The 43,208-nt window shown below is 60.5% G+C and carries 41 protein-coding genes (1 of these 41 only partly in view); 27 read left to right on the top strand and 14 right to left on the bottom strand.

The window, feature by feature from the left end; genetic code table 11:
- The 8 genes from AB4Z35_RS15230 to AB4Z35_RS15195 all read left to right on the top strand — a co-directional run.
- A partial coding sequence (locus AB4Z35_RS15230) for a DUF1175 family protein (RefSeq protein ID WP_442097890.1) occupies positions 1 to 196 on the top strand: 196 nt, incomplete at its 5' end.
- A complete protein-coding gene (locus tag AB4Z35_RS15225) occupies positions 193 to 4,752 on the top strand; it encodes an alpha-2-macroglobulin family protein (RefSeq protein WP_442097889.1) in 4,560 nt (1,519 codons plus the stop codon). The genes AB4Z35_RS15230 and AB4Z35_RS15225, both read left to right, overlap by 4 nt.
- Positions 4,753 to 4,768: 16 nt before the next feature.
- Positions 4,769 to 6,373 (top strand): DUF2300 domain-containing protein, encoded by a 1,605-nt coding sequence (locus tag AB4Z35_RS15220; RefSeq protein WP_442097887.1) that lies wholly within the window; start codon positions 4,769 to 4,771, stop codon positions 6,371 to 6,373.
- 3 nt (positions 6,374 to 6,376) lie between these two features.
- Positions 6,377 to 7,189, top strand: a complete 813-nt coding sequence (locus AB4Z35_RS15215; protein ID WP_442097885.1) for a YfaP family protein — start codon at positions 6,377 to 6,379, stop codon at positions 7,187 to 7,189.
- Positions 7,190 to 7,512: 323 nt separating this feature from the next.
- A complete protein-coding gene (locus AB4Z35_RS15210; protein ID WP_007994170.1) occupies positions 7,513 to 8,295 on the top strand; it encodes a transporter substrate-binding domain-containing protein in 783 nt (260 codons plus the stop codon).
- Between the two features lie 55 nt (positions 8,296 to 8,350).
- Positions 8,351 to 9,079, top strand: coding sequence for an ABC transporter permease (locus AB4Z35_RS15205; RefSeq protein ID WP_007994171.1), 729 nt, complete (start codon positions 8,351 to 8,353; stop codon positions 9,077 to 9,079).
- Positions 9,076 to 9,786 (top strand): ABC transporter permease, encoded by a 711-nt coding sequence (locus tag AB4Z35_RS15200; protein ID WP_007994172.1) that lies wholly within the window; start codon positions 9,076 to 9,078, stop codon positions 9,784 to 9,786. Before AB4Z35_RS15205 ends, AB4Z35_RS15200 begins: the two co-directional genes overlap by 4 nt.
- Positions 9,787 to 9,802: 16 nt before the next feature.
- Positions 9,803 to 10,567, top strand: a complete 765-nt coding sequence (locus AB4Z35_RS15195; RefSeq protein ID WP_442097882.1) for an ABC transporter ATP-binding protein — start codon at positions 9,803 to 9,805, stop codon at positions 10,565 to 10,567.
- Positions 10,568 to 11,101: 534 nt separating this feature from the next.
- Here AB4Z35_RS15195 and AB4Z35_RS15190 read toward each other — a convergent pair.
- From AB4Z35_RS15190 to exaC, 9 genes are all read right to left on the bottom strand, one after another.
- The gene (locus tag AB4Z35_RS15190) at positions 11,102 to 11,848 is read right to left on the bottom strand and encodes a LexA family transcriptional regulator (RefSeq protein WP_007994174.1); all 747 of its coding nucleotides are present in this window, start codon (positions 11,846 to 11,848) and stop codon (positions 11,102 to 11,104) included.
- Positions 11,849 to 12,077: 229 nt separating this feature from the next.
- Complete coding sequence (gene ppa / locus AB4Z35_RS15185) at positions 12,078 to 12,605, bottom strand: inorganic diphosphatase (protein ID WP_007894323.1); 528 nt, start codon at positions 12,603 to 12,605, stop codon at positions 12,078 to 12,080.
- Positions 12,606 to 12,718: 113 nt separating this feature from the next.
- Positions 12,719 to 13,531, bottom strand: a complete 813-nt coding sequence (locus AB4Z35_RS15180) for a zinc-dependent peptidase (RefSeq protein ID WP_442097881.1) — start codon at positions 13,529 to 13,531, stop codon at positions 12,719 to 12,721.
- A gap of 4 nt (positions 13,532 to 13,535) precedes the next feature.
- Entirely contained in the window at positions 13,536 to 14,192 is a 657-nt protein-coding gene (locus tag AB4Z35_RS15175) for a DedA family protein (protein WP_442097879.1), read from the bottom strand.
- A gap of 224 nt (positions 14,193 to 14,416) precedes the next feature.
- Positions 14,417 to 14,878, bottom strand: coding sequence for a GNAT family N-acetyltransferase (locus AB4Z35_RS15170; RefSeq protein ID WP_007990572.1), 462 nt, complete (start codon positions 14,876 to 14,878; stop codon positions 14,417 to 14,419).
- A gap of 114 nt (positions 14,879 to 14,992) precedes the next feature.
- Positions 14,993 to 15,826: an ethanolamine ammonia-lyase subunit EutC gene (gene eutC / locus AB4Z35_RS15165; protein ID WP_442097877.1), complete on the bottom strand. Its 834-nt coding sequence runs from the start codon at positions 15,824 to 15,826 to the stop codon at positions 14,993 to 14,995.
- Positions 15,823 to 17,187, bottom strand: coding sequence for an ethanolamine ammonia-lyase subunit EutB (locus AB4Z35_RS15160; protein ID WP_442097875.1), 1,365 nt, complete (start codon positions 17,185 to 17,187; stop codon positions 15,823 to 15,825). The genes eutC and AB4Z35_RS15160 overlap by 4 nt, the downstream gene beginning before the upstream one ends.
- Before the next feature lie 110 nt (positions 17,188 to 17,297).
- Positions 17,298 to 18,671: an ethanolamine permease gene (gene eat, locus AB4Z35_RS15155; protein ID WP_007990576.1), complete on the bottom strand. Its 1,374-nt coding sequence runs from the start codon at positions 18,669 to 18,671 to the stop codon at positions 17,298 to 17,300.
- A gap of 272 nt (positions 18,672 to 18,943) precedes the next feature.
- On the bottom strand, positions 18,944 to 20,464 hold the full coding sequence (gene exaC / locus AB4Z35_RS15150) for an acetaldehyde dehydrogenase ExaC (protein ID WP_116263865.1): 1,521 nt from the start codon (positions 20,462 to 20,464) through the stop codon (positions 18,944 to 18,946).
- Between the two features lie 432 nt (positions 20,465 to 20,896).
- Between exaC and AB4Z35_RS15145 the strand changes: the two genes are divergently transcribed.
- From AB4Z35_RS15145 to AB4Z35_RS15130, 4 genes are all read left to right on the top strand, one after another.
- Positions 20,897 to 22,810, top strand: coding sequence for a sigma-54-dependent Fis family transcriptional regulator (locus AB4Z35_RS15145; RefSeq protein ID WP_442097872.1), 1,914 nt, complete (start codon positions 20,897 to 20,899; stop codon positions 22,808 to 22,810).
- Positions 22,811 to 23,011: 201 nt separating this feature from the next.
- Entirely contained in the window at positions 23,012 to 24,361 is a 1,350-nt protein-coding gene (gene mpl, locus AB4Z35_RS15140; RefSeq protein WP_442097870.1) for a UDP-N-acetylmuramate:L-alanyl-gamma-D-glutamyl-meso-diaminopimelate ligase, read from the top strand.
- Positions 24,358 to 24,990 carry a flavin prenyltransferase UbiX gene (gene ubiX / locus AB4Z35_RS15135; RefSeq protein WP_008001739.1) on the top strand — a complete coding sequence of 211 codons (633 nt, stop codon included), beginning with the start codon at positions 24,358 to 24,360 and terminating at the stop codon, positions 24,988 to 24,990. Before mpl ends, ubiX begins: the two co-directional genes overlap by 4 nt.
- Positions 24,983 to 25,267 (top strand): YceK/YidQ family lipoprotein, encoded by a 285-nt coding sequence (locus tag AB4Z35_RS15130; RefSeq protein ID WP_116263868.1) that lies wholly within the window; start codon positions 24,983 to 24,985, stop codon positions 25,265 to 25,267. Before ubiX ends, AB4Z35_RS15130 begins: the two co-directional genes overlap by 8 nt.
- Before the next feature lie 132 nt (positions 25,268 to 25,399).
- Here AB4Z35_RS15130 and AB4Z35_RS15125 read toward each other — a convergent pair whose 3' ends face one another.
- From AB4Z35_RS15125 to AB4Z35_RS15115, 3 genes are all read right to left on the bottom strand, one after another.
- Positions 25,400 to 26,041 (bottom strand): oxidoreductase, encoded by a 642-nt coding sequence (locus tag AB4Z35_RS15125; RefSeq protein ID WP_008001741.1) that lies wholly within the window; start codon positions 26,039 to 26,041, stop codon positions 25,400 to 25,402.
- Between the two features lie 27 nt (positions 26,042 to 26,068).
- Positions 26,069 to 27,787, bottom strand: coding sequence for a C13 family peptidase (locus AB4Z35_RS15120; protein WP_442097867.1), 1,719 nt, complete (start codon positions 27,785 to 27,787; stop codon positions 26,069 to 26,071).
- A gap of 114 nt (positions 27,788 to 27,901) precedes the next feature.
- Complete coding sequence (locus AB4Z35_RS15115) at positions 27,902 to 28,357, bottom strand: MaoC family dehydratase (protein WP_442097865.1); 456 nt, start codon at positions 28,355 to 28,357, stop codon at positions 27,902 to 27,904.
- Positions 28,358 to 28,550: 193 nt separating this feature from the next.
- Here AB4Z35_RS15115 and AB4Z35_RS15110 point away from each other — a divergent pair, with 193 nt between their 5' ends.
- The 4 genes from AB4Z35_RS15110 to AB4Z35_RS15095 all read left to right on the top strand — a co-directional run bounded on the left by AB4Z35_RS15110 (position 28,551) and on the right by AB4Z35_RS15095 (position 30,518).
- Positions 28,551 to 28,913 (top strand): CidA/LrgA family protein, encoded by a 363-nt coding sequence (locus AB4Z35_RS15110; protein ID WP_108231150.1) that lies wholly within the window; start codon positions 28,551 to 28,553, stop codon positions 28,911 to 28,913.
- Positions 28,910 to 29,626 carry an LrgB family protein gene (locus tag AB4Z35_RS15105; protein WP_442097863.1) on the top strand — a complete coding sequence of 239 codons (717 nt, stop codon included), beginning with the start codon at positions 28,910 to 28,912 and terminating at the stop codon, positions 29,624 to 29,626. Before AB4Z35_RS15110 ends, AB4Z35_RS15105 begins: the two co-directional genes overlap by 4 nt.
- A gap of 10 nt (positions 29,627 to 29,636) precedes the next feature.
- The gene (locus tag AB4Z35_RS15100; protein WP_085726023.1) at positions 29,637 to 30,227 is read left to right on the top strand and encodes an LON peptidase substrate-binding domain-containing protein; all 591 of its coding nucleotides are present in this window, start codon (positions 29,637 to 29,639) and stop codon (positions 30,225 to 30,227) included.
- 117 nt (positions 30,228 to 30,344) lie between these two features.
- Positions 30,345 to 30,518: a hypothetical protein gene (locus AB4Z35_RS15095; protein ID WP_442097860.1), complete on the top strand. Its 174-nt coding sequence runs from the start codon at positions 30,345 to 30,347 to the stop codon at positions 30,516 to 30,518.
- A gap of 74 nt (positions 30,519 to 30,592) precedes the next feature.
- Here AB4Z35_RS15095 and AB4Z35_RS15090 read toward each other — a convergent pair whose 3' ends face one another.
- Positions 30,593 to 31,909: a bifunctional DedA family/phosphatase PAP2 family protein gene (locus tag AB4Z35_RS15090; RefSeq protein ID WP_442097858.1), complete on the bottom strand. Its 1,317-nt coding sequence runs from the start codon at positions 31,907 to 31,909 to the stop codon at positions 30,593 to 30,595.
- Positions 31,910 to 32,100: 191 nt separating this feature from the next.
- The gene (locus AB4Z35_RS15085) at positions 32,101 to 32,799 is read right to left on the bottom strand and encodes a DNA-3-methyladenine glycosylase (RefSeq protein ID WP_442097856.1); all 699 of its coding nucleotides are present in this window, start codon (positions 32,797 to 32,799) and stop codon (positions 32,101 to 32,103) included.
- Positions 32,800 to 32,988: 189 nt separating this feature from the next.
- Here AB4Z35_RS15085 and AB4Z35_RS15080 point away from each other — a divergent pair, with 189 nt between their 5' ends.
- The 11 genes from AB4Z35_RS15080 to lipB all read left to right on the top strand — a co-directional run.
- Positions 32,989 to 34,260, top strand: a complete 1,272-nt coding sequence (locus AB4Z35_RS15080; protein ID WP_442097854.1) for a glutamate-5-semialdehyde dehydrogenase — start codon at positions 32,989 to 32,991, stop codon at positions 34,258 to 34,260.
- A gap of 1 nt (position 34,261) precedes the next feature.
- Positions 34,262 to 34,951: a nicotinate-nucleotide adenylyltransferase gene (gene nadD, locus AB4Z35_RS15075; protein WP_007990602.1), complete on the top strand. Its 690-nt coding sequence runs from the start codon at positions 34,262 to 34,264 to the stop codon at positions 34,949 to 34,951.
- A gap of 71 nt (positions 34,952 to 35,022) precedes the next feature.
- Positions 35,023 to 35,517 (top strand): ribosome silencing factor, encoded by a 495-nt coding sequence (gene rsfS / locus AB4Z35_RS15070; protein WP_007975896.1) that lies wholly within the window; start codon positions 35,023 to 35,025, stop codon positions 35,515 to 35,517.
- Positions 35,518 to 35,526: 9 nt separating this feature from the next.
- Positions 35,527 to 35,994 (top strand): 23S rRNA (pseudouridine(1915)-N(3))-methyltransferase RlmH, encoded by a 468-nt coding sequence (gene rlmH, locus AB4Z35_RS15065; protein WP_007937439.1) that lies wholly within the window; start codon positions 35,527 to 35,529, stop codon positions 35,992 to 35,994.
- 12 nt (positions 35,995 to 36,006) lie between these two features.
- Positions 36,007 to 37,902 (top strand): penicillin-binding protein 2, encoded by a 1,896-nt coding sequence (mrdA, locus tag AB4Z35_RS15060; RefSeq protein ID WP_442097851.1) that lies wholly within the window; start codon positions 36,007 to 36,009, stop codon positions 37,900 to 37,902.
- A gap of 31 nt (positions 37,903 to 37,933) precedes the next feature.
- Positions 37,934 to 39,037 carry a rod shape-determining protein RodA gene (gene rodA / locus AB4Z35_RS15055; protein ID WP_050548075.1) on the top strand — a complete coding sequence of 368 codons (1,104 nt, stop codon included), beginning with the start codon at positions 37,934 to 37,936 and terminating at the stop codon, positions 39,035 to 39,037.
- 17 nt (positions 39,038 to 39,054) lie between these two features.
- A complete protein-coding gene (mltB, locus tag AB4Z35_RS15050; RefSeq protein ID WP_442097849.1) occupies positions 39,055 to 40,065 on the top strand; it encodes a lytic murein transglycosylase B in 1,011 nt (336 codons plus the stop codon).
- Positions 40,065 to 41,072: a septal ring lytic transglycosylase RlpA family protein gene (locus AB4Z35_RS15045; protein ID WP_442097847.1), complete on the top strand. Its 1,008-nt coding sequence runs from the start codon at positions 40,065 to 40,067 to the stop codon at positions 41,070 to 41,072. The genes mltB and AB4Z35_RS15045 overlap by 1 nt, the downstream gene beginning before the upstream one ends.
- 185 nt (positions 41,073 to 41,257) lie before the next feature.
- Entirely contained in the window at positions 41,258 to 42,415 is a 1,158-nt protein-coding gene (locus tag AB4Z35_RS15040) for a D-alanyl-D-alanine carboxypeptidase family protein (RefSeq protein ID WP_007990613.1), read from the top strand.
- A gap of 87 nt (positions 42,416 to 42,502) precedes the next feature.
- Positions 42,503 to 42,778, top strand: coding sequence for a DUF493 domain-containing protein (locus AB4Z35_RS15035; RefSeq protein WP_007990615.1), 276 nt, complete (start codon positions 42,503 to 42,505; stop codon positions 42,776 to 42,778).
- On the top strand, positions 42,778 to 43,208 hold the 5' portion of the coding sequence (gene lipB, locus AB4Z35_RS15030) for a lipoyl(octanoyl) transferase LipB (RefSeq protein ID WP_007998424.1). The gene runs 217 nt beyond the window's last position; the window shows 431 of its 648 coding nt (coding positions 1–431); it begins with the start codon at positions 42,778 to 42,780; its stop codon lies off the right edge, out of view. Before AB4Z35_RS15035 ends, lipB begins: the two co-directional genes overlap by 1 nt.

Raw genomic sequence — 43,208 nt, 5'->3', positions numbered from 1 at the left:
GGGCGACGACCAACACCTGATGATCTGGATGGGCCGCTACATTGCCTATCACACCGGCACCACCACACCCACCGACAACGGCATGCGTTCGGCAAGCCTGCAGCAACTCATGACATGGAAGGACACCCGATGGATACCCGACGCAGCCAACCCCAACTTCATCGGCGTCTATCGACTGAGTTTTCTCTCCCAATGACCGGTGCCCGCATGCTGCGTTTTCTGTCCCTGATGTTGGTATTGGTGCTGCCTTTCTCGGCGGCTAACGCCGAAGATTCGGTCCCGTCCAGCGGCTATGCGCCAGTGGCCGGCGAGAGTTTTTTCCTGTTGGCCGACAGCTGTTTTGCCAGCGATGAACAGGCGATGGTGCGCCTCGAAGCACCGGGTCGCGACTATCGCCGGTTTCGCATGGAGCCCTACGGCGGCGCCGACATTCGGGTGTATCGCATCGACAAGCCGCTGGATTTCCTCAAGCGCCAGAAGAACCTGCATCGGGTGGTCAGCGATGGCCAGTTCAAGGGTGAAGGCCTGTCGAACACGCTCGCGTACCTGTGGGACAGCTGGTATCGCAAATCCCGTCGGGTGATGCAGCGGGCGTTTTCCTACGAGTCGCGTAAACAAGTCACCGAGGAAGTGCCGGAACTGAAGATGGGCAATGCGATGGCCGCGCCAACGCCCTACGATGCGCAGCCGCAATTCGCGCTGATACCGGGTTTGCCGGTGGTCAGCCAGTTCCGTTATCCGTTGTGGCAGGCCAAGCCGATCCAGCCACCGACAGGGGTGAATCTGGCCGGGTCTTCCAGCGAGTTCGTCAGCGTTGCGCCGGGCAACGTGTACATCCCGTTGGGCAATCTCAAACCGGGTCTTTATCTGGTGGAAGCACTGATCGGCAAGTACCGAGCGACCACCATGGTTTTCGTCTCCAACACCGTGGCGGTGAACAAGATTGCCGGTGACGAATTGCTGGTGTGGGCCGCGCGCAAACACGAAGGCAGCCCGGTGCCGAAGGTCAATGTGTTGTGGACCGATGGCCTCGGCGTAATGAGCAGCGGCGCCACGGATAGCGACGGTTTGCTGCGCCTGAAACATGTCAGCCCCGAGCGTTCGTTCGTGATCGGCGAGGACGAAGAGGGCGGGGTGTTCGTCTCGGAAAACTTCTACTACGACAGCGAAATCTACGACACCAAACTCTATGCCTTCACCGACCGGCCGCTGTATCGGCCGGGGGATTGGGTGTCGCTGAAAATCGTCGGGCGTGAATTCAAGAATGCCCGGGACTCGGTGCAGCCAAGCGCTGCCGACGTCAACGTGACTGTGCTCGATGCAACCGGTACGGCGCTGCAATCCCTCGAATTGAAGCTCGACTCCAAGGCTGGCACCCAGGGCCGATTCCAGTTGCCGGACAACGCCGTGGCCGGTGGTTATGAATTGCGTTTCAGTTACAAGGACCAGGCTTACAGCAGCGCCTTCCGCGTCGCCGAATACATCAAGCCGCACTTCGAGATTTCACTCAATCTGGCCAGGCAGGATTACCGCACCGGCGAGCCGGTCAAGGGCAATCTGGTGCTGCTGTATCCGGACGGAAAACCGGTGGCCAATGCGAAATTGAGCCTGAGCCTGCGCGCCCAACAACTGTCGATGGTCGACAACGAACTGCAATACCTCGGGCAATTTCCGGTGGAGCTGACCAGTACCGAACTGACCACCGACGCCAAGGGCAGCGCGACCCTCGACTTGCCGGCCGCTGACAAACCGAGTCGCTACATGCTGACCGTGTTCGCCAGCGACGGTGCGGCGTATCGCGTGAAAACCACCAAGGAAATCCTCATCGACCGTGGCGCGGCGAATTTTCGCTTGAGCGCGCCCCGGCGCTTCAGCGCGGTGGGTGAAAAGGTTGCGTTCAGCTACGCCCGCGAAGGCGAGCAGGCCGACGCCGTTACGCCAGGCAGCTACGGCTGGGTACGCCTGGAAGACCAGAGCACCGGCGAAGGCAAACTCACGGCAACCGACAAAAGCTTCACGCTGGCCTTTGACCGGCCGGGCACCTACAACCTGGCGCTCAAGGATGATCATGGCCGGGTGGTCGGCGCCACCGGCCATTCGGTCACCGGTGACGGTGTCAAAGCCGTACCCGGTACCGTGGAAATCGTCCTCGACAAGCCCGAGTACATCCCAGGCGATGAAGCGCTGGCGCTGATCACTTTCCCGGAACCAGTGAGCGATGCGCTGCTATCTCTGGAGCGCGACAAGGTCGAAACCACCGCGTTACTTTCCAGGGGCGGCGACTGGCTGAAGATAGAAAAGCTCAGCGATACCCAATACCGCGCGCRCATCCCGGTGAAGGAAGGTTTTGCGCCGAACCTGACCTTCTCGGTGCTGTACACCAAGGGCGGCCAGTACAGTTTCCAGAACGCCGGCATCAAGGTGATCACGCCACAGATCGACGTGGCCATCGTCACCGATAAAGAAACCTACCAGCCGGGTGAAACCGTCTCGGTGGACCTGACCACCCGGTTCGCCGGCAAGCCGATTCCCGCGCATCTGACGGTCAGCGTGGTCGATGAAATGGTCTACGCCCTGCAACCTGAGGTCGCGCCGAGCATCGACCAGTTCTTCTATCACCCGCGGCGCAATAATGTGCGCACCAGCGCCAGTTTGTCGTTCATCAGTTATGACGTTGCCTTACCAGGCAGCCCCGGTGCACCGGGCAAAGCCAATCGCAGTGAGCGCGGCGTGAAAGTGCTGGAGCGGCCGCGTCGCGAGGATGTCGACACGGCTGCCTGGCAACCTGAATTGCTGACCGATGCCAACGGCAAAACCCGCTTCACCTTCAAGATGCCCGACTCCCTGACCCGCTGGCGCATCACCGCCAGGGCCATCGCCGATGACGGTCAGGTCGGGCAGAAGAAGCAATTCGTACGCTCGGACAAGCCGCTGTACCTGAAGTGGAGCGGCCCGACCCGATTCCGCGCCGGCGACAAACCGGACCTTGGTGTGTTCGCCTTCAGTCAGGCCGAGAAACCGGTCAAGGCTGAACTGGTGACCCGTTACGCCGGCAACGAACAGCGCGTGCCCGTGACCCTGAACAGCGGTATCAACTACATCCCGTTGCCGGCATTTGAACTGACGAATGGCGAGTGGAATGCCGAGCTGGTGCAGGACGGCAATGCCGCTGACGCGTTGACGGTGCACCTGAGCGCGACCGGTGAAGGCTGGCTGGTGACGCAATCCCAGAGTCTCGATGTGAGCAGCGGCGATACACCGCTGACATTGCCGACAGACGCCAGCGATATCCGCCTGCGTCTGGACGACAGTCCGCAAGCGTTGTTCCGTTCAGCCCTCGACGATCTGTTGAGCTACCCCTACGGCGGTGTCGAACAGACCGCCAGTCGCCTGCTGCCGTTGAGCATCGCCTACCCGACGCTGGCGGCGAATCCGCAGATCCGCGATCGCTTGCGCCTGATCATGCAAAACAGTCGCCTGCGCCTGGTGCAAATGGCCGGTCCTTCGGCGTGTTTCACCTGGTGGGGCATGGACGGCGAGCCGGATGCGTTCCTCACCGCTTACGCCTATTACGCCGACTGGCACGCCAGCCGGGTGCTGGAACTGAGCCTGCCGCCGGAGCATTGGCAGCGGGTGCTGGAGGTCTACGCCAAACAGGCGAACAACACGCCACTGTTGCAGCGGGCGCTGATCCTGTCGTTCGCCAAACAGATGCAGTTGCCGGTCAACACTTTGCTCAGTGGCTTGCTGGAAGACCTGGCGAAAGCAGGCGAGGGCACGGCCGCAAACCTGATGGAGGACGGCGAAGACAGCCTTGTCATGAGCGATCCGGATTCAGCCTTGGGGCTGGCTGCCGCACGAGTGCTGACGGCATCGCTGGCCAGGCAATCGAAGGTCGTTTTGCCGGACGTGTTCAATCGGCAACTGGCCGACGCGCAGCAACGACTGGCAGTCAGTTCCCAGCCGTTTGCCGAAGCGCTGAACCTGTCGCTGCAACCGTTCGATCAGGCTCACGCCCAGGCCTTGCTGCAACGCTTGCTGCCACAGCAATCGACACTGGAACGGGCGCTGGCGTTGATCTGGCTGCAACGCAGCATCGAGCAGGCATCGCCCACCATTGCATTGGCGCCGGGTGAAGGCTGGAAGAAACAGTACGGGGTTTCTGGTGAGATGTATTGGACGTGGCAGGGGAGTGCGCCAGTGCCGACGGTATTGTCGCTGACCGGCGCGCAAGAGCGGCCGCTGCGCGCTGCGTTGAGCTACCGCAGCCAGCAGCCGGCGGTCGATCCGATGGCCGTGACCATCACCCGTCGCCTGTCGCGACTGGTGCCGGGGAATGAAGCCTTCACCTTCAAACTCGAAGCGGTCGGCAACGCGCCGCTGTCCAGCGACAACCTCTATCTCGACGAAGTGATCGTCACCAGCAAAGCCGCCAGACCGCTGCGCTACGGCATGCTTGAAGTGCCGCTGCCCCCCGGCGCCGATGTCGAGCGCACGACCTGGGGCATCAAGCTCATGGGCAAGGCCGGCACCGAACCGACGGCGCTGGAGAAGGCGCGTTTCGAACCGGGGCAAATGGCCTACGCCATTCCGGTCGATGCCTTGAGTGGTGAATTGCGTCTGCGGCATTTGGTGCGTTTCTCGCAGAAGGGCCAGTTCAACTTGCCGCCGGTGCGTTTCACTCAGGTTTATGCGCCGCAGCATCAGGCACTGGAACAAAAGGCAGCCCTTGGCCAGGTCACGGTTCACTGAGGTGCATAGGCTGCTGATGGGTTGGCTGCTGTGTTTGATTCCTGTGCTGGCGACGGCACAGGACGAACCGCTGCGCCTGGCCTTCAACGGCGATTTGCTGTCGCTGAGCCGGACGCAGGTGATCGCCCGCGAGCCGTTGCCGCCGAYGTTGCAGACGCCGCTGGGCAGTGTGTGGAAGTTGTTCGTCTACGCCTGGCTGGTGGATACCGGCGCACGTGAGCCGGCTTATGAATGTCGCGGCCAGTCGAAGGAAGAGGTTTATTGCTGCACGGCGGGCGGCAGGATCGAGCGCGATCAGGCGTTGGTGAAGTCATGCGGTTTGTATTTCGAACCCGCGCGACTGGGCATCAGCGATGCAGGTTGGCGGGCGTATTGGCAGGCGCATCAAGCACCGCAATGGCTGCTGGATTTACCGTCGTTGCAACCGGCTACACGGGTTTCGGTGGCAGAACTGTTGAAGGTGTTGGCCGTGCTGCCGGCACAGGATCAGGCCCGGCGTGTGCTGCTCGACGTTGTACTTAATGCCGCCGATGGCAACGTCGTCGGCGCGCTCGGTAGCCGTTTGCGCGTGAAGACCTGGAGCTGGCTGGCGGATCAGGATGCTGCGTCGCGCCAGGGCGGATTCGCTGGTTGGGCGGCGGACGGTACACCGATCTGGGCCGGAGGACGGGGCACCAGTCAGCGGGTACTGCGTGATTACACCCAGGCATTGTCTACGGTAATTCCTGTTGCATGGCCTGTGGATGCCGGGAAATGTGTAGAGGTCGGCCTGTTCTCCCGCTATCCACTCAAGCGCGTGCTGTCAGAGGGCAGTGTGGTGTCCTCCGGGGTGTTACAGGGTGACTACCGCGTCGAGTTCGCCAATGGAAATGCGCTGGATATCCACAGCGACGGCGAACTGTTTCTGTTCAACGACAAACTTGTCGCGCGACTGGATCGCGAAGAGTACGTCGCCCGTGTGCTCCAGCGCGAAGCCACTGTCGAGCCGGTCGAGGCCGCCAAAGCGCTGGTCGTGGCCATCCGCACGTACCTGCTGCAAAACGCCACGCATAGCGGTGACTGCCTGAGCATTGACGACAGCAGCAGCCGTCAGCGGGTCGCACCGCGTCCGGCGTCGCCCGAATCACGCGACATTGCCGCGTGGACCAGCGACCTCGTCCTGGCTGGCAGCTCCGTCACCTACCATTCCGATCAACCCGGCCCGGACAAACTGTCCTGGCAGCAAGCCGTCGAACAGGCCCGTGCCGGCCAGCGCTACGATGCCATCCTGCTGCACGCCTACCCACGCGCCAGTCTCAGTCGTTGGGACAACCCGGTCGCGTCCTGCGAAGCGTTGCCCGCCGCGCAGGCTTGGCTGCAGAAACAACGGCGCGGCTGGCGCCAGAAACTTGAAAGCGAAACCGGCTACAACGAAGTCAGCACCTTCGCCGTATGCCGCCTGGCCTTCGGCCGCCCCTATGTCGACCGCGAACGCCAGCGCATCTTCGTGCGCGGCGCGCAGACGCTGCAAGACCGCCTCGACCTGACCCACGAATACCTGCACCTGGCCTTCGAAGCGCACCCCAACGGCCAGGATGAAACCTACATCGAAGGGCTCGCCCGCCACCTCTTGCTGGAATAGGCCATGAAACTCCGTTATCCACAGGTCTTGCTGTTTCTCCTTTCGCTGACGGCATTGCCGTGGGCGATGGCAGCGGACAGCGTCAAACTCGACACCCCCGCAGGCGGCTGGCGCACCGGCGCGCCCGAGGGCGAAGGGGAAAACTTCCGGCAGACCGTCAACTACCCGGCCTCCTCGGTGAACACCCCGACAGGGCAGGCCAACACGGCACGCATCAGTGGCCAGATCAAAGCCACAGCCAAATCCGCAGAGCCCGGCCGGCTGATCGTCAACGGGGTGAGCATGCCGCTGAAAATCGACCCGGCCGGCCGTTTCGATCGCCCGTTCTCATTCCCCAACGGCAGCAACAGTGTCGAGGTGCGCAGCCCTGATGGCCAACAACGTCACCGCACGCAATTGCTCAACAGCAGCGGCGGTGCGACCCCGGCCAAACTACGCGTGTTGTTGTCCTGGGACAGCGACAATACCGACCTCGACCTGCACCTGATTACCCCCGACGGTGCGCACATCTGGTACGGCGACCGCGTAGCCCCCAATGGCGCGGCGCTCGACGTCGACGTCACCACTGGCTACGGCCCGGAAATCTTCGCCATGCCCGCGCCAATCAAGGGGCAATATCTGGTGTATGTGAACTACTTCGGCGGTGGGTACAGCAGTGATGAGGAGGGGCAGGAAGACGCGGTGCAAGCGCTGACCACAGCGCAGGTGACGCTGATTACCGAGGAGGGAACGCCAAGCGAAAAAATGGAAACGTTCCTGGTGCCGATGCGTGCGGTGGGGGAGTTGACGTTAGTGAAATCGTTCAGCTATCCGTGAGGTTGAGGTACAAGAGGTCGCTCACGGGTTTAGCCAGAAGAGTCGGCGTCCTTGATCTCACACTTTGTTACCGCATACCCCAGCCGGGTGTAAAAACCTGCTTCGGTAACAGCCTGGCAGCTACCCCAACCTCTGCACTCACCTGCCTGCCAAGCCCATCGCAGAGGGCTGTACGCGCTTTCTCGAACGCCCAATCCGCGAATTGGCCGAGTGATTGCATATGCTTGTCTGTACAAGTATCTGCGTGTGCATAGGACATATCGCCACGCAGTACATGCGCTCTTGCGGCACAAGCGCTTTCGATGGTCCCTGGGAATAAAACAATGAAAAAAGCATTTCTCACCATTTCTGCATTGGCTTTGTGTATGGCTGCCGGTTCTGCGCTGGCCAAGGAGTACAAGGAGTTGCGTTTTGGCGTCGACCCCTCTTATGCGCCGTTCGAATCCAAGGCTGCCGATGGCAGCCTGGTGGGCTTCGATATCGACTTGGGCAACGCGATCTGCGCCGAGCTGAAGGTCAAGTGCAAATGGGTCGAAAGTGACTTCGACGGCATGATTCCCGGCCTCAAGGCCAACAAGTTCGACGGCGTGATCTCTTCCATGACCGCCACGCCAGCGCGTGAGAAAGTCATCGATTTCTCAAACGAGCTGTTCTCTGGCCCGACCGCGCTGGTATTCAAGAAAGGCGCGGCCTTCGGCACCGATCCGGCCTCCCTCAAGGGCAAGAAAGTCGGCTACGAGCAAGGCACCATCCAGGAAGCCTACGCCAAGGCGGTGTTGGACAAGGCCGGCGTAGAGACACAGGCCTACGCCAACCAGGACCAGGTGTACGCTGACCTGATCTCCGGACGCCTCGATGCCTCAATCCAGGACATGCTGCAAGCCGAGTTGGGCTTCCTGAAGTCGCCACCAGGCGCCGACTTCCAGGTCGGCGAGCCGGTCGAAAGCCCGCTACTGCCAGCCAAAACCGCCGTGGGGCTGACCAAAGGCAACGCCGAACTCCAGGCCTTGCTGAACAAAGGTATCAAGGCGCTGCACGACAATGGCACCTATGCGGCCGTCCAGCAGAAACACTTTGGCGATCTGAATCTCTACAGCGGCAAATAATGACCCTGCGCCCATTTGCGGATGGGCGCTTTTCGGATTGATGTAGGGCTGCCCAATGTTAGAAAACCTGTTGACGATTCTGGGGCTGTCAGGCTTCAGCCTCAAGGGCTTCGGCCCGCTGCTGCTGCAAGGCTCGTGGATGACTGTCAAATTATCCTTTCTGTGCTTGCTGGTAAGCGTTGGCCTGGGCCTGATCGGCGCCAGTGCCAAGCTTTCGAAATCAGCACTGCTGCGCGTCCCTGCGCAGGCCTACACCACGCTGATCCGCGGAGTGCCGGACCTGGTGCTGATGCTGCTGATTTTCTACAGCCTGCAAACCTGGCTGACCTCGTTCACCGATTTCATGGAATGGGAATACATCGAGATCAACCCCTTCAGTGCCGGGGTCATTACCCTGGGCTTCATCTACGGGGCGTATTTCACTGAAACCTTCCGCGGCGCCATCCTCGCCGTACCGCGAGGGCAGATGGAAGCGGCTACCGCCTACGGCCTGACCCGAGCCCAGCGCTTTCGCTTAGTGGTGTTCCCGCAAATGATGCGCTTTGCCCTGCCGGGCATCGGCAACAACTGGATGGTGATTCTCAAGGCCACCGCGCTGGTGTCGATCATTGGCCTGGCCGATCTGGTCAAGGTGGCTCAGGACGCGGGCAAGAGTTCCTATCAGCTGTTCTTCTTCCTGCTGCTGGCCGCCCTGATCTATCTGGTGATAACCACCGTTTCGAACTACGTCTTGCGCCGGATGGAAATCTTCTACGCCGCAGGCACCCGGGAGGCCGTGCGATGATCGAGCTACTGCAGGAATACTGGAAACCTTTCCTGTTCCAGGACGGCAATCACATCACCGGGCTGGCCATGACCCTCTGGCTGCTCAGCGCCTCGATCTTCTTCGGCTTCGTGATGTCGATCCCGCTGTCGATTGCCCGGGTCTCAACCAATGTCTGGGTGCGCTGGCCGGTGCAGTTCTACACCTACCTGTTCCGCGGCACACCGCTGTATATCCAGTTGCTGATTTGCTACACCGGCATTTACAGCCTGGCCGCCGTGCGCGCTCAGCCAGTACTGGATGCGTTCTTTCGCGATGCGATGAACTGCACGATCCTGGCCTTCGCCCTGAACACCTGTGCCTACACCACGGAGATCTTCGCCGGGGCCATTCGCAGCATGAACCACGGCGAAGTCGAGGCCGCCAAGGCTTACGGCCTGACCGGCTGGAAGCTGTATGCCTACGTGATCATGCCGTCAGCCCTGCGTCGTTCGCTGCCTTACTACAGCAACGAAGTGATTCTGATGCTGCACTCGACCACCGTGGCCTTCACCGCGACCATCCCGGACATCCTGAAAGTCGCACGGGACGCCAACTCGGCGACCTTCCTGACCTTCCAGTCCTTCGGCATCGCCGCGTTGATCTACCTGGCAGTCACTTTCTCTCTGGTCGGCCTGTTCCGCCTGGCTGAACGCCGCTGGTTGTCTTTCCTCGGCCCGGCTCACTAATTCAGGATGCTTGTTCATGTACAAACTGACCGTTGAAAACCTGCACAAAAGCTACGGCAACCATGAAGTCCTCAAGGGCGTTTCGCTAAGCGCCAAGACCGGCGACGTCATCAGCCTGATCGGCGCCAGTGGTTCGGGCAAGAGCACCTTTTTGCGTTGCATCAACTTCCTGGAAACGCCCAACGACGGCGCCATGAGCCTGGACAACCAGCCGATTAAAATGGTTCATGACCGCCACGGCATGCGTGTGGCCGACGCCAATGAACTGCAACGCATCCGTACTCGTCTGGCGATGGTGTTCCAGCACTTCAACCTGTGGAGCCACATGACGGTGCTGGAAAACATCACCATGGCCCCACGCCGGGTGCTGGGCGTCAGCAAGAAGGATGCAGAGGAGCGCGCCCGGCGTTACCTGGACAAGGTGGGCCTGCCGTCGCGGGTGGCCGACCAATACCCGGCGTTCCTCTCGGGTGGTCAGCAACAGCGGGTCGCCATTGCCCGTGCCTTGAGCATGGAGCCGGAGATCATGCTGTTCGACGAGCCGACTTCGGCCCTGGACCCGGAACTGGTGGGCGAAGTGCTCAAGGTGATCCAGGGCCTGGCCGAAGAAGGCCGCACCATGATCATGGTGACCCACGAAATGAGCTTTGCGCGCAAAGTGTCGAACCAGGTGCTGTTCCTGCACCAGGGGCGGGTCGAAGAGCAGGGCGCCCCCGAGGACGTATTGGGCAACCCCAAAAGCGAACGCCTGCAGCAGTTCCTCAGCGGCAACCTGAAGTAACCAGAGCGCCTTCGAGCAACCCGGCCGCAGGGTCGCTCGAAGGCGCTGGCTCAACTCTCAAAACGCCCACACTCCACCACCTCAAGATCAAATCCGGTCATGCCGGCTTACTTGCCCTCATCGGCTGGGCTCGGAAGGTGCGTTCGCCGGCCCCTTACAAATGGCGTTGAGCACCATCGGACAGGGGGAATGCCTGAAGCGCCCGGAATAGCCAGGCTGTCGGGAGGATTCTTGGATGGGACAGGATTATTTTGGACAATTAAAAAGCCGGCTTGTGGCCGGCTTCTCGGGGACTGGCTTGGATCATTTTTGGTAAACCGCGCCAGCCTTCAAAACGTACACCCGGATCTTGCGTCCGGCTGTGGGACCTGGTGAGAAAGTCATCTGTCAGGTCAGCGCATCTGAGCCGCGGGGCGGGTCGATGCGCAAATGTGGGGCGCAGCATACGCAGGTTTGACGGAAATTCCCAGCGGGAAGTGCCATGCAGAGCCGTTAGGCCACCCGGGTGGGTGGCCGATGGAGGTTCAGGAGCGCTTAAAGAAATGGCACCGCCGGCCGCCGTTTGTTCAGGGTAGACCACCAGAACACCCAGCCCAGCACCCTGATGTTCTGCTCTTCGATTTGTGCGGCCCTGAAGATTTCATCCGGGTACTCGGCGCGGTTGTGGCTGCGCAGTCGCAGGGAGTTGCCCGGTAGGCGGTGCAGGTACTTGATGCGTAGCATGCCGTCATGTTCGATGGCGTAGATCTCGCCATCGATAATCTGGGTCAGGCCACGGTCAATCGCCAGGGTCGAACCGTCTTCAATTTTCTCGCCCATGCTATTACCGCTCATGACGGCACAGATGGCGTCGGCGTGGTTGATTTCCAGAGAATCAAGGTGGTTGCGGGGCAGGCGGATGGATTGCCCGGGGTCTTCTATGACGTGGGTTTTGTTGGAGCCCGGGGCGATGACAGCTTCTTTGTACAAAGGCAGTTCGACGTCGACAGGCTCGATGACCGTATAGACACCGCGTATGGTCTGGGCATCGAAGGTGTTGCCGGATTCGTCGAGCAGGCGCAGGTGTTGGGCGTCTTTAGAGCCTTCGCCGGTTTTCAGCCAGTCGCTGCTGACGGAGAGTTTTCTGGCGACTTCTTCCATGCAATGGGCGGGCACACCGCGGGTGTACCAGTTATGTACATTTTGCGGAGCCGTATCCAGAAATTCGGCAAATCCGGTGGTCGTGATGCTCGCTGCTTCGAGGAGCGCTTTGAAGCGTGGGCCGCTAGTGTTCTTTTTCATGAACACGAGTCTACTGACGGCTAACAAGGGTTTGAATAAACGCCTCGTTCAAATTTCGCGGGAAATTTACGACTGGATGTAAGACGCTCTTGGGGAATTTTAAACAAGAAAAAACCGAGATCGAGCCTGGTTAAACACTGTGTTTGGCGTACGAATCAAGCACCAACAAAAAACCCCGGATCAACCGGGGTTTTTCTTGCAGCTTGTCGCTTGAAGCTTGCGACTGCTCTTAACCTTTATAGGCAGCAACCGACTTGGTGATCGCGTCGCGGGCGGCGTCTGCGCCGGCCCAGCCTTCGATCTTCACCCATTTGCCTTTTTCGAGATCTTTGTAGTTCGCGAAGAAGTGCTCGATCTGCTGAATCAGCAGCGCTGGCAAATCGGTGTATTCCTTCACGTCGACGTACAGCTGGGACAGCTTGTCGTGTGGGACTGCGATGACTTTGGCATCGCCGCCGCCGTCGTCGGTCATGTTCAGGATGCCGACCGGACGCGCGCGGATCACCGAACCTGGAGCAACCGGGTAAGGGGTTACGACCAGCACRTCGAGGGGATCACCGTCGTCAGCCAGGGTGTTCGGGATGTAACCGTAGTTGGCCGGGTAGAACATTGGGGTGGCCATGAAACGGTCAACGAACAGGCAATCGCTGTCTTTGTCGATTTCGTATTTGATCGGCGCGTGGTTGGCCGGAATCTCGATCGCGACGTAGATGTCGTTCGGCAGGTCTTTGCCAGCCGGAATCTTGCTGTAGCTCATTGGGCGTTGCCCCCGTTAGTTGACCAAAAAAACTTGGCCGGATTGGCCAAAAAGTGGCGGCGATTATAGGCATATTCCTGGGTCGACGCCATGTACCAGAAGTCGTATGGCGCTCACTGGTGTGCCTGATAGACAGGGTCGTGCGCCTGAAGTTGCTTCAACCTCGCCAGCGGGTCCTGGCGATAGAACAGCTTCAACTGCTGGTACACCTGTGGATAAGCCTCGTGCAGCAAATCCGGGGCGCTGAAGAAGTATTCGCTGGTGACGGCGAAGAATTCGCCGGGATTTTCCGCGGCATATGGGTCGATGGCGGTTTCGGCATCGGGATTGTGGTCCAGTTGCCGGTTGAGGTCTTCGTAGGCCGCTTGCATGACACTGGCCCATTCGCTGACCCGCATGTCAGGGTGCAGCGGCGGCAGGCCGTTGGCGTCACCGTTGAGCATGTCGAGTTTGTGCGCCAGTTCGTGAATCACCAGGTTGTAGCCTTCCCAGCCACCGCTGGCCATTACGCCGGGCCAGGCGAGGATGATCGGGCCTTGCTGCCAGGCCTCACCGCTGTGTTCACCGTCCCATTCGTGTTCGACGCCGCTGGCATCGCGATGGCGCTGGGGGCTGAGGAAGTCGTCGGGGTAGAGAATGATTTCGTGGAAGCCCTGATACCAGTTCAGGTCGCCGAGGTGCAGTAGCGGCAGTTGCGCCTGGGCTGCGAGCAGCAAGCGTTGCTCCTGATGCAGTTCGACGCCGGGCAGGGCGCTCAGGTGCTTGTCTTCGAGGAACAACACGCAGGCTTCGCGCAGCCATTGGTCTTCGGCGGCACTGATGCCATCGAGAAAGCTCAGGTGATGACGCACCCGTTGCCACATGTCATCGGCAATCGGGTGCTTTGCCAGGGTGCGCCGGCGACGCCAGGCGCTCAGGGACCACATCGTGTCAGCGCGATTCGGCTTTGGAGCTCGAACCCGCCAGGCGGTTACGCACGATGCCAATGATCATCGGCAGCAGCGACAACAGGATGATGCCGACTACCAGTAGCGACAGGTTCCTCTTGATGAATGGCACGTTGCCGAAGAAATAGCCGAGTGTCACCAGACCGCCGACCCACAGGACAGTGCCGAAGACACTGAAGGCAAAGAAGCGTGGATACGGCATTTTCCCCACACCGGCGACGAATGGTGCAAAGGTGCGGATGATTGGCAGGAAGCGCGCCAGGGTCACGGTTTTGCCGCCATGCTTGTCGTAGAAATCGTGGGTTTGTTGCAGGTAGTCACGACGGAAGATCTTCGAGTCCGGATTGCTGAACAGTTTTTCACCCACCGTTCGTCCAATGATGTAGTTGGTGCTATCACCCAGAATCGCCGCCAGCATCAGCAGACCGCCGAGCAGTACCGGGTCCATGCCGCCACCGGCCGCCACGGCCCCGGCGATGAACAACAGGGAGTCGCCCGGCAGGAAGGGCATAACCACCAGGCCGGTTTCACAGAAGATCACCATAAACAGAATGGCGTAGATCCATGCCCCGTAGTTGGTTACAAGCATGTCGAGGTAGACGTCGAGATGCAGGACAATGTCGATCGGGTTGAAATCCATGGAAAGCACCTGTGGTAATGGCCCGACTCAGCAGGCCTGTGCGGATGACTTCGCGTAAGACTACGTATAGGGGTAGTTTTTCTTACAAGCCGGGAAGATCGGGATTATACGAGGCGAGAGGTGAAAATCGCGTCGAGATTGTAGCGAGGGATGTCATGACTGACCGATGGCTTGATACCGAACCTATGGGAGCGAGCCTGCTCGCTCCCATAGGTGCAGGCGATTCAGAGTTCGTCGCTGATCGGCAGCACATAGTTCTTGAACTCGGTGTCTTCCTTGAATCCGATGGACTCGTAGGTTTTCTGCGCGACTTCGTTGTTGCTGCTGGTGGAAACACGCATGCGCACGGCATTGGTTTCCTTGGCCATTTTTTTTGCGGTGCGGATCAGGTTATCGGCCACCAACTGACGGCGGGCGTCTTCGGCGACATAAATATCGTTGAGGATCCACACACGTTTGAGCGAAAGCGAGGAAAAGCTTGGGTACAACTGGCAGAAGCCCATCAGTTTGTTGCTGTCGTCATCTGACAGCGCCAGGTAGATCACCGATTCCTTGCGACGCAGACGTTTCTCGAGGAACGCCCGGGACGAGTCCGGATACGGCAGGGAACCATAAAACTCGCGATATTTGACGAACAATGGGGTCAGCAGGTCCAGGTGTTCGAGGGTCGCTTGAATAATCCGCATGGTAGGTCTCGTCTTCAAGTGGCTGTCTTACGTCTCTGACGGCAATGGGAAACCCTTGGCGGCCGCGCAACGATCCTGCCTGAAACTGGTACGAGTGTGCAATGCGCAAGCGGTTCAGGCATTCGGCGGGCCGAGCAGGAAATTACCTTTCATGTCAGTTCCTGCGTCTGACTCCAGTGTCTGAACCTGCGCCTCGTCCTTCAGATTGACCCCTGACAACTGCCGCCGGCAGGCTTCGCGCATCAAATACAGCAAACGGTGTGCCGCCATGCCGTAGCTCAGCCCTTCGAGCCGGACATTGGAGATGCAATTGCGCCACGCGTCCGTCAGGCCGACCTTTGGATTGTAGGTGAAATATAAACCCAGGCTGTCCGGGGAGCTGAGGCCAGGGCGTTCGCCGATGAGGATCACGGTCATTTTTGCGCCAAGCAACTCACCGATCTCATCGGCGACCGCCACTCGGCCCTGTTCCACGAGTATGACGGGCGCGATGGTCCAGTCGTCTGCCATTTGCTCTTCGAAGCGCGCCAGAAACGGCAGGGTGTGGCGATGGACGGCCAGTGCCGACAGGCCGTCGGCGACCACAATCACCAGATCCACGCCACCCGGATGGGCCGCCGCGTAATCACGCAGGGTCTGCGCGGATGCATCACTGAGTTTTCGCCCCAGGTCGGGGCGTTGCAGGTACATGTTGCGATCCGTTGCCGCGCTGTGCAGCAACAGGCTTTCGCGTCCGCGTTCGGCCAATTGCGAGCTGAGTGCTGCATGATCGAATGGCAGATGCACTGCATCCCGCGCCTGAGCGTGGGCGTACTGGAAGTCCAGTTGTGCGTGGGTGGGAATGCTGGTGCCGGTTCGGCCCAAGGCAATCCGCGCTGGCGTCAGACGCCGCAGTTCCAGCCAAGGGTTGTGAGGATCGAAGGGTAGTTTATCCATGTCATTGCTCATCCCAATTGCGCCAAGGCCTGCCGAAAGGCCGGTGGCAGGCTGTCGCCGAAGAGAATCCTGCCGTCCGCTTGAGTGAATATGCCCATTTTCGCCAGCCATTGTTCGAACTCCGGTGCAGGCTTCAGGCCCAGGGTCTGGCGGGCATAGAGCGCGTCGTGAAACGAAGTGGTCTGGTAGTTGAGCATGATGTCGTCGGAGCCCGGGATACCCATGATGAAGTTGATCCCGGCCACGCCCAGCAGGGTCAGCAGGGTGTCCATGTCGTCCTGGTCGGCTTCGGCGTGGTTGGTGTAGCAGATGTCGCAGCCCATGGGCACGCCCAAAAGCTTGCCGCAGAAGTGGTCTTCGAGGCCGGCGCGGATGATCTGTTTGCCGTTGTACAGGTATTCCGGGCCAATGAAACCGACGACAGTGTTGACCAGAAACGGTTTGAAATGTCGTGCCACGGCGTAGGCGCGGGTTTCGCAGCTTTGTTGATCGACGCCGTGATGGGCGTTGGCCGACAGCGCGCTGCCCTGGCCGGTTTCGAAATACATCAGGTTTTGCCCGAGTGTGCCGCGATTGAGGCTCAATCCTGCATCGTAACCTTCCTGCAATAGGTTGAGGTTGATGCCGAAACTGGCGTTGGCCGCCTCGGTGCCGGCAATCGACTGGAAGACCAGATCCAGCGGCACGCCGCGATTTACCGCTTCAATAGAAGTGGTGACGTGGGTCAGCACGCATGCCTGGGTCGGGATCTCGTAGCGCTGGATGATTGCGTCGAGCATTTCCAGCATGGCGCAGATCGAGGCGATGCTGTCGGTGGCCGGGTTGATGCCGATCATTGCATCACCATTGCCGTGCAGCAGGCCGTCGAGAATGCTCGCGGCAATGCCGGCCGGTTCGTCGGTGGGGTGATTCGGTTGCAGGCGTGTGGACAGTCGACCGCGCAGCCCCAGGGTGCCGCGAAACTTCGTGACCACGCGGATTTTCTGCGCCACCAGCACCAGATCCTGCACGCGCATGATCTTCGAAACGGCGGCAACCATTTCCGGGGTGAGGCCGGGGGCGAGGGCGCGCAGGACCTGTTCGTCGGCGGCATCGCTGAGCAGCCAGTCGCGAAAACCGCCGACGGTGAGGTGACTGACGACCGCGAAGGCTTGTTTGTCGTGGGTGTCGATGATCAGTCGGGTGACTTCATCGGACTCATAGGGAATCAACACTTCCTGCAGGAAGTGGGTGAGCGGGGTGTCGGCCAGGGCCATTTGAGCGGCCACGCGCTCGCCATCGTTAAGGGCCGCAACGCCGGCCAGAAAATCCCCGGAGCGCGCCGGGCTGGCCTTGGCCATCACTTCCTTGCGCGAATACGGTGTGTCATTCAAAATGGATGTCGACTGACACGACGCCTTCGCGAGCAAGCCCGCTCCCACATGGGAATTGTGTGCACTTCAATAATGCAGGTGCCGGGCAGTGGGCCCGGCACCGGTGCATTTCATATACCTTCGAGCATAGCGTCTGCCGGTGCCTCGGAACGTTGCCTGGCGGTCAGCTGGAAATACAGGTAACCGGCAGCCATGAAACCGAGGAAAATCAGGCCGATCAAGGTGTTGAACCACGCCATCGCCACCAGGCACACCACTGCCAGAAACAGCGCGATCCCCGGCACGATCGGATAACCCGGGGCGCGGAAGGTGCGTTCCAGGTTGGGTTCGGTTTTACGCAGCTTGAACAGGCTCAGCATACTGATGATGTACATCACGATGGCGCCGAATACCGACATGGTGATCATTGCCGCCGTCAGGGTCATGCCTTGCAGGTTGACCAGGCCATCGCTGTAGATCGCCGCAATGCCGATCACACCGCCGGCCAGAATCGCCCGGTGCGGCGTCTGGAAGCGCGAGAGTTTGGCCAGCCCTTTGGGCAGGTAACCGGCGCGAGCCAGGGCGAAGAACTGCCGTGAATAGCCAAGAATGATCCCGTGGAAACTCGCCACCAGGCCGAACAAACCGATCCATACCAGCATGTGCATCCAGGTCGAATTGTTGCCGACCACGGCTTTCATCGCCTGGGGCAATGGATCGTTGATGTTCGACAGTTGACGCCAGTCGCCGACGCCGCCCGCCATTACCATCACGCCGATGGCCAGGAACACCAGGGTCAGAATGCCGCTGACGTAGGCCTTGGGGATGGTGCGTTTCGGGTCCTTGGCTTCTTCGGCGGCCATGGCTGCGCCTTCGATGGCGAGAAAGAACCAGATCGCGAAGGGAATGGCGGCGAAAATGCCAGGAATCGAGCCCATCGTGAACTCATTGGCACCTGACCAGCCGTTGAGCACAAAGTTGCTGAAACTGAAGCCCGGCGCGACCACGCCCATGAACACCAGCAGTTCAGCGACGGCCAGCACAGTGACCACCAACTCAAAGGTGGCAGCGATGCTGACGCCGAGGATGTTCAGACCCATGAACACGAAATAGGCGCCAACGGCGGCGATCTTCGGGTCCAGTTCCGGGTATTGCACGTTGAGGTAGGCGCCGATCGCCATGGCGATGGCCGGTGGCGCAAAGACGAATTCGATCAGGGTGGCGATGCCGGCGATCAACCCGCCTTTTTCACCAAAGGCCCGGCGGCTATAGGCAAATGGCCCGCCAGCGTGGGGAATCGCAGTCGTCAGTTCGGTGAAACTGAAGATGAAACAGGTGTACATCGTCGCCACCATCAACGCGGTGACGAGAAATCCCAGTGTGCCTGCGGTGCCCCAGCCGTAACTCCAGCCGAAATACTCGCCGGAAATCACCAGGCCGACAGCAATCCCCCATAAATGCAGGGTACCGAGTGTGGGTTTGAGCTGTGTGGAAGAAGTAGTCATAAGTCCTCTCTATTTTTTATTGTTCGATCTTTTGGACTTTCGGGTACGACGGTTTGGGTGCAATTCCTGAATGACGGGTACGCAAGGCCCGTGCCAGAGCGGCCAGGCTTTTGTGTTGTGTCATTTAAGACGCCATCGCGAGCAGGCTCGCTCCCACAGGGTTATGGGGTGAATTCACTATTGAGGAGCCAGCCCGGATCCACTGTGGGAGCGAGCCTGCTCGCGATGGCTGCTTGAAGGGCGACACAGAAACACCTGTGTCGCCCCGGTTTTTAGAAGAAGCCCAGCGGATTGATGTCGTAACTCACCAGCAGGTTTTTGGTCTGCTGATAGTGGTCGAGCATCATCTTGTGGGTTTCACGGCCGACGCCGGACTTCTTGTAACCACCGAACGCGGCATGCGCCGGGTACAGGTGGTAGCAGTTGGTCCACACACGACCGGCCTTGATGGCGCGGCCCATGCGGTAGGCGCGGTTGATGTCGCGGGTCCAGAGGCCGGCACCCAGGCCGAACTCGGTGTCGTTGGCGATGGCCAGGGCTTCGGCTTCGTCCTTGAAGGTGGTGATGCTCACCACCGGACCGAAGATTTCTTCCTGGAACACACGCATTTTGTTGGTGCCCTTGAGCAGGGTCGGCTGGATGTAATACCCGCTCGCCAGGTTGCCCTCGAGTTTTTCCACCTTGCCGCCGGTCAGCAGTTCGGCGCCTTCGCCCTTGGCGATTTCCAGGTACGAAAGGATTTTGTCGAATTGCTGTTCGGACGCCTGGGCGCCGACCATGGTGTCGGTGTCCAGCGGGTCGCCTCGTTTGATCTGCAGGACTTTCTTCATCACCACCTGCATGAATTCGTCGTAGATCGACTCCTGCACCAGGGCGCGGGAAGGGCAGGTGCAGACTTCGCCCTGGTTGAAGAACGCCAGCACCAGGCCTTCGGCGGCTTTCTCGATGAAAGACGGTTCGGCCTTCATGATGTCTTCGAAGAAGATATTTGGCGATTTGCCACCCAGCTCCACGGTGGACGGAATGATGTTTTCGGCCGCGCATTTCATGATGTGCGAGCCGACCGGGGTCGAGCCGGTGAAGGCAATCTTGGCGATGCGCTTGCTGGTGGCCAGCGCTTCGCCGGCTTCTTTGCCGAAGCCTTGCACGATGTTCAGTACGCCCGGTGGCAGCAGGTCGCCGATCAGTTCGACCAGCACGGTGATGCCCAGCGGGGTTTGTTCGGCAGGCTTGAGCACCACACAGTTACCCGCAGCCAGAGCCGGGGCGAGCTTCCAGGCGGCCATCAGGATCGGGAAGTTCCACGGGATGATCTGCCCGACCACACCCAGCGGTTCATGGATGTGATAGGCCACGGTGTTGCCGTCGATTTCGGCAGCGCTGCCTTCCTGGGCGCGCAGGCAACCGGCGAAGTAGCGGAAGTGGTCGGCAGCCAGCGGGATGTCGGCGTTGAGGGTTTCGCGCACGGCCTTGCCGTTGTCCCAGGATTCGGTGATCGCCAGGGTTTCCAGGTTCTGCTCGATGCGGTCGGCGATTTTCAGCAGCACCAGCGAGCGCGCCTGGGCGGAGGTGGCGCCCCACGCATCGGCAGCGGCGTGGGCGGCGTCCAGGGCCTTGTCGATGTCTTCGGCCGTGGAACGGGGGAATTCGGCAATTGGTTGGCCATTCACTGGCGAGGTATTGGTGAAGTACTGACCTTTGACAGGCGCGACGAACTCGCCGCCGATGTAGTTACCGTATTTGCTCTTGAACGAAACGATAGCGCCTTCAGTACCGGGGTGAGCGTAACGCATGGTGGTTTCTCCTTGCTTTTGTGCTTATAGGGAGTCGCGCATGTGCGCTTGCTTTAAGCGTAGAGCAAGGGCCGGGCCAGTGCCTTGCATGTCAGGCAAATCAAGGCCTTGCGTAGTTTTTGTCGGACAAACGGGGTTAGCTTGTGACGCTTTCGGTACAGCCCTCGTGACACTTTGTACCGTTTTTGGCACGGTGTGTGACCGAGCGGTCTTGCCGGCATTGCAATGCGGGTCAGGCTGGAGGATGCTCGGCATCACATAACGCAATGCACATGTAGCAGCTGACGAAGGCTGTGTTCGAGGGCGAAGCACTCGCCTCGGTTCGGCAATGAAATCCGGGACACAGGTTTTACGACCGCTCCGCGCCCGAACGCAGCCTGCGGCAGCTGCTACACGGAGGCGAGCCAGATCTTTCTGGGAGAATAATAAGAAATGCACGACAATCATTTGAGTCGCCATGCCCAGCAAGTATTGACCGTGACCCAGGGCAAGACCCACCTGCACGGCCCCGGCAGCGATCCGTCCATCGCCCGTTCCTGGCTGCGTTGCCTTGAGGACTATCACCTCGATCCGGCCCTGAGCATCGCGCCGACGGTGCTGGAACATGGCCGTGTCCTCGAAAGCCGCGAACGCTTGCAGCAAGTGCTGCACATCGCCGGCAATGAAATGACCAGCCTGCACCAGCAACTCTCCGGCGCCGGCCATGCGGTCTTGCTGACCGACGCCCGCGGCGTGATCCTCAACTGCGTCACCGCGCCCGCCGAGCGACAGATTTTCGAACGTGCCGGGCTCTGGCTCGGCGCCGACTGGAGCGAGGCCTGCGAAGGCACCAACGGCATCGGCACCTGCCTGGTGGAGCGTCAGTCGCTGACCATCCATCAGGACGAACACTTTCGCGGCCGCCACACCGGCCTGACCTGCTCGGCGAGCCCGGTCTTCGATCCCCATGGCGAATTGCTGGCGGTGCTCGACGTGTCGTCGGCGCGGCGTGATGTGTCGCGGCAGAGTCAGTTCCATACCATGGCGCTGGTCAATCTGTCGGCGAAGATGATCGAGAGCTGCTACTTCCTGCGCTGCTTCGACAACCAATGGCTGCTGCGTTTTCACTTGCAGGCCGAGTCCGTTGGCTTGTTCAGCGAAGGGTTGCTGGCGTTCGATGGAGAGGGGCGCATTTGCGCGGTCAATCAGAGTGCGCTGAACCTGCTGGGACACATTCGCGGCGGCTTGCTGGGTAAACCGGTGGAGGCGTTTTTCGATTGCTCGCTCGATGAGTTGTTGGGGCGCGCGAGCCTCAATGCCGCGGCCAGTTGGCCGTTGCGCACCCGTGATGGTCGCAAGCTGTTCGCGGTATTGCGCGGTGAGGCGCGGCGGCCGCTGCCGACTCCGACGGTGCCTGCTCCCATGGTTGCACAAGCACCGCGCCTGTCGGGCATTTGCCTGGACGATGCGGCGTTGCAGGCGGACTTCCGCAAGGCCTTGCGCGTCTACGAGCGCGACGTGCCGCTGCTGATCAACGGCGAAACCGGGTCCGGCAAGGAGGCCTTCGCGAAAGCGGTGCACCACGCCAGCCAGCGGGCGGAAAAAGCCTTCGTCGCCCTCAACTGCGCGGCCATTCCCGAAAGCCTGATTGAAAGCGAGCTGTTTGGTTATCGCGGCGGCAGCTTTACCGGTGCGCGCAAGGAAGGCATGCGCGGCAAGTTGCAACAGGCCGACGGCGGGACATTGTTCCTCGATGAAATCGGTGACATGCCACTGGCCCTGCAAACGCGGTTGCTGAGAGTACTGGAAGACCGGCAAGTGGTGCCGATCGGTGGCGAGCCGGAATCGGTGAATGTGCGGATCATCAGTGCCACTCACCGCAATTTGCTGGATCGCGTGCAGGACGGCAGCTTCCGCGAGGATTTGTATTACCGGCTCAACGGGCTGGAAGTTGCATTGCCGGCCTTGCGTGAGCGCAGTGACAAATCCCGGTTGCTCGATTTTTTGCTGGCCGAGGAGGCGGGCGGAGAAACCGTGTTGATCGACGGGCCGGCGCGAGAGGCTCTGCTGGGCTTTGCCTGGCCAGGCAACGTACGGCAGTTGCGCAATGTGCTGCGTACGTTGGCAGCACTGTGTGAAGACGGACGGATCGGTCTGGAAGATTTGCCGACGATGATTCGACAGGCGCGTCCGGTGGTGTCGGCGATTGAAGAGGTGTCGGAGCATCCGCTGGAAGATGCCGAGCGGCTGGCGTTGCTCACGACACTGGAGCAGACACGCTGGCATATGACGCATACGGCGGAGCAGCTTGGGGTCAGTCGCAATACCCTCTATCGGAAGCTGCGTAAACACGGTATCGCCCGGTAAACCGTGTCGCGGCCATTCGCGAGCAAGCCCGCTCCCGCATTTGCTCGGAGGTGTTCACAAATTTGTGTTCACTATAAAACCAATGTGGGAGCGGGCTTGCTCCGCGCGGCGATCCGACGAAGGCGTCTTCAGATCTGAAACATCAGGTGCGATTTTTCCTACCCTACGCTAACCTGCGGCCATGTTTTACGAGGTCGACTAATGCACATTCATATTCTGGGTATCTGCGGGACTTTCATGGGCTCGATGGCGGTTCTGGCCAAAGAGCTGGGCCATCATGTGACCGGCTSCGAYGCCAACGTCTATCCGCCGATGAGTACTCAACTGGAAGCCCAGGGTATCGAGTTGACTCAAGGCTACGACCCGGCACAACTCGATCCGGCCCCCGACCTGGTGGTGATCGGCAACGCCATGTCGCGGGGCAACCCGGCCGTGGAGTACGTGCTGAACAAAGGCCTGCCTTACGTTTCCGGCCCRCAATGGCTGGCCGATCACGTGCTGCAAGGTCGCTGGGTGCTGGCGGTTGCCGGTACGCACGGCAAGACCACCACCAGCAGTATGCTGGCCTGGGTGCTGGAGCACGCGGGCATGGCCCCGGGCTTCCTCATCGGTGGCGTGCCGCAAAACTTCTCGGTGTCGGCGCGCCTGGGTGATACGCCGTTCTTCGTCATCGAAGCCGATGAGTACGACAGTGCATTCTTCGACAAGCGCTCCAAGTTCGTGCACTACCGTCCGCGCACCGCGATCCTGAACAACCTCGAATTCGATCACGCGGACATCTTCCCGGACCTGCCAGCCATCGAGCGGCAGTTCCATCACCTGGTGCGGACCATCCCGAGCGAAGGCCTGGTGATTCATCCGACCACTGAGCCAGCCCTGCAACGCGTCATCGAAATGGGTTGCTGGACCCCGGTACAAACCACCGGTGCCGGCGGTCAGTGGCAGGTCAAACTGCTCAGTGAAGATGGCTCGAAGTTCGAAGTGATGTTCGACGGTGCTGCCCAGGGTGTGGTCGAGTGGGACATGACTGGCCAGCACAACGTCGCCAACGCCCTGGCGACCCTTGCCGCCGCACGCCACGTCGGTGTGGTGCCGTCCATGGGCATTGCTGCGTTGAGCGCCTTCAAGAGCGTGAAACGCCGGATGGAGAAAGTCGCGGAGGTCCGTGGTATCACCATTTATGACGACTTCGCTCACCATCCGACCGCCATCGCCACCACCCTCGACGGCTTGCGCAAGCGCATCGGCGATGCACCGCTGATTGCGATCATCGAGCCGCGTTCCAACTCGATGAAGCTCGGCGCGCACCGTGACGGATTGCCGGAAAGCGTGGTCGATGCCGATCAGGTGATCTGGTACGCACCGGCCAATCTCGGGTGGGACCTGGCGGGCACCGCAGCGCTGTGCACTGTGCCGTCGATTGTCAGTGATTCCCTGGAAGGCATCATCGAGCGCGTGAAGAGCCAGGCCCAACCCGGTACTCACGTGGTGATCATGAGCAACGGCGGCTTCGGCGGCCTGCACGGCAAACTCGCCGAGGCACTGAAATGAACAACGGCCCGGACCGCATCACCCTGGCGATGACCGGCGCTTCCGGCGCCCAATATGGTCTGCGCCTGCTTGACTGTCTGGTGCGGGAAGATCGTGAAGTGCACTTCCTGATTTCCAGGGCCGCGCAATTGGTGATGGCGACCGAAACGGACGTCACGCTGCCGTCCAAACCGCAGATGATGCAGGCGTTTCTCACCGAATACACGGGGGCCGCCGCCGGGCAGATTCGGGTGTACGGCAGGGAAGACTGGATGTCGCCGGTGGCTTCGGGTTCGGGCGCGCCAGCGGCGATGGTGGTGGTGCCGTGTTCCACGGGCACGTTATCGGCSATCGCCACCGGCGCCTGCAACAACCTGATCGAACGRGCSGCCGACGTGACACTGAAAGAGCGTCGGCAGTTGATCCTGGTGCCCCGTGAAGCGCCGTATTCGAGCATTCATCTGGAACACATGCTCAAGTTGTCGAACATGGGCGTGACGATCCTGCCGGCATCACCGGGCTTTTATCATCAGCCGCAAACCATCGACGACCTGATCGATTTCGTCGTGGCGCGGATCCTTAATCTGCTGAATATTCCTCAGGACATGCTGCCGCGCTGGGGCGAGCATCATCTGACCAGCGATGAATAAGTTGCTGATGGTTGTGCTGGCGCTGCAATTGGCCGGGTGCGCGACGGCGCGCACGCTCGACGCGGCCAAGCCGGGGGCGCCGGTGGTGTACGCCGGGACGCGGCTGGATTTGTATGCGATGAATGGCGGTTGTTGCGCGATGGACCGTTTCGGCGCGCAAGCGCCGAGCTATCCGGGCGTTGATCTGCCAGCCAGTGCGTTGCTCGACACACTGCTGTTGCCGTTGTCGGTGTTGACGGTTTTGGGCGTGAATTTTCAGGCGACGGGTGGATTGTAAGGGAGCACTTCGCGCTCAATCGCGAGCAAGCTCGCTCCCACAGGTTGTTCAGCGATTACAAAACTCATGTACGACACAAAACCCTGTGGGAGCGGGCTTGCCCGCGATGAGGTCCGCTCGGGCACCATAAAATTACTTGCCCAACTTCCTCAGCTCATCCGACTCGACAACCCGCACGCCATCCTGCTCTTCCAGCGCCAGGCGCCACATTGCGCGGGCCAGCTGGCACGCTTCGATGCCGTGGTATTTGCCAGGAATCAGCCGTGACAACGGCCCTGCGACTTTTTCGCCCAGGCGCGGCTCAGCGCGATCACCCAGCAACAGCGAAGGGCGGCAAATAGTCAGCTGCGGCCAGTTCTGCGCGCGCAATGCGTACTCCATCTCGCCTTTGACCCGGTTGTAGAAAATCGAGGATCTGCGATCGGCTCCCAGAGCACTGATCACGATCAGGTGCCGTGCGCCCATCTCCCGTGCGCGTTTGGCAAAGGCCACAACCATATCCAGGTCCACCGCACGGAATGCTTGTTCCGAGCCCGCCTGTTTGATGGTGGTGCCCAGGCAGCAGTAGGCGATGTCGACACGGCCGTTCAATTGCGGCAGAAACACCGCCGGGTCGCCGACCGGGTTTTCAAGGTGGGGATGCTTGGCCAAGGGGCGGCGTGACGGCGCCAATACCCGCGAAATCGTTGGCTCGTTAAGCAGGCGATCAAGCAGATGTTCACCCGTCAAACCGGTGGCTCCGGCGAGCAGCACATGCTGAGGCGTCAAGTACATAGTGTTTCTCCCTTGATACTGTTCAGCTTAGTTGCTGTTTACATCCTTGCTTTCCATCGATGCACTTTGCAGTGCTTTTCGTGCCTGTTGTTTGCGCAATAGTTGCCAGTGCGAGAGGACGGTTTTCGGTGCCCAGATCTGTGGTTCGGATGCTTCGAAGCCGTCCGCCAGCTCACGCTCGGCGACAGTGGCCTTGGCCCGTTTGAAGGCTTGTTCCAGATCATCGGTCTGGTTCAGGGCCTGGGCGAACAGGGCGTCGCCGAAGTAGGTGAAGTTGGCTTCCTCCGAGCAGCCGAAGGACACTCGGTCGGCCCGCGAGGCCGTCATGATCAGGGTCCGTTCGTCCTTGAGCGCGGGGATGAAACCGCCGGAGTAGCAGGACGAAATCACGATGATCTTGTCGCGGTTTTTCAGCGGGGCAAGCACCGCGGCCATTTCGTCGGCTGGCAGATCGGCCAGTTCCATCCGCGGCTGGTCAAGCACCAGCTCGTGTTCGCTGGTGCCATGGCTGGTCAGGTAGATGAAAATCAGGTCTTCCGGACCGCTGCGTTCGGCCAGCGTCAGGGCGGCGCGGCGCAAGTTTTCCCGAGTCGCCATAGGGCGGTCGGCGAGGTGGTCACGATGGTTCACCAGGCGGATCTGGCCAAAGGTGCCGAACCGGGTAGTGAGCATGTTGGCGACGTAGTCGGATTCGCGCAGAAACACACTTTGCTTGCCATCACCGCCCAGGGTTAACGAATACAGTTCCACCGCCGGGGTCGAGGCCGGAACGTTGGCCAGCACTGTGTCGAGCAGGCGGCCCTGTGCCAGCAGGCCGAGTTCGAGTGTGTCAGGCAGCAGTTTGCCCTCGGCATCGCGCACGCGCTGGCCGTTGATCCAGGTGCCGCTGAGCACGGTGCCATCGGTCAGCACCAACGTGCCGCGCCCCTGGTAGCTGTCGTTGTCGAACTGACCGGTGTAAAAGCTGCCGTCGGCCAGGTTCAGTCGGCCCTGACCGGAAAAACGCCAGTCGTTGAACTGGCCGATGTAGTGGCTGCCGTCAGTGCCGATCAACTCACCCTTGCCGTTCAGCGAGCCTTCCTTGAACTGGCCCAGCCAGACATCGCCGTCCGCGTTTTCATAGCGGCCCTTGCCGTGCAGTTGATTGTTCTTGAAGCTGCCGACATAGATGTCGCCATCGGCACTATTGAAAGTTCCGTTGCCTTCAAGTTGGCCGTCGACGAAGTGCCCGGTGAACTGATTGCCGTTGCCGTCGCCGCGCTGGCCTTCGCCATTGGGTTTGCCGTGGGCGAACTGGCCCTGGTAGGAGCTGCCGTCTTCAAGTTCGAGACGACCCAGGCCGGCGTATTGATCGGCCTTGAACTCGCCGCGATAGCTCATGCCGTTTTCTTTGAGTGTGCCTTCGCCGTCGCGCCGGCCGGCCTTGAAGCCGCCGCTGTAGCTGCTGGCGTTGGTGGTCAGTGCCCCCTGGCCGTCGAACAGTCCCTGATTGAACTGCCCGCGATAGACTTCGCCATTGCTGCCGTGCCATTCGCCCTGGCCGTGCCACTGGCCTTTGTCGAATTCGCCGGCGTACCAGCTGCCGTTCGGGTAGTCGATACGTCCCTTGCCTTGCAGCAAGCCATTGACCAGGTCGCCGCGATAGCGTCCGCCGTCCGGCAGGCGGGCGTCGGGGGACAAAGGCGATTCGCCGTCGCCGCAAGCGGTGAGCATCAGGGTCAAGGCAAGGAGTGCAAGTGGGCGCATAGCGGATTCCGGGCAATTAGGCGAGGGAGTATGCCGCAGCCATGTGTCCTTATATAGGGCGAGGTACCGCGAGAGGGCGCGAAACAGCAGGAGCTGCTTCGCATCCGGGGAGGTTTACACGAAGCACAGGGACAGGGGTTCGGCGATATACGCCGGTTTGTCCGAACCTTCGATTTCCAGGGTGGTGGTGGCCTTGAGCAGCCATTGGCCGGGTTTCTTCTCGATGACTTCGGTCAKGTCGACCTTSAGYCGCACCCGCGAATTGACCTTGACCGGCTGGATGAATCGCACGCTGTCGAGGCCGTAGTTGACCACCATCTTCAAGCCTTCGGGCATGACGAGGATGTCTTCCATCAATTTCGGAATCAGCGACAGCGACAGAAAGCCGTGAGCGATAGTGCTGCCAAATGGCGTTTGCGCGGCCTTGACCGGGTCGACGTGGATGAACTGAAAGTCCCCTGTGGCTTCGGCGAACAGGTTGATGCGGTCCTGATCGATGGTGAGCCATTCGGAACGTCCAAGTTCCTTGCCGACATAATCTTTGAGCTCTGCAACTGGAACATAGGGCATTGAGACTCTCCTTGGGTTCATCGGTTTTATAGTTTTGAGTTGGGGGGATTTGACCTCCCGGCTTACCACTTTAGATCAACATGGCCAAACGCTCCGGTCAACTGACCATGCTTTTGGCGAATGCCGATCTATAGCGCGAGCATGCTTATAATGCCAGGCCAATGCGGATGACGGATTTTGCAGGAGATCAACAATGTTGTTACGGGGCCTGACATGGCTGGTGTTGTTCCAATTGCTCGGCACTGCGATCAATCATTTGTTTTTGCCGGTGCTGCCGGGGCCGATTGTGGGGTTGCTGCTTTTGCTGGTGTACCTCATCTGCAGGGGCCAGGTCGGCGAGCCACTGAACCTGGCGGCCGGCAGTCTGCTGCGCTACCTGCCGCTGTTGCTGGTGCCGCCAGCCGTGGGCGTGATGGTCTATGCCGCTGACATCGCGGCGGATTTCTGGGCGATTGTCGGTGCGCTGGTGTTGTCGCTGCTGCTTTCGATGGCCTTCGCCGGGGTGCTGATGCAGCGCATGGTCAAGCGTCACGCTCAGCCAGAGGACGGCCAATGATCTTCGACTGGCACGGCGCCTGGGCGTCGGTGATTCACCATCCGTTGTTCGGCATTGGCATTACCCTCGGCGCCTATCAACTCGTCCTTGCGGCATTCGAGAAAACCCGCTGGATCTTTTTGCAGCCGGTGCTGGTCTCCATGTTGCTGGTGATCGGCGTGCTGGTGGGCTGCGGCCTGACCTACGCCGAGTACCGCAAGAGCACCGAAATCCTCAGTATTCTGCTCGGCCCGGCCACGGTCGCACTGGCGGTGCCGCTTTACCTCAACCTGCGTCGGATTCGGCAGTTGTTCTGGCCGATATTTACTACGCTGGTGATAGGTGGTGTCGTGGCTACTGGCATGGGCGTGTTGCTGGGCTGGTGGTTCGGTGCCGAGCACATGATCCTGATGACCATGGCGCCGAAGTCGGTGACCTCGCCGATTGCGATGCTGGTGGCTGAGCAGATCGGTGGCGTCGCGGCGCTGGCAGCGGTGTTCGTGTTGATTACAGGCGTGATCGGCGCGATCTTCGGCCCGAGCCTGTTGACCCGTCTCGGTGTCCACAGTTCCGAGGCACGCGGCATGGCGCTGGGCATGACCGCCCACGCGGTCGGCACGGCGGTGGCGATGCAGGAAAATGAAGAGTGCGGCGCCTTCGCGGCGCTGGCGATGAGTCTGATGGGCGTGGCCACGGCGGTGTTGCTGCCGTTGGCGGTGTCGATGGTGGTGTAAGGAAATGTCTATGAGTCTGCCGCTTTTTCCGCTCAACACAGTGCTGTTTCCAGGCTGCATACTCGACTTGCAGATTTTCGAAGCACGCTATCTGGACATGATCGGCCGCTGCATGAAACAGGGCGGCGGTTTTGGCGTGGTGTGCATCCTCGATGGCGAAGAAGTCGGGATCGCCCCGGCCGGTTACGCCCTGGTCGGGTGCGAGGCGCTGATCACCGATTTCAAACAGCAGGACAACGGCCTGCTGGGGATCCGGGTGCAGGGCGGACGGCGCTTTCACGTTTTGCGTACCGAAGTGCAGCGAGATCAGTTGACCATCGCCGAGGTCGAGTGGCTGGAAGATGAGCCGGAGCAACCGCTGCAGGACGAGGATGCCGATCTGGTGGCGTTGCTCAAGGCGTTGGCCGAGCACCCGATGGTCGAAGCGCTCAACATGGGTACCGAAGCGACCGGACAACAGTCACTGGCCAATCAGTTGGCGTACCTGTTGCCCTTTGCCGAACTGGACAAGATCGACTTGCTGCAGCTCGATGATCCGCAGCAACGACTGGATGCCATACAGGCGTTGCTGGATGAGTTGCAGGGGGAGTTGTTTGCCTGAGTAGTATTTCGTCAATATTGAGCGCGTTAGCTACCATTGTCAGGTATGGGCATTTTCATTAGTTTGGCGCTACTCGCATGAAGCGAGTAATTTCATACTCTAAAAGGATTTAAAATCATGATTGTTTACAGTTCTGAACGCGCGGCCTGGGAAGCAGCTGCTGTAGGTTACCTGCTAAAAATCGCCGGCATCGGTCAATCTTTCGAGGAATACGCAACGACTGCATGCCAGCTCGCCGATGCACTGATTCTGGAAATGCGTAAACGTCCTGGCGGTTCAGGTCGAGCATAAACTCCAATAAAAGAACCCCGGCTGATTGGTCGGGGTTCTTTTATTGGAGTTTCAGATAGGGCTGCCCTCGTTTTTCAATAGGCATACCGCAACATCGTATTTGGCAAATGCCACAACGCGAAGACCCCGAACAGTGCCACCAGCGATGGCAGCACCAGCCACCAGACCTTGGACGGCATCGCGTTGAGTGAGGTAGTGCGCTGACTTAGCCATAGGCTGGCCGCACAGATACACGCCGCCAACATTGCGCCTGCCAATACATCCGTCGGCCAATGCGCGCCGAGATAGACCCGCGACAGCGAAATCGCCAGCGCCGGCAGGCACCCCACCAGCAACCAGGTCAGACGCATCCGCGGTGGTTGGCCACGACCGGCCAGTACGGCCAGGGTCAGGAACAGCGCGAAGGAGCCGGAGGCGTGACCGCTGGGCATGCTGTAGCTGGTCAGCGGATCGCTGAGCACCTCGGGACGCATGCGGGCGAAAAAGTGTTTGGTCACGGTGTTGCCCAGCGCCGTGAAGAACAATGTGTTGCAGGCGAAGATCGCCTGGCGCCATTGCCGGGTAATCAGTAACAACGCGACCAGCAGGGCGCTGAACAGCAGCATGTTGCGGAATTCGCCGATCAGCGTGAAGACCACCGCGACCTCATCGAGCATCGGGCTGCGATGTTCTTGCACCAGCGTCATCACCCCTTGGTCGAGGGCACTCAGGTGCGGAAAACCGATAAACAGCGCCACCAGAATCAGACAGCTCATGCCGGCAATCAGTKCTGTAGCCCGGCGATGCTGGCGCAGGCTGCTGGTGGCGCTCAGCCCGACCATCACGGCAATGCTGCCGACAACGATTCCGGCCTGAGGCCAGAAACCTTCGGGTAGCGGCAAACGAATCGCCGCGCCGGTGGCCCAGCCAGGCAGCAGATAGGCCACCGACCACCCCGCACCGGCCAGCAGGCTGACGGCGATGAACCGCGGGAAAGGCATGTCGCACATGCCGGCGACCATTGGCAGCATTGGCCGCAACGGTCCGATAAAGCGGCCGACCAGCAGGCTGGCGATGCCATAGCGCTGGAAATAGGTCTCCGCCCCGGCAATCCATTCCGGGTGATGGCGCAAACCGGGCAGACGCCGGATGTTCTGGTGAAAGTGCCGTCCAAGGAAATACGAAACCACGTCACCCAACACACCGGCGAGGAAACCCAGCAGCAAGGTTTCACTCAGAGGCAACGCACCGCTGCCGGCAAGCACCGCTACGGTGAACAGTAAAACCGTGCCGGGGACAATCAGCCCGGCAATCGCCAGGCATTCCACAAAGGCCACCAGAAATATTGCTGCCGCCAGCCATTGCGGGTTGACCGTCAACCAACCGGTTACGCTATCGAGCCATTGGCCCATACAAACCACTCCATTGAATTCAATTGGCCCTTGGTGGGCAAACGCAAATTTTCGTAACGGCACCGAACCCTGTGGGAGCGGGCTTGCCCGCGAAGGGGCCCTTCCTGTCGATATTTGTGTCGCCTGACACGGCGCATTCGCGGGCAAGCCCGCTCCCACAGGGAGTCACTTTTACTTCAAGTCCAGGGTAGTCAAGTCAGCACAAAATAATCGCGACCTTCGACCTGGCCCCGTCGTAGCGGGTTTCGCGTGCAATAAGCCGCGTAGGCACCGTCGACGAAGCGGTACATCAAGTGCTCGTCGCGCCCGTGTGGGATGCCCAGGCGCGTGGTCTGGATGATGTGGGCGGGCGACTGGCCGACGTCTTCCACCAGCAGCATCTCATGGTCGAAGCGTTTGGCGTCCCACACCGGCACTTTCAGGCCCATTGCCTTGCAAAGCAGGGTTTGCCCGGCGCAGAGCTTTTGTGACGGGCGAGGGTGACCCTGGGCATCGGGATTGTTCAATAGCATCTGTGCCAGGCTGGCCGGCCCGCTCAATTCATCGACCCACGGATAGGCGGACTTGATCAGCACGGCGTTGCCGGGCCCCTGGGCGCTGAAGTTCAGGGAATCGCCGCCCCGGGCGTAATACATATAGATGTGGCCGCCATCCAGAAACAAAGCCTTACGTTTTTCTGTGTAGCCGAGGGAGGCGTGGCTGCCTTTTTCTGCGCAGTAATAGGCTTCGGTTTCGATGATCCGGGCGCTGAGCCACAGGTCGCCAACTCGATGGCGAATGACTTTGCCCAGTAAATCCCGGGCCAGAATTTGCGCGTCACGGTCGAAAAACGCATCCGGGAGGCCCGCGGGCAGGCTCATGGCGGACGCTCGAACAGTCAGATTGGACATGATGGCTGGCGTTTGTCAGGGCTGAGTGAGTCGTGATGATAACAATTTGCCGCTTAATCCCGGCTGAACGTCGGTAAATACCCCTCCATTTCGACCATCCGCCCGTCACCGCTGTTAGTCCCGGGGCGCGACAGCTATAATCTGCCGCTTTACTCTTTACCAAGACCTTATCAAAGACCACGCCAGACCATGACTGAGTCCGTTCTTGACTACATGACCCGCCTGGGTTGCGCTGCCCGCGAAGCTTCCCGCGTGATCGGGCGCGCCAGCACGGCGCAGAAAAACCGCGCCCTGCAGGCTGCCGCCAATGCGCTGGACGCTGCCCGCGCCGAGCTGACGTCGGCCAATGAACTGGATTTGGCCGCCGGTCGCGCCAGTGGCCTTGAGCCAGCGCTGCTCGAACGACTGGCGCTGACCCCGGCGCGTATCGACGGCATGATCGTCGGCCTGCGTCAGGTTGCGGCACTGCCGGACCCGGTTGGCGCGATTCGCGACATGAGTTTCCGTCCGTCCGGTATTCAGGTCGGCAAGATGCGTGTGCCATTGGGCGTGATCGGAATCATCTACGAGTCGCGGCCGAACGTGACCATCGATGCCGCGAGCCTGTGCCTGAAGTCCGGTAACGCGACCATCCTGCGTGGCGGTTCCGAAGCCATTCATTCCAATCGAGCCATCGCTGCCTGCATTCAGCGTGGCCTGGCCGAGGCCGGTCTGCCGGCCGCCGTGGTGCAAGTGGTCGAAACCACGGATCGCGCTGCCGTCGGCGCGCTGATCACCATGCCTGAGTACGTCGATGTCATCGTGCCCCGTGGCGGCCGTGGCCTGATCGAACGTGTCAGCCGTGACGCCCGTGTCCCGGTGATCAAGCACCTGGACGGCATYTGCCACGTTTACGTGAGTGAACACGCCGATCTGGCCAAGGCCCAGCGCATTGCGTTCAACGCCAAGACTTACCGTTATGGCATCTGCGGCGCCATGGAAACGCTGTTGGTGGATCAAGCCGTTGCCAGGGACTTCCTGCCGGCGATGGCAGCACAGTTCTGCGAAAAAGGCGTCGAACTGCGCGGTTGCGAGCGTACCCGGGCAATCATCGATGCCGTGGTCGCTACCGAAGAAGACTGGAGCACCGAATACCTGGCGCCGATCTTGTCGATCCGGGTGGTCGACGGACTGGACCAGGCCATCGAGCACATCAATCATTACGGTTCCCATCACACCGATTCGATCGTCAGCGAACATCAGGGCGACACCCGGCGTTTCGTGGCTGAAGTCGACTCCTCGTCGGTGATGATCAACACCCCGACATGCTTCGCCGATGGCTTCGAATACGGATTGGGTGCCGAGATCGGCATTTCTACTGATAAGCTGCACGCCCGCGGCCCGGTGGGCCTCGAAGGACTGACCTGCGAGAAGTACATCGTGGTCGGCGACGGGCAGTTGCGCGGACAGGAGCCGGCCTGACTTGGGCGACTTCGACCCGTCAGCCCCGGTCACCGCCAGCGAGCCAGCCCCTCGCCGCATTGGTGTGCTGGGCGGAACGTTCGACCCGGTGCACATCGGCCATTTGCGCGGTGCGCTGGAAGTCGCCGAAACCCTGGCGCTCGATGAGCTGCGTCTGACACCCAGTGCCAGGCCGCCCCATCGGGATACGCCGCAGGTGTCGGCCAAAGACCGTCTGGCGATGGTCGAGTGCGCGGTGGCCGGTGTGGCGCCGTTGGTGGTGGATGCCCGCGAATTGCAGCGGAACAAACCGTCCTACACCATTGATACCCTGGAACTGATGCGCGCCGAACTGGCCGTATCCGACCAGGTTTTTCTGCTTTTGGGCTGGGACGCTTTTTGCGGCCTGCCCACTTGGCACCGCTGGGAAGAGTTGCTCCAGCATTGCCATATCCTGGTGTTGCAACGCCCGGATGCCGACAGCGAACCGCCGGATGCCTTGCGCAACCTGCTGGCAGCGCGCTCGGTGAGCGACCCGCTGGCCCTCAAGGGGCCGAGCGGACAGATTGCATTCGTCTGGCAGACACCGCTCGCGGTATCCGCCACCCAGATCCGTCAACTGCTGGCCAGCGGTAAGTCGGTACGTTTCCTGGTGCCCGACGCGGTCCTGGCCTACATCGATGCGCACGGGCTCTACCGTGCGTCGAACTGAATAGGAGTGCTTCAAGGCACGTGGCAACAACGTGTATCGAAGCCCCGAACTACGAGCAAAACGAGTTTTATATGACGAGCAACAACGAAAGCAAAGTAAAACGCAAAGGCACATTCAAGAGTGCCCCGCTGCCGGAAAAGGTCCTCGCCGCCGAGCCGCCTAAAGGCGACGAGCTGGTCAAGATCGCCGTAGCCGCCCTGGAAGACGTCAAGGCCCAGGACGTGCTGGTGATTGATGTTCGCGACAAGCAGAGCATCACTGACTACATGATCATCGCCACCGGTACCTCCAACCGTCAGATCGGCGCGATGCTGGACAAGGTCCGCGAAGCGGTCAAGGCCCTGGGCATCAAGCCGTTGGGTGAAGAAGGCAAGGGCGATAGCGACTGGGTACTGCTGGACATGGACGACGTGATCGTCCACATGATGACCTCCAACGCCCGTCAGTTCTACGACCTGGAGCGCCTGTGGAAAGGTGCCGAGCAGAGCCGTGCGGCCGATGGCAAACACCACAGCCCTGAAGTTGGTCACGAGCACTTCAACAAGCTCAACAAAGACCAGGAATAAGGGACCGCTGTGCGACTGCGACTGATCGCCGTCGGTTCACGCATGCCTAAATGGGTGGAAGAAGGCTGGCATGAATATGCCAAGCGTCTTCCGTCCGAGCTGGCGCTGGAACTGGTGGAAATACCGCTCAATACCCGTGGCAAGAACGCCGACGTGGCCCGTTTCATCCGTCAGGAAGGCGAAGCCATGCTGGCCAAGGTCGGGCCGAACGAGCGGGTTGTCACTCTCGAAGTCCATGGCAAGCCCTGGAGCACCGAGCAACTGGCGGTCGAGCTCGATCGCTGGCGGCTGGACTCGCGTACGGTCAACTTCATGGTCGGTGGCCCCGAAGGGCTGGCGCCGGAAGTCTGTGCCCGGGCTGACCAGCGCTGGTCGTTGTCACCGCTGACCTTGCCGCACCCGCTGGTGCGGATCCTGATCGGCGAACAGTTGTACCGTGCCTGGACCGTGCTGTCCGGTCACCCTTATCACAAGTAGTTCTGCGCTCTCATGACCCAGCCGATCCGCATCAAGGACCACGAAAAAGACGCCCGTCTGGTGCGTGGCCGCGTCGTGTTCGGGGCCATTGCAGTGGTGGTACTGATTGGCGTGTTGATCGCGCGCCTGTATTTCCTGCAGGTGATCCAGTACGAGTACCACTCGACCCTGTCGGAAAACAACCGCGTTCATGTGCAGCCGATTCCGCCGACCCGCGGCTTGATTTTCGATCGCAATGGCGTGGTGATTGCCGACAACCGGCCCAGCTTCAGCCTGAGCATGACCCGCGAGCGTTCCGGCGACTGGCAGCAGGTGCTCGACGTGATCGTCGAAGTGCTGGAGCTGACCCCCGAGGACCGGGTGATCTTCGAGAAGCGCATGCGTCAGGGGCGCCGGCCGTTCGAGCCGGTGCCGATCCTGTTTGAGCTGACCGAGGAACAGATCGCGCGGATCGCCGTGAACCAGTTCCGCCTGCCGGGCGTGGAAGTGGTCGCGCAACTGGTTCGTCACTACCCGCAGGGTGCACATTTTGCGCACTCGGTGGGCTACATGGGGCGGATCAACGAGAAAGAGCTCAAGTCTCTGGACCCGGTCAGTTACAGCGGCACCCATCAAATCGGCAAGACCGGCATCGAGCGCTTCTACGAGCCGGAGCTGCACGGTCAGGTGGGTTACGAGGAAGTCGAAACCAACGCTCGGGGCCGTGTATTGCGGGTGCTCAAGCGTACCGAACCGATTTCCGGCAAAGACATCGTCCTGAGCCTGGACATCAAATTGCAGGAAGCCGCTGAAGCCGCGCTCGGCGGTCGTCGTGGTGCGGTGGTGGCCATGGACCCGAAAACCGGCGAGGTGCTGGCGATGGTCAGTCAGCCGAGCTTCGATCCGAACCTGTTCGTCACCGGCATCAGCTCCAAGGCCTATTCCGAGCTGCGCGACTCCATTGACCGGCCGCTGTTCAACCGCGTGCTGCGTGGTCTGTACCCACCGGGTTCGACCATCAAGCCAGCGGTGGCGATTGCCGGTCTGGATTCGGGCGTAGTGACTGCCTCGACCCGAGTGTTCGACCCCGGTTACTACATGCTGCCCAACTACGATCACAAGTACCGCAACTGGAACCGCACCGGCGATGGTTTTGTCGACCTCGACACGGCGATCATGCGTTCCAACGACACCTACTTCTATGACTTGGCCCACAAGCTGGGGATCGATCGGTTGTCGTCGTACCTGTCCAAGTTCGGTATCGGTCAGAAGGTGTCCCTGGACATGTTCGAGGAGTCGCCGGGTCTGATGCCGACCCGCGAATGGAAACGCGCGACCCGCCGCCAGGCATGGTTCCCGGGCGAAACGCTGATTCTCGGGATCGGTCAGGGCTACATGCAGTCGACCCCCCTGCAGCTGGCCCAGGCCACCGCGCTGGTGGCCAACAAAGGCATCTGGAACCGTCCACACCTGGCCAAGACCATCGAAGGCGAGAAGCCGGTGGATCAGAACCCGATGCCGGACATCATCCTGCGTGATCCGTCTGACTGGACCAAGGTCAACCACGGCATGCAGCAGGTGATGCATGGCGCCCGCGGTACGGCACGCAAGGCTTCGATCGGTGCGCAGTACCGCATCGCCGGCAAGAGCGGTACGGCCCAGGTGGTGGCGATCAAGCAGGGCGAGAAGTACGACCGTTCCAAGGTCCAGGAACGCCACCGCGACCACGCCTTGTTCGTCGGCTTCGCGCCGGCCGACGACCCGAAAATCGTGGTGTCGGTGATGGTCGAGAACGGCGAGTCCGGTTCCGGCGTCGCCGCGCCGGTGGTGCGTCAAGTCATGGATGCCTGGCTCCTGGACCAGGACGGCCGATTGAAGCCTGAATACGCCAGCCCTATCAGTGCAGAGGCAACTGCCCGTGATGAATAATTTTGATCGCATGCTCTCCAGCGAGGATGTGATGCGTCGTCGTGCGACGCTGCTGCAACGCCTGCACATCGACGGCCCGCTGCTGATCCTGCTGCTGACCCTGGCGGCCGGCAGCCTGTTCGTGCTGTATTCGGCCAGTGGCAAGAGTTGGGACTTGCTGGCCAAGCAGGCCACATCGTTCGGCATCGGTCTGGTGTCGATGATCGTCATCGCTCAGTTCGAACCGCGCTTCATGGCCCGTTGGGTGCCTATTGGCTATGTGATCGGCGTGCTCTTGCTGGTCGTGGTGGATGTCATGGGTCACAACGCCATGGGCGCCACGCGCTGGATCAATATCCCAGGTGTGATTCGCTTCCAGCCCTCGGAGTTCATGAAGATCCTGATGCCGGCGACCATCGCCTGGTACTTGTCCAAACGCACCTTGCCGCCGCAGCTCAAGCATGTCGGCATCAGTCTGATGCTGATCGGCATCCCGTTCATTCTCATCGTGCGACAACCGGACCTTGGCACTTCGCTGCTGATCCTGGCCGGCGGCGCTTTCGTGCTGTTCATGGGCGGTTTACGCTGGCGCTGGATCCTCAGCGTGCTGGCCGCCGCCGTGCCCGTGGCAGTTGCCATGTGGTTCTTCATCATGCACGACTACCAGAAGCAGCGAATCCTGACGTTCCTCGACCCGGAGAGCGATCCGCTCGGGACCGGTTGGAACATCATCCAGTCCAAGGCCGCCATCGGCTCCGGCGGTGTGTTCGGCAAGGGGTGGTTGCTGGGGACCCAGTCGCACCTGGACTTCCTGCCGGAAAGCCATACCGACTTCATCATTGCCGTAATGGGTGAAGAGTTCGGTCTGGTGGGGATCTGCGCGCTGCTGCTGATCTACCTGCTGTTGATCGGCCGCGGCCTGGTGATTACCGCCCAGGCGCAGACATTGTTTGGCAAGTTGCTCGCGGGCAGCCTGACCATGACGTTTTTTGTTTATGTTTTCGTCAACATCGGTATGGTCAGTGGCCTGCTGCCGGTGGTGGGGGTGCCGTTGCCGTTCATTAGCTACGGAGGAACTTCGCTGGTGACGCTGCTGTCAGCGTTTGGGGTTTTGATGTCGATCCATACCCATCGCAAGTGGATCGCGCAGGTTTGAATAAGGTGAAATTTTCAATGCAAGTAATGCGTGGCTGGGCGACTCGATACGCGCCATGGGTCGGCCTGGTAAGCATCCTTGGCACCGTGCAGGAAGCGTTGGCCGGCGACTATGAAGGCTCACCCCAGGTGGCCGAATTCGTCGGTGAAATGACCCGCGACTACGGTTTCGCCGGTGAACAATTGATGGGTGTGTTCCGCGAAGCCGAGCGCAAGCAGTCGATCCTGGACGCCATCTCGAAACCCGCCGAACGGGTCAAGCAGTGGAGCGAGTATCGCCCGATGTTCATCTCCGACGCGCGCATCGCCCGGGGTGTGGACTTCTGGCGTCAGCACGAGGCGGTGTTGGCCCGTGCCGAGCAGGAATACGGCGTGCCGGCCCAGGTGATTGTCTCGATCATCGGCGTTGAAACCTTTTTTGGCCGAAATACCGGAAATTTCCGGGTGATCGATGCCTTGTCGACCCTGGGTTTCGACTATCCTCCCCGTGCCGAGTTTTTCCGCAAGGAGTTGCGTGAGTTCCTGCTGCTGGCCCGCGAAGAGCAGGTCGATCCGTTGACGCTCAAAGGCTCCTACGCCGGCGCAATGGGATTGCCGCAATTCATGCCGAGCAGTTTCCGCGCCTATGCGGTGGATTTCGACGGTGATGGCCATATCAACATCTGGACCAATCCGGACGACGCCATTGGCAGTGTCGCCAGTTACTTCAAGCGTCATGGCTGGGTCGCCGGCGAACCGGTGGTCAGCCGCGCCGACATCCGTGGCGAGCAGGTCGACGAAGGTTTGACCACTGGAATCGAGCCGACGAAGACCGTCGGGGAGTTGCGAGCCCTGGGGTGGTCAAGTCATGATGCGCTGCGCGATGATATGCCGGTTACTGCATTCCGCCTGGAAGGCGACAATGGCCCCGAATACTGGATGGGTCTGAAGAATTTTTACGCGATCACGCGTTATAACCGCAGCGTGATGTACGCCATGGCCGTACATCAACTGTCTGAGCAGCTGGTCCAAGCACGGGGCGTCAAGTAATGCGGGCATTGCCTATGAGTAAACCCCTGAAGCTGCTGGCATTCGCCGCGTTGGCAGTGCTGGTCGCCAGTTGTTCGACCAGCCGTGCGCCGGCGCAGAAATCATCCACCGCCGTGCGCTCGGCGCCAGGGCTGGACATCAACCGCGCCCACAAGGATGGCGCGCCATGGTGGGACGTCGATGTGTCGCGCATCCCGGACGCCACACCGACCCTGCACACCGGCCCGTACAAGGCCAACCCGTACACCGTGCTGGGCAAGACTTACTTCCCGCTGCAAGAGTCCAAAACCTACGTGCAGTCGGGTACGGCGTCCTGGTACGGCACCAAGTTCCACGGTCAGAATACCGCCAACGGCGAAGTGTATGACCTGTACGGCATGAGTGCCGCGCACAAGACATTGCCACTGCCGAGTTACGTTCGGGTGACCAACCTGGACAACAACAAGAGCGTGATCCTGCGAGTCAACGACCGCGGGCCGTTCTACTCGGACCGGATCATCGACCTGTCCTACGCCGCGGCCAAGAAGCTCGGTTATGCCGAAACCGGCACTGCGCGGGTCAAGGTCGAAGGCATCGACCCGCAGGCGTATTGGGCGGCCAAAGGCCGTCCGGCACCATTAATGCTTAATGAACCGAAAGTCGCGCAGAATAGCGCCCCGGTGATCACGGCCTCGGCCGGCACGGTCGAGCAATGGACACCGCCGCCGCAGCAACACGCCGCCGCGGTGGTGCCGGTGCAGCTTGATGCAAAAAAAAACGCTTCTGTACCAGCCTCTGGCCAGTATCTGCAGGTGGGCGCGTTCGCCAACCCGGACGCTGCAGAACTCCTGAGATCGAAGCTCAGCGGGATGGTGAGCGCTCCGGTGTTCATCAGTTCGATCGTGCGCAATCAGCAGACCCTGCATCGGGTTCGCCTGGGCCCGATCGGATCGCCGGGTGAAATCCAGCAGGTGCAGAACAGTGTGCGCCTGGCCAACCTTGGTTCGCCAAGTGTGGTCATGGAATAAGCAACACGTAGAACTTGATTGACGATTCACCAGCGATTGGGGGGTGAATCAGGTTGTTGGCTCGTTGAAGAACAAAAGCCCGGCAAGGGTTACAGAGTGAGCAACTGAACACGCGATGACTCGTTAGAAAGTCATCTGATTAGTTTTGCCCTTGGGCAGTTTCCATTAGCGATTTCGAGAGACGGATGAACATCACCACCTTTGCCAAACGCCTGTTCCTGTTAGTCCCGCTGCTTCTCTCACCCGCCGCTTTTGCGGTCGAGATGATGCCTTCGCCACCACAATTGGCCGCCAAGGCCTATGTGCTCATGGATGCCAGCAGCGGCAACGTGCTGGTCGAGAACAATGGTGACCAGCGTCTGCCACCGGCCAGCCTGACCAAGCTGATGACCGCGTACATCGCGACCCTGGAAATCCGTCGTGGCCAGATCGGCGAAAACGATCCGGTGACCGTCAGCGAAAACGCCTGGCGTACCGGCGGTTCGCGGATGTTCATCAAGGTCGGCTCGCAGGTCACCGTCAGCGACCTGCTGCACGGCATCATCATCCAGTCGGGTAACGACGCCAGCGTCGCGCTCTCCGAGCACATCGCCGGTAGCGAAGACGCCTTCGCCGACCTGATGAACAAGACCGTCGCCGACCTGGGCATGACCAACACCCACTTCATGAACCCGACCGGCCTGCCGAACCCTGAGCACTATTCGTCGGCTCACGACATGGCTGTGCTGGCCCGCGCGATCATCCACGAAGACCCGGCTCACTACGCGATCTACTCGCAGAAAGAGTTCTTCTGGAACGGCATCAAGCAACCCAACCGTAACCTGCTGCTGTGGCGCGACAAGACCGTCGACGGTCTGAAAACCGGTCACACCGACGAAGCAGGCTACTGCATGGTGTCTTCGGCTGTACGTGATGGCATGCGCCTGATCGCCGTGGTGTTCGGCACCAACAGCGAAGTGGCCCGTGCCGCAGAAACCCAGAAACTGCTGACCTACGGTTTCCGCTTCTTCGAAACCCAGACCTTCTATCAGAAGGGCGCCGAGCTGGCCCAGGCGCCTGTCTGGAAGGGCTCCACCAATCAAGTCAAGGCCGGCCTGGCTGAAGACCTGACCATGACCCTGCCGAAAGGCCAGCTGAAAAAGCTCGCTGCCAGCATGACCATGAACCCGCAACTGGTCGCGCCAATCGCCAAGGGCGACGTGATCGGTAAAGTCGAAGTGAAACTGGACGACAAGGTAGTGCACAGCGCTGACCTGATCGCTCTGGACGCTGTCGAGGAAGGTGGTATCTTCCGCCGCATGTGGGATAGCATCCGTCTATTCTTCTACGGCTTGTTCAACTGAATTTAGTGTGCACCTGCATGGCCCCGTGCTGATCCGGCACGGGGCCATGCCCGTCGCCACGGCTTACGCTCAAGAGGCCGTTACGCCATGACCGATACCGAAGTAAAGGCGCCAAAGATCGAATTCCCGGTCACTGACTATCCCGTTAAGGTAATCAGCGATACCGGTGTGGGCAACAAGGACAAGATCATCAAGATCGTCGAGAAACACGCCAAGATCAACGATGAGCGTGTTGACGAGCGCCAGAGCAGCAACGGCAAATACACCACCATTCAGTTGCACATCGTCGCGACCGACCAGGACCAGCTGTACAACATCAACAGCGAACTGCGGGCCACCGGCTTCGTGCACATGGTGTTGTGATGTCTGGCACGCTGGGCTTTCGCGAGCTCGGCCAGATGGCTTACGAGCCGGTCTGGCATGCCATGCAACGCTTCACCAACGAACGCGGTAGTGATGCCGCCGACGAGATCTGGCTGGTTGAGCACCCTCCGGTGTTCACCCAGGGGCAGGCGGGCAAGGCCGAGCATTTGCTGCTTCCCGGTGATATTCCGGTGGTGCAGGTCGACCGTGGTGGTCAGGTGACCTACCACGGCCCCGGCCAACTGGTGGCTTATCTGCTACTGGACGTACGCAAGCTCGGGTTTGGCGTGCGCGATCTGGTCACCCGTATCGAGCAGTGCCTGATCGAGCTGCTGGCCAGCTACGGCGTGACCGCCGCAGCCAAGCCTGATGCACCGGGTGTCTACGTCAACGGGGCGAAAATCGCTTCCCTGGGTCTGCGGATCCGCCA

Source organism: Pseudomonas sp. KB_15 (assembly GCF_052114525.1).
Classification (GTDB): Bacteria; Pseudomonadota; Gammaproteobacteria; order Pseudomonadales; family Pseudomonadaceae; genus Aquipseudomonas.
This window is presented reverse-complemented; position numbering and strand designations above follow the sequence as displayed.

What these genes read in the sequence shown, in the direction of transcription:
- AB4Z35_RS15215 (WP_442097885.1), top strand. Translation starts at nt 6,377, where the DNA reads ATGAAACTCCGTTATCCACAGGTCTTGCTGTTTCTCCTTTCGCTGACG.
- mrdA (WP_442097851.1), top strand. Translation starts at nt 36,007, where the DNA reads ATGACCCAGCCGATCCGCATCAAGGACCACGAAAAAGACGCCCGTCTG.
- AB4Z35_RS15175 (WP_442097879.1), bottom strand. Translation starts at nt 14,192, where the DNA reads ATGGATTTCAACCCGATCGACATTGTCCTGCATCTCGACGTCTACCTC.
- eutC (WP_442097877.1), bottom strand. Translation starts at nt 15,826, where the DNA reads ATGAGCAATGACATGGATAAACTACCCTTCGATCCTCACAACCCTTGG.
- AB4Z35_RS15205 (WP_007994171.1), top strand. Translation starts at nt 8,351, where the DNA reads ATGTTAGAAAACCTGTTGACGATTCTGGGGCTGTCAGGCTTCAGCCTC.
- rodA (WP_050548075.1), top strand. Translation starts at nt 37,934, where the DNA reads ATGCGTCGTCGTGCGACGCTGCTGCAACGCCTGCACATCGACGGCCCG.
- rsfS (WP_007975896.1), top strand. Translation starts at nt 35,023, where the DNA reads ATGACGAGCAACAACGAAAGCAAAGTAAAACGCAAAGGCACATTCAAG.
- AB4Z35_RS15180 (WP_442097881.1), bottom strand. Translation starts at nt 13,531, where the DNA reads ATGTGGTCCCTGAGCGCCTGGCGTCGCCGGCGCACCCTGGCAAAGCAC.
- AB4Z35_RS15100 (WP_085726023.1), top strand. Translation starts at nt 29,637, where the DNA reads ATGAGTCTGCCGCTTTTTCCGCTCAACACAGTGCTGTTTCCAGGCTGC.
- AB4Z35_RS15195 (WP_442097882.1), top strand. Translation starts at nt 9,803, where the DNA reads ATGTACAAACTGACCGTTGAAAACCTGCACAAAAGCTACGGCAACCAT.
- eat (WP_007990576.1), bottom strand. Translation starts at nt 18,671, where the DNA reads ATGACTACTTCTTCCACACAGCTCAAACCCACACTCGGTACCCTGCAT.
- mltB (WP_442097849.1), top strand. Translation starts at nt 39,055, where the DNA reads ATGCAAGTAATGCGTGGCTGGGCGACTCGATACGCGCCATGGGTCGGC.
- AB4Z35_RS15190 (WP_007994174.1), bottom strand. Translation starts at nt 11,848, where the DNA reads ATGAAAAAGAACACTAGCGGCCCACGCTTCAAAGCGCTCCTCGAAGCA.
- AB4Z35_RS15105 (WP_442097863.1), top strand. Translation starts at nt 28,910, where the DNA reads ATGATCTTCGACTGGCACGGCGCCTGGGCGTCGGTGATTCACCATCCG.
- AB4Z35_RS15130 (WP_116263868.1), top strand. Translation starts at nt 24,983, where the DNA reads ATGAATAAGTTGCTGATGGTTGTGCTGGCGCTGCAATTGGCCGGGTGC.
- AB4Z35_RS15035 (WP_007990615.1), top strand. Translation starts at nt 42,503, where the DNA reads ATGACCGATACCGAAGTAAAGGCGCCAAAGATCGAATTCCCGGTCACT.
- AB4Z35_RS15125 (WP_008001741.1), bottom strand. Translation starts at nt 26,041, where the DNA reads ATGTACTTGACGCCTCAGCATGTGCTGCTCGCCGGAGCCACCGGTTTG.
- AB4Z35_RS15095 (WP_442097860.1), top strand. Translation starts at nt 30,345, where the DNA reads ATGATTGTTTACAGTTCTGAACGCGCGGCCTGGGAAGCAGCTGCTGTA.
- exaC (WP_116263865.1), bottom strand. Translation starts at nt 20,464, where the DNA reads ATGCGTTACGCTCACCCCGGTACTGAAGGCGCTATCGTTTCGTTCAAG.
- AB4Z35_RS15085 (WP_442097856.1), bottom strand. Translation starts at nt 32,799, where the DNA reads ATGTCCAATCTGACTGTTCGAGCGTCCGCCATGAGCCTGCCCGCGGGC.
- AB4Z35_RS15120 (WP_442097867.1), bottom strand. Translation starts at nt 27,787, where the DNA reads ATGCGCCCACTTGCACTCCTTGCCTTGACCCTGATGCTCACCGCTTGC.
- AB4Z35_RS15145 (WP_442097872.1), top strand. Translation starts at nt 20,897, where the DNA reads ATGCACGACAATCATTTGAGTCGCCATGCCCAGCAAGTATTGACCGTG.
- AB4Z35_RS15210 (WP_007994170.1), top strand. Translation starts at nt 7,513, where the DNA reads ATGAAAAAAGCATTTCTCACCATTTCTGCATTGGCTTTGTGTATGGCT.
- AB4Z35_RS15040 (WP_007990613.1), top strand. Translation starts at nt 41,258, where the DNA reads ATGAACATCACCACCTTTGCCAAACGCCTGTTCCTGTTAGTCCCGCTG.
- AB4Z35_RS15170 (WP_007990572.1), bottom strand. Translation starts at nt 14,878, where the DNA reads ATGCGGATTATTCAAGCGACCCTCGAACACCTGGACCTGCTGACCCCA.
- AB4Z35_RS15045 (WP_442097847.1), top strand. Translation starts at nt 40,065, where the DNA reads ATGCGGGCATTGCCTATGAGTAAACCCCTGAAGCTGCTGGCATTCGCC.
- AB4Z35_RS15200 (WP_007994172.1), top strand. Translation starts at nt 9,076, where the DNA reads ATGATCGAGCTACTGCAGGAATACTGGAAACCTTTCCTGTTCCAGGAC.
- AB4Z35_RS15110 (WP_108231150.1), top strand. Translation starts at nt 28,551, where the DNA reads ATGTTGTTACGGGGCCTGACATGGCTGGTGTTGTTCCAATTGCTCGGC.